This window comes from Thermoanaerobacterium thermosulfurigenes (assembly GCF_051201035.1).
In the GTDB taxonomy this organism is placed as follows: Bacteria; Bacillota; Thermoanaerobacteria; order Thermoanaerobacterales; family Thermoanaerobacteraceae; genus Thermoanaerobacterium; species Thermoanaerobacterium thermosulfurigenes.
Genome location: NZ_JBPODR010000007.1, coordinates 1 through 57,671, shown reverse-complemented (window position 1 = coordinate 57,671; position 57,671 = coordinate 1). Strand labels below are relative to the sequence as shown.

Annotated in this window: 68 protein-coding genes and 1 pseudogene (1 of these 69 running past the window's edge); 1 reads left to right on the top strand and 68 read right to left on the bottom strand. The window is 32.4% G+C overall.

Annotated elements, in window-relative coordinates; translation table 11 throughout:
- The 68 genes from HNR52_RS04060 to HNR52_RS03725 all read right to left on the bottom strand — a co-directional run.
- Positions 1-2,649, bottom strand: partial view of an RNA dependent RNA polymerase gene (locus HNR52_RS04060; RefSeq protein WP_435619755.1) — the 5' portion only. It extends 147 nt beyond the left edge of the window; only the first 2,649 of its 2,796 coding nucleotides appear in the window; the start codon lies at positions 2,647-2,649; its stop codon lies beyond the left edge, outside the window.
- Positions 2,650-2,835: 186 nt separating this feature from the next.
- Positions 2,836-3,654 (bottom strand): hypothetical protein, encoded by an 819-nt coding sequence (locus HNR52_RS04055; protein ID WP_435619754.1) that lies wholly within the window; start codon positions 3,652-3,654, stop codon positions 2,836-2,838.
- A 189-nt stretch (positions 3,655-3,843) separates the two neighbouring features.
- The gene (locus HNR52_RS04050; RefSeq protein ID WP_435619753.1) at positions 3,844-4,593 is read right to left on the bottom strand and encodes a hypothetical protein; all 750 of its coding nucleotides are present in this window, start codon (positions 4,591-4,593) and stop codon (positions 3,844-3,846) included.
- Positions 4,594-4,648: 55 nt separating this feature from the next.
- Positions 4,649-4,777, bottom strand: coding sequence for a hypothetical protein (locus HNR52_RS04045; protein WP_435619752.1), 129 nt, complete (start codon positions 4,775-4,777; stop codon positions 4,649-4,651).
- Between the two features lie 4 nt (positions 4,778-4,781).
- On the bottom strand, positions 4,782-4,961 hold the full coding sequence (locus HNR52_RS04040; RefSeq protein WP_435619751.1) for a helix-turn-helix domain-containing protein: 180 nt from the start codon (positions 4,959-4,961) through the stop codon (positions 4,782-4,784).
- 387 nt (positions 4,962-5,348) lie between these two features.
- The gene (locus HNR52_RS04035) at positions 5,349-5,822 is read right to left on the bottom strand and encodes a helix-turn-helix domain-containing protein (protein ID WP_435619750.1); all 474 of its coding nucleotides are present in this window, start codon (positions 5,820-5,822) and stop codon (positions 5,349-5,351) included.
- Positions 5,823-5,844: 22 nt separating this feature from the next.
- Positions 5,845-6,030 carry a hypothetical protein gene (locus tag HNR52_RS04030; RefSeq protein WP_435619749.1) on the bottom strand — a complete coding sequence of 62 codons (186 nt, stop codon included), beginning with the start codon at positions 6,028-6,030 and terminating at the stop codon, positions 5,845-5,847.
- A 15-nt stretch (positions 6,031-6,045) separates the two neighbouring features.
- Positions 6,046-6,426, bottom strand: coding sequence for a hypothetical protein (locus tag HNR52_RS04025; protein WP_435619748.1), 381 nt, complete (start codon positions 6,424-6,426; stop codon positions 6,046-6,048).
- A 50-nt stretch (positions 6,427-6,476) separates the two neighbouring features.
- Entirely contained in the window at positions 6,477-6,626 is a 150-nt protein-coding gene (locus HNR52_RS04020) for a hypothetical protein (protein ID WP_435619747.1), read from the bottom strand.
- A gap of 5 nt (positions 6,627-6,631) precedes the next feature.
- The gene (locus HNR52_RS04015) at positions 6,632-7,624 is read right to left on the bottom strand and encodes a tyrosine-type recombinase/integrase (protein ID WP_435619746.1); all 993 of its coding nucleotides are present in this window, start codon (positions 7,622-7,624) and stop codon (positions 6,632-6,634) included.
- Between the two features lie 134 nt (positions 7,625-7,758).
- The gene (gene spo0A, locus HNR52_RS04010; RefSeq protein WP_435619745.1) at positions 7,759-8,541 is read right to left on the bottom strand and encodes a sporulation transcription factor Spo0A; all 783 of its coding nucleotides are present in this window, start codon (positions 8,539-8,541) and stop codon (positions 7,759-7,761) included.
- 113 nt (positions 8,542-8,654) lie between these two features.
- Entirely contained in the window at positions 8,655-9,965 is a 1,311-nt protein-coding gene (spoIVB, locus tag HNR52_RS04005; RefSeq protein WP_435619744.1) for a SpoIVB peptidase, read from the bottom strand.
- A 149-nt stretch (positions 9,966-10,114) separates the two neighbouring features.
- The gene (gene recN, locus HNR52_RS04000; protein WP_435619743.1) at positions 10,115-11,821 is read right to left on the bottom strand and encodes a DNA repair protein RecN; all 1,707 of its coding nucleotides are present in this window, start codon (positions 11,819-11,821) and stop codon (positions 10,115-10,117) included.
- Between the two features lie 22 nt (positions 11,822-11,843).
- Positions 11,844-12,296 (bottom strand): arginine repressor, encoded by a 453-nt coding sequence (locus HNR52_RS03995; RefSeq protein ID WP_083815355.1) that lies wholly within the window; start codon positions 12,294-12,296, stop codon positions 11,844-11,846.
- A gap of 15 nt (positions 12,297-12,311) precedes the next feature.
- Complete coding sequence (locus tag HNR52_RS03990; protein ID WP_013787967.1) at positions 12,312-13,175, bottom strand: NAD(+)/NADH kinase; 864 nt, start codon at positions 13,173-13,175, stop codon at positions 12,312-12,314.
- 48 nt (positions 13,176-13,223) lie between these two features.
- Positions 13,224-14,048, bottom strand: a complete 825-nt coding sequence (locus HNR52_RS03985) for a TlyA family RNA methyltransferase (protein ID WP_013787966.1) — start codon at positions 14,046-14,048, stop codon at positions 13,224-13,226.
- Positions 14,045-15,898 carry a 1-deoxy-D-xylulose-5-phosphate synthase gene (gene dxs / locus HNR52_RS03980; RefSeq protein WP_435619742.1) on the bottom strand — a complete coding sequence of 618 codons (1,854 nt, stop codon included), beginning with the start codon at positions 15,896-15,898 and terminating at the stop codon, positions 14,045-14,047. Before dxs ends, HNR52_RS03985 begins: the two co-directional genes overlap by 4 nt.
- A 16-nt stretch (positions 15,899-15,914) precedes the next feature.
- Positions 15,915-16,493 carry a hypothetical protein gene (locus HNR52_RS03975; protein ID WP_013787964.1) on the bottom strand — a complete coding sequence of 193 codons (579 nt, stop codon included), beginning with the start codon at positions 16,491-16,493 and terminating at the stop codon, positions 15,915-15,917.
- Positions 16,494-17,220: 727 nt separating this feature from the next.
- The gene (locus HNR52_RS03970) at positions 17,221-18,102 is read right to left on the bottom strand and encodes a polyprenyl synthetase family protein (RefSeq protein WP_435619741.1); all 882 of its coding nucleotides are present in this window, start codon (positions 18,100-18,102) and stop codon (positions 17,221-17,223) included.
- The gene (gene xseB / locus HNR52_RS03965; RefSeq protein ID WP_013787962.1) at positions 18,095-18,325 is read right to left on the bottom strand and encodes an exodeoxyribonuclease VII small subunit; all 231 of its coding nucleotides are present in this window, start codon (positions 18,323-18,325) and stop codon (positions 18,095-18,097) included. Before xseB ends, HNR52_RS03970 begins: the two co-directional genes overlap by 8 nt.
- Positions 18,303-19,526 carry an exodeoxyribonuclease VII large subunit gene (gene xseA / locus HNR52_RS03960; protein WP_435619740.1) on the bottom strand — a complete coding sequence of 408 codons (1,224 nt, stop codon included), beginning with the start codon at positions 19,524-19,526 and terminating at the stop codon, positions 18,303-18,305. Before xseA ends, xseB begins: the two co-directional genes overlap by 23 nt.
- A complete protein-coding gene (locus tag HNR52_RS03955; RefSeq protein ID WP_435619792.1) occupies positions 19,492-20,340 on the bottom strand; it encodes a bifunctional 5,10-methylenetetrahydrofolate dehydrogenase/5,10-methenyltetrahydrofolate cyclohydrolase in 849 nt (282 codons plus the stop codon). The genes xseA and HNR52_RS03955 overlap by 35 nt, the downstream gene beginning before the upstream one ends.
- Positions 20,330-20,749 (bottom strand): transcription antitermination factor NusB, encoded by a 420-nt coding sequence (gene nusB, locus HNR52_RS03950; protein ID WP_013787959.1) that lies wholly within the window; start codon positions 20,747-20,749, stop codon positions 20,330-20,332. Before nusB ends, HNR52_RS03955 begins: the two co-directional genes overlap by 11 nt.
- Before the next feature lie 69 nt (positions 20,750-20,818).
- A complete protein-coding gene (locus HNR52_RS03945; protein WP_013787958.1) occupies positions 20,819-21,214 on the bottom strand; it encodes an Asp23/Gls24 family envelope stress response protein in 396 nt (131 codons plus the stop codon).
- Between the two features lie 58 nt (positions 21,215-21,272).
- On the bottom strand, positions 21,273-21,830 hold the full coding sequence (locus HNR52_RS03940) for a SpoIIIAH-like family protein (RefSeq protein WP_435619739.1): 558 nt from the start codon (positions 21,828-21,830) through the stop codon (positions 21,273-21,275).
- 18 nt (positions 21,831-21,848) lie between these two features.
- Entirely contained in the window at positions 21,849-22,424 is a 576-nt protein-coding gene (gene spoIIIAG, locus HNR52_RS03935; protein WP_435619738.1) for a stage III sporulation protein AG, read from the bottom strand.
- Between the two features lie 20 nt (positions 22,425-22,444).
- On the bottom strand, positions 22,445-23,029 hold the full coding sequence (gene spoIIIAF, locus HNR52_RS03930; RefSeq protein WP_013787955.1) for a stage III sporulation protein AF: 585 nt from the start codon (positions 23,027-23,029) through the stop codon (positions 22,445-22,447).
- A 12-nt stretch (positions 23,030-23,041) separates the two neighbouring features.
- Positions 23,042-24,205, bottom strand: coding sequence for a stage III sporulation protein AE (gene spoIIIAE / locus HNR52_RS03925; RefSeq protein ID WP_013787954.1), 1,164 nt, complete (start codon positions 24,203-24,205; stop codon positions 23,042-23,044).
- A gap of 10 nt (positions 24,206-24,215) precedes the next feature.
- The gene (gene spoIIIAD, locus HNR52_RS03920; RefSeq protein ID WP_013787953.1) at positions 24,216-24,602 is read right to left on the bottom strand and encodes a stage III sporulation protein AD; all 387 of its coding nucleotides are present in this window, start codon (positions 24,600-24,602) and stop codon (positions 24,216-24,218) included.
- A 29-nt stretch (positions 24,603-24,631) separates the two neighbouring features.
- On the bottom strand, positions 24,632-24,829 hold the full coding sequence (gene spoIIIAC, locus HNR52_RS03915; RefSeq protein WP_013787952.1) for a stage III sporulation protein AC: 198 nt from the start codon (positions 24,827-24,829) through the stop codon (positions 24,632-24,634).
- Positions 24,830-24,844: 15 nt separating this feature from the next.
- Positions 24,845-25,360 carry a stage III sporulation protein SpoIIIAB gene (gene spoIIIAB, locus HNR52_RS03910; RefSeq protein ID WP_013787951.1) on the bottom strand — a complete coding sequence of 172 codons (516 nt, stop codon included), beginning with the start codon at positions 25,358-25,360 and terminating at the stop codon, positions 24,845-24,847.
- Complete coding sequence (spoIIIAA, locus tag HNR52_RS03905; RefSeq protein WP_013787950.1) at positions 25,354-26,358, bottom strand: stage III sporulation protein AA; 1,005 nt, start codon at positions 26,356-26,358, stop codon at positions 25,354-25,356. Before spoIIIAA ends, spoIIIAB begins: the two co-directional genes overlap by 7 nt.
- 110 nt (positions 26,359-26,468) lie before the next feature.
- The gene (locus tag HNR52_RS03900) at positions 26,469-26,867 is read right to left on the bottom strand and encodes a CD1247 N-terminal domain-containing protein (protein WP_013787949.1); all 399 of its coding nucleotides are present in this window, start codon (positions 26,865-26,867) and stop codon (positions 26,469-26,471) included.
- A gap of 45 nt (positions 26,868-26,912) precedes the next feature.
- Positions 26,913-27,470, bottom strand: a complete 558-nt coding sequence (gene efp, locus HNR52_RS03895) for an elongation factor P (RefSeq protein ID WP_013787948.1) — start codon at positions 27,468-27,470, stop codon at positions 26,913-26,915.
- Positions 27,471-27,491: 21 nt separating this feature from the next.
- Entirely contained in the window at positions 27,492-28,556 is a 1,065-nt protein-coding gene (locus HNR52_RS03890; RefSeq protein ID WP_013787947.1) for a M24 family metallopeptidase, read from the bottom strand.
- A gap of 4 nt (positions 28,557-28,560) precedes the next feature.
- Positions 28,561-29,007 (bottom strand): type II 3-dehydroquinate dehydratase, encoded by a 447-nt coding sequence (gene aroQ, locus HNR52_RS03885; protein ID WP_013787946.1) that lies wholly within the window; start codon positions 29,005-29,007, stop codon positions 28,561-28,563.
- 22 nt (positions 29,008-29,029) lie between these two features.
- Positions 29,030-30,283, bottom strand: a complete 1,254-nt coding sequence (locus tag HNR52_RS03880; RefSeq protein ID WP_435619791.1) for a glutamate-5-semialdehyde dehydrogenase — start codon at positions 30,281-30,283, stop codon at positions 29,030-29,032.
- A gap of 35 nt (positions 30,284-30,318) precedes the next feature.
- Positions 30,319-31,413 carry a glutamate 5-kinase gene (gene proB, locus HNR52_RS03875; protein ID WP_013787944.1) on the bottom strand — a complete coding sequence of 365 codons (1,095 nt, stop codon included), beginning with the start codon at positions 31,411-31,413 and terminating at the stop codon, positions 30,319-30,321.
- Positions 31,414-31,433: 20 nt separating this feature from the next.
- On the bottom strand, positions 31,434-31,949 hold the full coding sequence (locus HNR52_RS03870; RefSeq protein ID WP_013787943.1) for a shikimate kinase: 516 nt from the start codon (positions 31,947-31,949) through the stop codon (positions 31,434-31,436).
- Positions 31,950-31,981: 32 nt separating this feature from the next.
- Complete coding sequence (locus tag HNR52_RS03865; RefSeq protein ID WP_435619737.1) at positions 31,982-32,773, bottom strand: type IV pilus inner membrane component PilO; 792 nt, start codon at positions 32,771-32,773, stop codon at positions 31,982-31,984.
- A gap of 4 nt (positions 32,774-32,777) precedes the next feature.
- Positions 32,778-33,308: a PilN domain-containing protein gene (locus tag HNR52_RS03860; RefSeq protein ID WP_013787941.1), complete on the bottom strand. Its 531-nt coding sequence runs from the start codon at positions 33,306-33,308 to the stop codon at positions 32,778-32,780.
- Between the two features lies 1 nt (position 33,309).
- Positions 33,310-34,269 carry a pilus assembly protein PilM gene (gene pilM / locus HNR52_RS03855; RefSeq protein WP_013787940.1) on the bottom strand — a complete coding sequence of 320 codons (960 nt, stop codon included), beginning with the start codon at positions 34,267-34,269 and terminating at the stop codon, positions 33,310-33,312.
- Positions 34,266-34,541: a late competence development ComFB family protein gene (locus HNR52_RS03850; protein ID WP_435619736.1), complete on the bottom strand. Its 276-nt coding sequence runs from the start codon at positions 34,539-34,541 to the stop codon at positions 34,266-34,268. The genes pilM and HNR52_RS03850 overlap by 4 nt, the downstream gene beginning before the upstream one ends.
- A gap of 14 nt (positions 34,542-34,555) precedes the next feature.
- Positions 34,556-35,131 carry a pilus assembly PilX N-terminal domain-containing protein gene (locus HNR52_RS03845; RefSeq protein WP_435619735.1) on the bottom strand — a complete coding sequence of 192 codons (576 nt, stop codon included), beginning with the start codon at positions 35,129-35,131 and terminating at the stop codon, positions 34,556-34,558.
- Positions 35,121-35,585, bottom strand: coding sequence for a prepilin-type N-terminal cleavage/methylation domain-containing protein (locus HNR52_RS03840; RefSeq protein ID WP_435619790.1), 465 nt, complete (start codon positions 35,583-35,585; stop codon positions 35,121-35,123). Before HNR52_RS03840 ends, HNR52_RS03845 begins: the two co-directional genes overlap by 11 nt.
- Entirely contained in the window at positions 35,576-36,217 is a 642-nt protein-coding gene (locus HNR52_RS03835; RefSeq protein ID WP_435619734.1) for a type IV pilus modification PilV family protein, read from the bottom strand. The genes HNR52_RS03840 and HNR52_RS03835 overlap by 10 nt, the downstream gene beginning before the upstream one ends.
- An 11-nt stretch (positions 36,218-36,228) precedes the next feature.
- Positions 36,229-36,696 (bottom strand): prepilin-type cleavage/methylation domain-containing protein, encoded by a 468-nt coding sequence (locus HNR52_RS03830; RefSeq protein WP_435619733.1) that lies wholly within the window; start codon positions 36,694-36,696, stop codon positions 36,229-36,231.
- A gap of 4 nt (positions 36,697-36,700) precedes the next feature.
- Positions 36,701-37,456, bottom strand: a complete 756-nt coding sequence (locus HNR52_RS03825) for a prepilin peptidase (RefSeq protein WP_435619732.1) — start codon at positions 37,454-37,456, stop codon at positions 36,701-36,703.
- Between the two features lie 67 nt (positions 37,457-37,523).
- Positions 37,524-37,916 carry a competence type IV pilus major pilin ComGC gene (locus HNR52_RS03820; RefSeq protein ID WP_435619731.1) on the bottom strand — a complete coding sequence of 131 codons (393 nt, stop codon included), beginning with the start codon at positions 37,914-37,916 and terminating at the stop codon, positions 37,524-37,526.
- Between the two features lie 27 nt (positions 37,917-37,943).
- Positions 37,944-39,158 carry a type II secretion system F family protein gene (locus tag HNR52_RS03815; RefSeq protein ID WP_013787932.1) on the bottom strand — a complete coding sequence of 405 codons (1,215 nt, stop codon included), beginning with the start codon at positions 39,156-39,158 and terminating at the stop codon, positions 37,944-37,946.
- 25 nt (positions 39,159-39,183) lie between these two features.
- A complete protein-coding gene (locus HNR52_RS03810) occupies positions 39,184-40,236 on the bottom strand; it encodes a type IV pilus twitching motility protein PilT (RefSeq protein ID WP_013787931.1) in 1,053 nt (350 codons plus the stop codon).
- A 27-nt stretch (positions 40,237-40,263) separates the two neighbouring features.
- Entirely contained in the window at positions 40,264-41,958 is a 1,695-nt protein-coding gene (locus tag HNR52_RS03805) for a GspE/PulE family protein (protein WP_435619730.1), read from the bottom strand.
- Positions 41,959-42,106: 148 nt separating this feature from the next.
- Entirely contained in the window at positions 42,107-42,958 is an 852-nt protein-coding gene (gene aroE / locus HNR52_RS03800; RefSeq protein ID WP_013787929.1) for a shikimate dehydrogenase, read from the bottom strand.
- Positions 42,959-42,961: 3 nt separating this feature from the next.
- Entirely contained in the window at positions 42,962-43,456 is a 495-nt protein-coding gene (locus HNR52_RS03795; RefSeq protein ID WP_013787928.1) for a YqeG family HAD IIIA-type phosphatase, read from the bottom strand.
- Between the two features lie 82 nt (positions 43,457-43,538).
- Positions 43,539-44,234: an RNA polymerase sporulation sigma factor SigK gene (gene sigK / locus HNR52_RS03790; RefSeq protein ID WP_013787927.1), complete on the bottom strand. Its 696-nt coding sequence runs from the start codon at positions 44,232-44,234 to the stop codon at positions 43,539-43,541.
- A 66-nt stretch (positions 44,235-44,300) separates the two neighbouring features.
- The gene (locus HNR52_RS03785; protein ID WP_435619729.1) at positions 44,301-45,905 is read right to left on the bottom strand and encodes a peptidoglycan D,D-transpeptidase FtsI family protein; all 1,605 of its coding nucleotides are present in this window, start codon (positions 45,903-45,905) and stop codon (positions 44,301-44,303) included.
- A gap of 57 nt (positions 45,906-45,962) precedes the next feature.
- Positions 45,963-47,174, bottom strand: a complete 1,212-nt coding sequence (locus tag HNR52_RS03780; protein WP_435619728.1) for a peptidase U32 family protein — start codon at positions 47,172-47,174, stop codon at positions 45,963-45,965.
- A 4-nt stretch (positions 47,175-47,178) separates the two neighbouring features.
- Positions 47,179-47,808 carry an O-methyltransferase gene (locus HNR52_RS03775; RefSeq protein ID WP_435619789.1) on the bottom strand — a complete coding sequence of 210 codons (630 nt, stop codon included), beginning with the start codon at positions 47,806-47,808 and terminating at the stop codon, positions 47,179-47,181.
- A gap of 16 nt (positions 47,809-47,824) precedes the next feature.
- A complete protein-coding gene (mltG, locus tag HNR52_RS03770) occupies positions 47,825-48,850 on the bottom strand; it encodes an endolytic transglycosylase MltG (protein ID WP_435619727.1) in 1,026 nt (341 codons plus the stop codon).
- A gap of 102 nt (positions 48,851-48,952) precedes the next feature.
- Positions 48,953-49,282, bottom strand: a complete 330-nt coding sequence (locus tag HNR52_RS03765; RefSeq protein ID WP_435619726.1) for a YlbF family regulator — start codon at positions 49,280-49,282, stop codon at positions 48,953-48,955.
- Between the two features lie 12 nt (positions 49,283-49,294).
- On the bottom strand, positions 49,295-50,965 hold the full coding sequence (locus HNR52_RS03760) for a ribonuclease J (protein WP_013787921.1): 1,671 nt from the start codon (positions 50,963-50,965) through the stop codon (positions 49,295-49,297).
- A 148-nt stretch (positions 50,966-51,113) separates the two neighbouring features.
- Positions 51,114-51,554 (bottom strand): Fur family transcriptional regulator, encoded by a 441-nt coding sequence (locus tag HNR52_RS03755; protein ID WP_013787920.1) that lies wholly within the window; start codon positions 51,552-51,554, stop codon positions 51,114-51,116.
- Positions 51,555-51,873: 319 nt separating this feature from the next.
- Entirely contained in the window at positions 51,874-52,179 is a 306-nt protein-coding gene (locus HNR52_RS03750) for a DUF1292 domain-containing protein (RefSeq protein ID WP_013787919.1), read from the bottom strand.
- A 63-nt stretch (positions 52,180-52,242) separates the two neighbouring features.
- On the bottom strand, positions 52,243-52,665 hold the full coding sequence (ruvX, locus tag HNR52_RS03745) for a Holliday junction resolvase RuvX (RefSeq protein WP_013787918.1): 423 nt from the start codon (positions 52,663-52,665) through the stop codon (positions 52,243-52,245).
- A 63-nt stretch (positions 52,666-52,728) separates the two neighbouring features.
- A complete protein-coding gene (locus tag HNR52_RS03740; protein WP_085113667.1) occupies positions 52,729-52,980 on the bottom strand; it encodes an IreB family regulatory phosphoprotein in 252 nt (83 codons plus the stop codon).
- Between the two features lie 83 nt (positions 52,981-53,063).
- Positions 53,064-55,697 carry an alanine--tRNA ligase gene (gene alaS / locus HNR52_RS03735; protein WP_013787916.1) on the bottom strand — a complete coding sequence of 878 codons (2,634 nt, stop codon included), beginning with the start codon at positions 55,695-55,697 and terminating at the stop codon, positions 53,064-53,066.
- A 107-nt stretch (positions 55,698-55,804) separates the two neighbouring features.
- A complete protein-coding gene (locus HNR52_RS03730; RefSeq protein WP_013787915.1) occupies positions 55,805-56,836 on the bottom strand; it encodes an AI-2E family transporter in 1,032 nt (343 codons plus the stop codon).
- Between the two features lie 36 nt (positions 56,837-56,872).
- Positions 56,873-57,019, bottom strand: coding sequence for a hypothetical protein (locus tag HNR52_RS03725; RefSeq protein ID WP_013787914.1), 147 nt, complete (start codon positions 57,017-57,019; stop codon positions 56,873-56,875).
- Between the two features lie 380 nt (positions 57,020-57,399).
- Here HNR52_RS03725 and HNR52_RS03720 point away from each other — a divergent pair.
- Positions 57,400-57,671, top strand: a pseudogene (locus HNR52_RS03720) (transposase); the annotation flags it as partial.

The following is a 57,671-nucleotide window of genomic DNA, read 5'->3' as shown; positions in this document are numbered from 1 at the left end:
TATACATCCCAGATATTCATCGTTTTGAAATAATCCCACGTATTCTATATCGTTTACATATTTTGGCATAAGAGTAACTATATCATTTTCTTTTATCGCTTTTGCAAATTCTTCACCTTTACAATTTACAACTGATGTTTCTATATTTATTCTCTCTTTGTTTTGTTTGATAACTTCATCGACGTGAATATCTATTTTCATTATTTCACTTTTGAATTTCTTGCCGAGCATTTCAATTATTTTGACGTTTTCTTCCAATTCTTCAAGTTCTTTTTTATCAATTGATTTAATTATGCGCTTTGTTTCTTCTTGTTTTTCTTCGAGTATTTTTAAAATTCCTTCTGATGCGACAAGCCACGGGAATAAATAACTTTTATTCGATTTTCTATCATCAATATAATTGACATAAATAGCAAACATCGCTAATGCTTTTTTGTCATCGCTTATTTTATCGAATTTTATTTGAGATAGATTAAAGAATCTGCTATATTCTTCATCTGATGCTTTCTTGAGATGTAGTTGTGCTATATTCTGCTTATATTTTATATAGAATTGCTTGACTTTAGCGTATAGTTCTTTGTGTTCTCTCATATATTCTCTGTTGATGATATATTCTGCTACTCTATTTGCGTCTGTGTATTCTTTTTTATCCCATACAAAATTCTTTTGTTCCCAGTTTTCGATATGTTTACAGAGAATATTCATCGTTGCTTTGTCTGCATATTTCATGATGTTGTAATTCTTACCATATTGATATTTCTGCAAAAAGTATGGCTTGTATTTATCAGCATATTTTCTCACGTCATCATCAATTTGAGGATGTATACCCGTTTTTGCTGAATCAATTTCAATGCCTTGATATATCCTTAATTTTGTGAGTTTGTCATCAAATTTATTGACGTTACCTTTCGCACTGCCTAATGTTGTCCAAAATGTCGCCATGTTTGTTATTTTGCCTATTTTATTATCAAGCGTTCTTAAATCGAATTGCAATATCGAATTATCGTTGATTGGCTCTGCTTTTGCAGTTGCTTTATCCTCGAGATTTACAATAATTGGATTGTTTTCAGTGATTACTGCATTAATTACCATTTTATTACTTGTATGGAAATAAGTGTCCCCGTCAAAGTCACTGCCCGAATGCTTTGCGGCGGTTAAATCAAAAGCATTTAAAACAAGTACATTATCATATCTCGATAGCCATTTTTGCGTCAAATCGTTGTTCACATACAAATCTTTCCCAATCTCGCTTGAATGAATGAGAGGACTTCTAAACGTTGCTCTATATCCTTCAAGTCCTACCGAATAAAATTCACCTTTGTTTAAGCACCCTTTAATTAGTAATCCTACTGCGTTTTCCAAATATGCAATCGGGTCTTGTACGATGAATGAATTGCGACCCTCGATGTATAATCTTCCTAACTTCATTTCATCAATAGTGCGTTGAAGTTGTTTTTTTATGAATGATTTGAAATATGGGTCTTTAAAAATCAATTCAGGATTCAATTGAAGTGCAGTATACATCTTACCTGCTAATATTTTGTTATTTATTTCTAATTCTGTTTCATCTTCGTTTTTACTACGTGATATAAGACCTAAAAATGCTAACGTATAATCGACATCGCCTTTATACACATTTTCGACTAATTCTTTTGTATAACTTGCTAAATCTATTACATCTTTACCACTCAATGCTAAACTTTGTAAATACTGATATGATGTTTTGCTATATTTTTCGGCTCTACTTGAAGGTATTACCCATTTTGCTATTCCGATTTTATCCATATTTAGTGGTGCGTAATATTTTTCTCTTAATTCTATGAATTCATTCCATGATGTGAAATATTTCCAAAACTTAAACATGCTTGTATTCCAAATCGCGTCTAATTCATCTATATTCCATGTTTTATCATATATATCGGTTATTGTAGATATACCTTTTTCTTTGTAAAACGCTTTAAAATCGAATTCATATGACATACCTTTGATTGATGGAAACATGCGTATCTGATACCCAACTGGTGTATATGGAATATCAAGCGATTTTGCTATTTTTTTACCCCATTTCGGATCATGTACTCCCATCCCATCCCAAAGCGTCGTTTCTACATCAAAATTGCCTTCTACGATTTGATTATCTTTAATTGTCTTGACATATTCATTTATCTTTGTTTTGTATTCGTCTATGATACAAACATTTCGAGGCACAACAGGCGAGAATAGACAAGTGCTAAACGATAAACCCCTGTATGCTTCATATTTGCTTATTACCGCTTTGTCTACGTGCTTACCGAGCATGATTAATTCTTCTAACTGCTCTTTAAGCGTTTCATCTACAAATGCAATCCTACCTGTTCTTGTCATTGCAGGTGATTTTCCTAAACGCTTATATTTAATTCCATTTATTTCAAATCCGTTTATATCAATATTTTTCAATTTTTCTTGTGTTTTCTCGCTATTGTCATTAATTACCAAATAAACTAATTCAGGAATAAAATTCTCATCATATTCGTTATATTCTTTATGCTTTATCGCTTGTATCAATTCAGTGATTAAATTTTCTCCGATTTGAATTTTATTATCGTTTACATCTTTTCCCAAATGATTAATACTAATCTGATAAATGCTATACATTCTTCTTTTCCTCATTTTTAATTCCTCCTCGAATTTTTTATATTTTTTTATTGACAAAACGAAATAATAATAATATAATATAATGGGATGGTTTATATTGCTTTAGTAGGCAATCTTATTTTTATTATATCATACTTTAAAAATTTGTCAAGTTTTCAAAATTAAATAAAAAAAAGATATAATTATAATTCATTATATCTTTTAAATTGCTATTTTCTTATCTTCACTAATAAAATTTTCTAAAAGATTAACTGCTTCTGTGTATTTAATATTTGTCTTAACTGTTTTTTCAGCAGGAATTTTATCAATTTTCCCTAAAAAATCATAATTATTTACACCTTTTTCGTCAGTTGGTATATGAAATGTAAAATTACAAAATTCAATTAATAATAAATAATTAATTTCGATTTCAATATTTGTTATATATTTTACTTTTATTCTATATTCATTCGCTAAATATTCATCATCAATGTAATTTTCTTCTTCATCATCGATAATACTATATAAATCAACTTCATTATCATTTTCATCAACATATATTTCTGTTTCGTAATAATATTCCCTTTCTTGGGTATGATATCCTTTTATTATTCCCCAATTTAAATCAAGTATTTTTTTAATTACTTTATCTTTTAAAGTATATAAATATTGTTCTCTATCTTTGCATCTCGCTGTAATTCCATAATTGCCCATATCGTAGTTTTTTTGTTTACTATCTCTTGATTTTTTTGCTGATTTATTTATAATGTATAATGATTCCGCTATATTTTGAGGTGTTATCTCTAATTCTCTTATTTTTTGTTTTTTTGTCTTAATAAAATTTTTAATGTAATTTTCATTTTTGATAATTTCATTTAAATCAAACACTGGATATTTAAATGTTTTTCCAAAATCATGAAAACTTTTCATTTTTTTCTCTTTGATTAAACCTTTTTGCCACAATTTTTTTATTTGATATGTACTGCATTTAAAATATTCTGCTATTGGTTCATAAGTTACAAGTTTTTCATTTTCTATCAATATTATTACCTCCTTAATTTTATTTTTATATGTTTATTATATCATAAAATCGAAATTTGTCAAATATTGACAAAGATAAATAATAGTAATGTCTTTTAAATACCCTACAATCGCAGTTTATTTTTGAGGATATATAATTATACCATCATCATTCAAAACTACGATTGTAGGTCAAATAAAGGCGTGTTTTTAATAAGCAATACTCAATCGCACTTCGTCTAATCTTGTTCTTGCTATGCTTATTATTTTTGAAGTATCGATGTTGATGAGATTCTCCGCTTCTCTCACTTCGTATTGGAAATCTCTGGATTTAATGAATTTTTCTTTTGGCAATTCGATAGAGAATCCTAAAACTTTCGATATTTCATCAAGTTTTATATTAGTTTTCAAGTATCCTTCTTTATCAATCCATATTTTGCTATTCAAATTATATTTTTTCATTATTTCGATAAAGTCATTCTCTGTATGATTTGATAGAATTGAATATAAATCGCTTAATTGCAATACGCTAATGAACCACTTTTTATGCACATCCCTAAATTTCTTTCGATAAAATCCTTTGTACGCAACATCAATCGCCCACAATATCATCTTTGCTTCATCGCTGAATTTGGAAATATCAAAATCATAATATGAAATAATTTCTAATAGTGTACTGCCTGCGTATTTGTCAAAGTAATTTGTCATAACAAAAGTATTATTGAGATTTGCTGAATTTTCATTATGATAACTTCCATTTCGTGTGTAATGATTTGACCAACACTTTAGATTTTTAAAGTCAATATCAACGCCAATAACTTGATTAATTGGCTCGTTTATTCTATATATTGAATTAAAATCAAAAAAGTAATTAATTTTGTACCCTTTTATTAATTCTAAAATTCTACATGATAAAAGAGAATCTATATCGTTTGATAGTATTAAATCATACTCTCTCATATCATTTACCCAATTTGGAAATAACTGTTTAGCGTATTTGTTCATCTGTGCGGTTTTAAGCATTTTTCTTTTTTGCTTTGAACCTTCCCGCCTTTCTTTCTCGTTTTTGTAGTTCTTTTTCTATATCTTTTGCTTGTTTTTTCCATTTGCGAATTTTATCCTCTAATGTCTGTGTTTTTGCCATATTCTCACCTCACATCAATATAATTTTGATATGCTTCGAGCATATCTGCTTTCAGTTCGAGATGCCCTTTCTCATACTTGCAAATGAGTGCTTCACTACAGTTTAGTGCTTGCGCAAGGTCTTTTAGTTTTATTTTTTTGCGTTTACGCTTAATGATATATTCTTCACGACTTGTTAGTTCCATAATTATCATCTCCTTTCTATTGATTCAAATTTTTGAAATAAAACGAGCATTTTATTCAATTTTTTGAATGATATATTCTTATTTTTTATTTCTTTATATTTTTATTTCTTTGTCTTTAACGTTTAAACACCTCCCTCTTAAGCGTTTTAATACCCCTATTTAATAATTTAATACCCAAACATTAGTTTTTATCTTATTATTTACATATATATCCATTTTATTTACAATACAAGGTTAAAATAGATATATATGTAAATAACAATGGCATGTTTTAATATTCTGATAATTCTATAAATAAAAAAAGAGCATAAGAAATAATGCTCTTGAAATAGCGAAATAAATTTAGTATAATTATATTTGGTGATGCAATAGTGCTTCGTAATAGCACTATCTCTGCTTAAATGATGCTTTAAGCAGTTGTTGCTCGAGCATATCAATGTCATAATTGCGTGTTGTACTGTTTCCCGCATACATGGCTTGATATGCTTTTTCTTTTGTGTTGTTATATTGCTTCCCATTTTGTGAAGTCACTTCATTTTCCTTTTTATTACCCTTTTTTGCGCTCGATAGAGTGCTAAAGAAATCAACAAGCATTTCATAGACGTTTGTTGTACCTGCTTTTGCACCCGATTTTATAGCGATATATCCTCTTTCTGCTAAACTGTGCAATCTGTGTAAAATTGTAACATAAGATAATTTAGCGTGTTTTGCTATAGTTTTTATGCTGACCCAGCATGTATTTTTATTATTAAACATATGCTTTTTCAGAAATATTAAAATACTTACATCAACAAAATCTAAATCATTGCATTCAAAAATTTCATTTAAAACAATATTAAACCCTTTATTTGCTTTACTCATTTGTTGTTCCCCCTTGTTTATTTTAAATATCTAAAACAATTATTATTGAATCAGTATCTGCTATTCTGTAGATGTCATCAACATCAACATCTTGAAGTATGTAGTATTTACCGCCTCTATATATGATGATGTTTTTACCTTCTAATCTGTTTAATTTGCGTTTAGGCAAATCAGTTAAAACTTTTAAAACTCTTTCATTATATTTCATTTGTTCTTTCCCCCATCATGCAACTTTATATTTTTTCTCAATCAATATATGTAAAATTCTTCCTATACTACTTTGCAGATCACGTCTATGTTCTGCAAGTATATCATCTAAACTGATATCGTATTTGCGAATTGTCTTTGTGACATTTGGTGTAACATAATCTACAAACAATTCAGTTAGCAATTGTTTTAATTCTTCATCTCTTGTTGCATTTCTCAAATCATCTGCGGTAATGTCTTGTCCTCTGCCATGTTGTAATTGGTAGTTCCTATAAGATAGCAAATCGAGTCCAAATCTATTTGGGTCACCGCTAAAAAACATCTTGATAAATTCTCTCTTTCTTTCCTCTGTGTTACAAACGATGCGATACAAGTCGTTTACTATTGTTCTTCTCATTCAAAATTCCTCCTCGTTTTTTAGGATACGCACATTGTGCGCCTCCTTTGTTAATGCTTTAAAGCATTTTTTAAAGTTTCTAACGCTTGTTGGTGGATTTCCCTGCTTTTCTCGTCTGTGTCTTGCGTTAACTGCCATTCGAGTGCTTGAATTTGTCTTTGTATTTTTTCACGATTTTCAGGAATAACAACTTTTAACATTTGTATCATCTCCATTTCTTTTTCATTTTTTCGAGAGGACTATATTTGTTATAGTTTTTTCTAATATCATCAACTGTTAAATCTAAATATGCTTTTTCTGTTGTTGTTACACTTGTATGCCCCAAAACTTTTGCTAACGTATATAAGTCCATTCCTTCCATCAAGCATCTTTTAGCAAAATTATTTCTAATCATGTGAGGATGTATATTTTCAATTCCTGCTTTTTTCGCTGCTTCTTTTAGATGATGTTCATATACGTTTAATTTGACAAAAGTACCTCTTAAACTACAAAACAAATATTCACTATCTACATATCTATCTTTGTATATGATCCATCTTTTAAGTTCGCTTCCCATTTCTGTTGAATAAAAAACAAATCTATCTTTTCTGCCTTTTGTATTTTCTGCTAAAAGATGAATTGTTCTATTTTTTAAGTCAATGTCATCAACTTTAATCGCTAAACATTCCCCTAATCGCATACCTGTATCGAATAGCAACTCTGTGATTATGTAATCTCTATATCCGACAAATTTTGTAGTATCAAAACACTTTAATATTTTAAAGAAATCATCATCTTCGATAAATTCAACTGCTTTACGTTCATATTTTAAATATTTGACTGGCTCTGTTATATCTTTTTTGATTATTCTTCGTTGTTTTAGCCAGTGAAAAAACACTTTAATGACACGAATGTAATTATTTATAGTTTGAGTATTTATTTTTTTGCCAAAATCCTTTCTTGCTTGTGGATTATTATTATCTTTTGAATTGTCATTAGTAACAACAGTATATTTACCTCTTGTTTGTAGAAATTTAATGTATTTCTGCAACATTTCAGTTTGGATATTTTTTATTTCAGTCACTTTAAAACTATCTTGAAGATACTTTGCAAAAAGTTTAAGCGTTTGTTCATATGCTTTTAATGTTTTTTTTGACAAATTTCTTAATTCACAATCTTGCATAAAATCTTCAATTTGCATTTCTATTTCAGTAAACATAAAAAATAAAAATACCTCCTATCTGTTTTTTGAACAAATAGAAGGTATTAATTAGTTAGATTAAATATTGTTTTCATCGAATTATTTTTTGTTTGTTGCTAATTTTTTTGTTTTGTTATGCTTCAATAAACGCCTTAACATGCTTTTATCTCTAATCTTAACTTGTCAGCAATAAGCGCGATAAACTCTGAATTGGTAGGTTTCCCCTTTTCATCGTTAATTGTATAGCCAAATAGATCATTTAAAACATCGACTTTACCTCTGCTCCACGCAACTTCAATCGCATGTCTTATAGCCCTTTCCACTCTACTGGGAGTAGTCTCATATTTTTCAGCTATCTTTGGATACAAAAGCTTCGTTACAGAATTCAAGTATTCAATATTGCTTATTACTAATGTTATAGCATCTCTTAAATACAAATATCCTTTTATATGCGCAGGTATTCCTACATCATGAATAACCTGTGTTATAAGAGTTTCTAAGTCGACAGATTTTTTGTCTCCGATTATAGGCATGACAGCCTTTGACACCACATCAGTCTGATACTCCATTATCTCTGTTATTCTCTTAGAAAGCAATTCTAAATCAAATGGTTTTAGAATGTAATAATCTGCACCAAGGTTTATTGCTCTTTGTGTAATTTTTTCCTGACCTACTGCCGATAAAATGATTATTTTAGGTCTTTTTTTCTTTAGTTCATTAACTTTTTCTAAAACCCCAATGCCATCCAAATATGGCATTATGATATCCAAGATTAAAAGATCTAAATCATTATCTTGAATAAGTTTAACTGCTTGATTGCCATCATTTGCAACACCTACAATTTCGATATTTTCTTTTGATGACAGGTAGTCAACCATTATACCGACAAATTCCTTATTATCATCACAAATTCCTAATTTAATTTTCTTTAACAACAAACGCCCCTCCTTATGCCATTTTATAAAAAATAAATCTACTTTATAATATTCTACATAAAATTAGAATTTCCTTCTTTTAACAATAAAAAAATTAGGGAAAAATGTAATCCCTAATTCTTAAACACATTTTCATCATGGTGTAAATTTTCCATTTCATTTATCATCCATTCAGCATATACTGCATATCCTTTAGTTGGGTCATTGACAAAAACATGCGTCACAGCGCCTATCAGCTTGCCATTTTGTATAATTGGACTTCCACTCATTCCTTGGACAATACCACCTGTTTTATCTAGCAATTCTTTATCGACAATTTTTATTATCATCCCTTTTTGATTTGGATTCTTTTGTTCCACTTTCTTTATTATCTGAATATCAAATTCCTTTACTCCCGTATTGTCTATTGTTGTAAGGATTTTTGCTGGTCCTTCAACAACTTGTGATTGATAACCTATCGGTATTGATTTTAAACTTATATCACTTGGATTAATTATCTTTCCATATATGCCATACTCCGTATTTTTTTCAATATCACCTATTGTGTCAACTTCCTCTAAAAAAATACCTCTAAGCTCTCCTGGACTGCTTCTTTTTCCTTTACTTACAGATGTTATTTTAGATTTCATTATTTGTCCGTTGTTAACTGATAGAACATCTCCTGTATCTATATCGGTAATCGCATGTCCTAAAGCAGCATAATACTTTTTATCTTCAGTATAAAACGTCAATGTTCCAATACCTGCCGTATGATCTCTTACCCATAATCCCAGCTTGTATTTTTGATCATCTTTAGCCAAGACCGGATGTAACTTTGAATATACTATATTACCTTTTCTGCTTATTTTAAGTGTTACCATTGTATCTTTTTGCTTATTTATAATATCTGTTATATCATCAGCAGAGTTAATCTTTATATTATTAACTTCAAGAATTATATCACCTATTTGTATTTTCCCCTCTCTGTATGGACTGTAAATTTTATCATCTGTTCCTATTATATCAGAATATCCAACTACAAGGGCTCCTTTTGTGTTAAGCTTAACTCCAATTGAATCGCCACCAGGAATTACCTTTATTGTTGGTATCACATCAACATAAATACTTTTTATTGGAAATATCCCAAATAACCTGAAATTTATATTCACTTTACCACGGTTTAGCGTTTCAACAGAAAATGGTTTATCAAGATTTAAAATATTATTGCCGCCTTCATCATTATCTATTTTTACAATGCCTTGTCTATCTGTATAAAAGCCTACTTTAAGTGGTAAATTAAAATTAAATTTTACTTTTTCTCCTTCGATAAATTTATAATAATTGGGAGTCTGGTAAACACTCTTAATTGCAGGTGTATAATTTATATATATTATTAAAGCGGATAAAAATGCAAAAATTAAATATTTAATCTTATTGCGATTCAATTTAATCACTCCCTCAAATAAATTTGCTATGATTAAATTAACCCTTTAGAATGATTTATATACTGTCAATAAAAAGTTAGATTTCTAAGTCAAGTAATGACTTTTTTTCTAATGGCAAAATAAAAAAATACGGCTTTGAACCGTATCTTTTAAATTAATTTTTTTTTGTAATTTTCTGCTAAATCAATTAGCTCCTTCGAATGATTGTAAGTAGTGTTTGTAACAACAGAACCACTGATTATTCTCGATAATTCTTTTATTTTCCCTTCATAATCTAATTTTTCAATTTTTATGTAAGTTTTGTCTTTGTCAAATTCCTTTGAAATTTTAAAATGTGAATCAGCCATAGATGTTATTTGAGGGAGATGTGTCACACATATAACCTGACGATTTCTTGAAATCAAAGCTATTTTCTGCGCCACAGCTTGGGCTGCTTTGCCGCTTATTCCTGTATCTACTTCATCAAATATTAATGTAGATATGCCATCAAAGTCGGCCAAAATTGTCTTTAAAGCCAACATAATCCTCGATAGCTCACCACCAGAAGCTATTTTATCAAGTGGCTTTAAAGGTTCACCGATATTAGTTGATATTAAAAACTCCACTTCATCCATGCCATTCTCATTTGGTATATCTCTTTTTCTAATATCGACTTTAAAAATTGTATTAGGCATATTTAACTCACTTAATACGTCGCTTATTTTCTTTTCAAGAAAATCTGCTACATTTTTTCTCCTTTTATGTATTTCATCAGAAATCGCTTTAATTTTCTGCATGATTTCTTCTTTTTCTTTGTTTATCTTATATATTTCTTCTTCTGCATTTAATAATTTTGTAAGTTCACTATTTTTTTCTTCTTTATATCTAATTATTTCTTCAATCGTTCTACCGTATTTTCTTTTTAAATTTCCCAGTATGTCCAACCTTTTTTCAATTTCATTTAACTCGTTTGCATCAAAATTAATATTCTCAACATAATCTCTGATTTGAATAGAACAATCATCTAATGTATATAAAGCACTTTGAATCATTTCTTTTAATTTTTCAAGCCTTTTGTCTATTTTATACGAGGCATCCAGATTTTTTAATACAGTGCTGAGATTATCTAAAATCGATGTATTATCATTAATACCTTTATAAAGCAAGTTGTAGCATTCATTCATAGAATTAAATAATTTCTCTGAATTGATTAATATGTTTCGCCTTTCAAGTAAATTTTCTTCTTCTCCTTTTTTTATTTTTGCAGATTCTATTTCATTTATCTGATACTTAAGAAGATCTATTTTTGACATCTTTTCTTTGTCATCTGAATAAAATTCTTTTAGCCTTTTATTTAGAATATTATATTCACTTAATAAATCTCTTAATGTGTCTTTTAAATCAAAAAATATTTTGTCTTGAAAATTATCTAATATTGACAAATGCTTACTGCTATCTAACAGAAATTGATGCTCGTGTTGGCCTAATATGTCAACCAAATACGTTCCCAATTTGCTTAAAAAAGATAAAGGAACTATTCTACCATTAACTCTGCAGTAGTTTCTTCCGTTTTCTGTTATATCTCTGCTAATAACCAATGTATCATCATCCTCGTATTCAATGCCTGCTTCATCTAAAATCTTATGTATAACATCAGTGTTTGAATCTACCAAAAAAACACCTTCAACTGTAGCCTTTTGAGCACCATTCCGGATAATATCTTTGTTTGCTCGCCCACCCAGCAAAAGCATCATTGAATCTATAACTATAGATTTACCAGCACCTGTCTCACCAGTAAGAATGTTTAGGCCATCGTCAAAATCAATTTCAACTTCATCGATTAAAGCTATATTTTTTATGTTCAATGCAAGGATCATCGTAATCCCCCTTAAAAAACATTCATTTAATCAATTCGTTAATTCTGTCTATAATTTCTTTTACGGCATCTTCTGATCTCACAAGCATAAATATAGTATTATCTCCTGCAAGAGTTCCTACTACCTCATTCCAATTTAATGTATCCAAAGCTTCTGCAGCAGCAGGTGCAGTTCCAGAAAGTGTTTTAATTACTATAGTATTTCCAGCATAATCTATTCCTACTATTCCAGAAAGAAGCGCAACTAACTTGTCAGTTACTTTAGTATCTTGACTTTTCATTGGCGCATATTTGTATTTTTTGCCGTCTGCACTCAATACTTTTATAAGCCTTAACTCTTTTATATCCCTGGATACTGTAGCTTGTGTGACTTTTATACCTTCTTTTTGAAGGGCATCTGCCAATTCTTCCTGTGTTTCAATTTCATTTTTGCTTATTATTTCAAGAATCTTTGCATGTCTTGCTAACTTCATTATCAACAACACTCCTCATTAAATGTTAAAATTCCTCTCTGATAATTTGCTGCGCAATAGGTCAAAAAAGTTCATACTCTTTAAGCGTATCAAATTGGTATACCTATTGCTTTTTTTTACATAAATTGTATCACCACTGTTCAGTTTGTATCCTTGTTGTCCGTCTGTTGTTACCATTACATCTTGATTTTCACCTACTATAACAAGCTTTACTTTATCTTTTTCTGATACTATGATAGACCTTGAATGCAGTGTATGAGGACATATAGGTGTTATTACAAATAATTCCAGATTAGGGTACACTATCGGTCCACCTGCTGACAAAGAATATGCTGTTGAACCTGTAGGGCTAGATATAATTATCCCATCAGCCAGGTATGTATTAACGTACTGTTCATTCACAAATACTTTTAGTTTAACCATTCTGGAAAAAGAGCCCCTTGTTACCACAATGTCATTTAAAGCTATAAGATTAACTGCCTCCATATTTTCTTTGATTATGCTTGCTTCCAACATCATCCTTTTGTCTATGAAAAATTCATTGTTGACAATCTTTTCTACTGCTTCAACTACATCTTCGGCATCAACTTCCGCTAAAAAACCTAAGTGTCCCAAATTTACGCCAAGGATAGGTGTAGAAAAAGATGCACATTGTCTGGCAACGTTTAAAATTGTCCCATCTCCCCCTAATGCCACAATAAAATCACTTTTTTCAAAAATCTCTGTTCCGCTTTTGCCATATTCAGAAAAGCCAATTTTCTGCGCAACGACCTCGTTTAGTATTGGTTTATATCCATGCTGGATGATCCACTCCACTAAACTTCTCGTAGTCCTTAAATTTTTGTCCTTATGAATATTCGGTATGACACAAATATTTTTCATTTAATCACCACATAATTAATATCATAATTCATAATTCTACAAAACTTTTTATTTTCCTTCTTTATTCTGCTTTTTATTTTCATTAAGAGTATTGTGAGACAGCTCTACTAATCCTTCTACATCAAGATCAGAGTCCACATCTTTTCCGTTTTTTGCATAAATCAAATACTCTATATTACCTTCTGGTCCTTTTATAGGTGAGAAAGTAATACCTTTTACACTAAATGATAGATCTTTTAAAACATCTATTGTTTTATTTATGACTTCTACATGGACACTTTTATCTCTTACAACCCCATTTTTCCCAACTTTCTCTCTTCCAGCTTCAAATTGTGGTTTTATAAGCGACACTAATTCTCCACCATTTTTTAGAAATTTTTTTACAGATGGTATAACTATCCCAAGCGATATAAATGATACATCTATTGTAATTATATCGATAATATCCGGTAAATTATCAAGATAGCGAATATTTGTTCTTTCCATGTTTATAACTCTCTCATCATTTCTTAAGTTCCAATCAAGCTGACCATATCCAACATCTATAGCATAAACTTTTTTTGCTCCATTTTTTAGAAGGCAATCTGTAAATCCACCAGTTGACGCGCCCACATCCATTGCTATTTTGTCTTTCACATCAATATCAAAGTATTTAATTGCCTTTTCAAGTTTTAAACCACCCCGACTTACGTAAGGATTATTTTTCGCTTTTATTTCTAAGCTCGAATTAACACTAATAATATCGCCAGCTTTATTTATTTTCTTTCCATCCGCAAAAACTTCCCCTGCCATAATAGACGCTTTAGCTTTTTCTCTCGATGTGAAAAAACCTTTTTGTACCAATAATAAATCCGCTCTTTCTTTCTCTTTCATGACATCACCAATTCTATTATTTTTTCTGCCACAGAATCGCTATCCAATCCATATTTTTTAAACAGACTTTCTACATCGCCATGTTCTATAAATTTATCAGGAAAGCCGAATCTATAGAACTTCTTGTATATATTGTTTTCATTTAATAACTCCAATATTGCACTTCCAACGCCACCTATAAGTACATTGTCTTCCATTGTAAATATGTAATCAACTTTTTTCGAAATTGTTATAATGGTATTTATATCTAAAGGCTTAGCAAACCTTAAATTCACTATATAAGGGTTTATGGAATTATTTTTAAGCCTTAAAGACGCACTTAATGCAATTTTCACCATCTTGCCGAGAGCAAAAATCGCTATGTTAGAGCCAACATTAATGACTTCAGCTTCCCCCAATGTAAAATTAGGTTCTTTATTAACATCGTAATTTTCAACTTTTCCCTTTGGGTATCTTATTGCACAAGGTCCTTTTATCAAGGTGGATAATTTTGTCATTTTAACCAATTCATCTGCATCTTTAGGAGCCATAACTGTCATGTTTGGTATCATTCTCAAGTACGAAATATCAAATACACCTTGGTGTGTTTCACCATCTTCTCCCACAAGGCCAGCTCTATCTACTGCTAAGACAACTGGAAGATTTTGAATACATATATCGTGTATTACTTGGTCAAATGCTCTTTGCAAAAAAGTCGAATACACTGCAAAATAAGGCTTATACCCATTTACTGCCATGCCAGCAGCAAAAGTCGCAGCATGTTGCTCTGCAATGCCTACATCATAAAATCTATTTGGGAACTTTTCAGCAAAGTAATTTAATCCTGTCCCATCCGGCATTGCAGCAGTTATTGCAACTATCTTCTTATTATTTTCAGCCAAATGAGTCAATGTTTTTCCAAATACATCTGAATACGTGTCAGTTCTTTTCTTAAATTCTCCTGTTCCTATATCAAAAATTCCAGCAGAATGAAATTTATCAGGATTATCTTCTGCAAATACATATCCCTTTCCCTTTTTCGTTATCACGTGAATCAAAATAGGCCCATTCATTTTTTTAGCTCTTTTTAATACATCAATTAAGGAATCCAGATCATGACCATCAATTGGTCCTAAATATGTAAACCCCATTTCCTCAAAAAACATCCCAGGCACAATCAATTGTTTGATGGAATCCTTTATTTTTTCGATTGACTTATGGATGCTTTTCCCAATAGGTGGTATTATGTTTAAGATATTCTCTAAATCTTTTTTTAACTTAAAATAGCTTGGATCCGTTCTTAACCTGCTTAAATAAAGTGAAAGACTTCCAACATTTTGCGATATAGACATCTCATTATGATTTAATATTACTATGAGATTTGTCTTAGATCTGCCCGCATCATTTAAAGCCTCAAACGCCATTCCACCAGTAAGTGCTCCATCACCTATCACAGAAATTACTGAATATTTTTCATTATTCAGATCTCTTGCCTTTGCAATCCCCAATGCAGCAGATATAGATGTACTGCTATGGCCTGTTTCAAAAATATCATGTTCACTCTCATTTCTTTTAGGAAAACCCGACAACCCACCAAATTTTCTCAATGTATCAAAAAGCTCTCGTCTTCCTGTTAAGATCTTATGCACATAGCTTTGATGTCCCACATCCCAGATGATCTTATCCTTAGGTGATTCAAACACATAGTGAAGAGCAATCGTCAATTCAACTACGCCAAGGTTTGACGCTAAATGTCCACCTGTCTTAGAAATATGGCTTATTAAAAAGCTGCGTATTTCACTTGAAAGCTCTTCTAATTCAGCTAAACTGCATTTTTTTATATCATTAGGTGCAGAAATTTTTTCGAGCACAGTGCCCACTCACTTTCTATTTTCTATTTTTTTTAGAATTGGATGGAAAAAATTCTATACCTGTATTTTTTTCAAACCAAGCCAAAAGTATGCCAACAGAGAAAATAATCGATTGACTTTTATACATTCCTAAATTTTTCCCTAAAGATTTACCACCAATTGTAACTGCTGATAGTATCCCTCCAAAAACTGTCGCATAAATAGTGCTTTTAGTGCTGGAAATTGATAACTTAGCAATTATACTACTTAATGCAGCACCAGATACTATTCCACTTATATCACCGATTATGTCGTTGCAAATATTTGTAACAATATTCGCATTTCGTATCAATTTAATCGATTGCTTAGCTCCAAAAACCTTATTTGAAGCCATAGAATGAAAAGGTTCTTCAGATCCTGTTGCAACAGCTATGCCAATTATATCCGATAAAACTCCTATCAATACTATAACTAACAATACAAAAAAAGCAATTATTATATTGCTTTTTTTTAACAAAACATCCGATGAAAAATTCAAAATCACTGCAAAAATAAAGCTAAAAATAAAAGCGTTTATAGTCCACTTGTAATTTATGTTAAACTTCTTAGATTTCATTAATAAAATCCTCCTATGTACTTGAAGTGGTAGCATATTGAGTAAATTTTGTGGCTTAGGTCCAGCAGGGTTTCCCCTTCAGGCACCAACTGTCGCCATTTGGCGGTTTCCCTTTAAGCCTGAATCTACTTTGTCGCCAAAAGTATGACTGGATTACCACTTAGTCCACACTGTAATCCTCAATATGCCTCCTTCGAGCAGCCTAGGAGCTTTCCTCGACGGTTTGTTAATTCCTATCCTCTTTTGCAACTAAGGTTTCATCAGCAATAGCTTTAACTTAAGAGCTCATTAAGTTAAAGTTCAGTCTGATATCCACCTTAATCACTCAAGGCAGGCTACACTACCCACAGCTTTATTACCGCATGGTAGGTTCACCCTATGCCGTAGCACATTATACCACGGAAATAGGTCTCCACGAAAAGGGGGTCAAGGCCCACATGCCATTGCAGGTTGCCCCTCTTTTCTTAACTCCCAGCACAAGCCCTCGATTGGGCATCAAAAGCCAGCACCAGGAACTTCATCGATATGCCTTTAACGGATTTTTAGGCCCGTCTTCGGAATTAACAATACCGACTAGGATACTGCACCACTTCATGTCGATATTGATTATAACATTTTTATCTATCTGTATCAAATATAATAATTGTTCAAGTTTTTCTGCTAAGAGCAAAATGTATCGTATAAAAACACGCTGTACATATCAATTTAATTTATGCTGTCTTATGCTTTAACTATCTCTCTCTGACATGTATTTGGTAAGACTTTTTAGAAATTCACCTTTGTTTCCAAAATCGTTTAATATGCTAATTGCTTTTTCAGTCAACTCATTTACAAGTTCTACAGAGCGTTGTAGTCCCAATACACTTACAAACGTTGATTTTCCATTCACCATATCACTACCAATATCTTTTCCTAGTTTTGCTTCATCTCCTTGAACATCTAAAATATCATCTTTTACCTGAAATGCAAATCCTAAATATTCTGCATAACTGCTCAATTTTTTTAAAGTAGCAGCATCTGCACCACCTATTATCGCTCCTGCTAAAATTGAAGCTTTTATTAAAGCACCTGTTTTATGGTCATGCATGAATTTCAAATCATATTCGCCAATTTCTTTGTTTTCTGACAGTAAGTCTACAACTTGCCCTGCTATCATTCCGCGGCACCCTGCCGCACGAGCGATTTCGTCAGCAGCCCTTAAAATATTTTGACTTTTATTTGAGTTCAATGCTTGTTGAATTAAAACTTCAAACCCATAATTTAGTAAAGCATCACCAGCAAGAATAGCAATCGCTTCACCATAGACTTTGTGATTTGTAGGTTTTCCACGCCTTAAATCATCATTGTCCATTGCTGGCAAATCATCGTGAATTAGCGAATAAGTATGTATAAATTCTATTGCACACGCAACTGGCAGTGCATCTTCTTTATTTCCACCAACTAATTCGCAAGCAGATATACAAAGTACAGGTCGAAGCCTTTTGCCACCAGCAAAAACACTGTACTTCATAGCTTCAAACAAGACTTCTGGCCTATCTGTTAATGATAAAAATTCATTTAACCCTTTATTAATATATTCTATCTTTTCTCTAAGAATGTCATCAAACATCTTTGTCCTCCTCAAAATTAAATGGTATTTCTTCATTTTCGTTAATAAGCATCGTTATTTTACCTTCAATATCGTTTAGCGCTTTATTCAATTTTTGAGATAATTCAAGACCTTCTTTGAATAGTTTAAAAGATTCTTCTAAAGGCAGATTGCCATCCTCTAATTTTTTTACAATATCATCTAACTTGTCCATACTTTTTTCAAAGTCCATATTTTCGCTCATATCTCATCACCTCATTAACAGTACAAAGTGCTTCACCATCTTCAAACAAAAGGTATATTTTATCATCTGCTGAAATATCATTAGCCTTTGTGACTAAATTGTTTTTGTCTTTATCCATCGTCATCGTGTATCCACGCTTTAAGACATTTAGTGGACTCAAAGTATTTAACTTCTCTATAAGATTTACATATTGAAGTTTTTTGTCTCTTAATATTTTATAAATGCTGTCCTCCATAATTCTATTTAAGGTGTCTAAGCGTTCTTTCATCTGTCGATTTTTGATAATTGGGTTTTTGCCTATTAGAAGCTTCTTTAGATTATCGAGGCGATGCCTCTTTTTATCAATTATTGACAACATATAGCGATATAAACTTCTTCTATAGTTTTTAATTTTTTCGTTGTAAAAATTAACATCAGTCACCGCCAATTCTGCCGCTGCAGATGGTGTTGGTGCTCTCAAATCTGCAACAAAGTCAGATATCGTAAAATCAGTTTCATGCCCCACAGCAGATATTACGGGTATTCTGGAGTTATAAATGGCTCTCGCTACTATTTCATCATTAAATGGGTAGAGATCTTCAAATGACCCACCGCCTCTACCTAAAATAATTAAATCAATATCACTTCTTTTGTTGACCTTTATAATGGCATCTACAATTTCTGACGAAGCTTTATTCCCCTGAACTAATATTGGAACCACCATGATATCTATCGACGGCTTTCTTCTTCTTAAAATATTTATAATATCGTGAACAGCCGCACCTGAAGGTGATGTAATCACCGCAACTTTTTTAGGATTTTTAGGAAGATTCTTTTTCTTATCTAAATCAAATAAACCTTCACTTTTAAGTTTTTGCTTCAATCTCTCAAAAGATAAAAAAAGAGAACCTAATCCTTCAACTTCAATATTAAAAACATGCAATTGAAACGAACTGCTTTTCTCATAAACGTAAACTTTACCTGTTACAATTACAGACATTCCATTTTTTACTTCTACATTTATGTTATCAATATAATCTTCAAAAACAACGCATTTTAAAGAGGAATACTCATCAACTAATGTAAAATACAGTGCTTGTCCTCTAAAATGCAAATTCGATATTTCGCCTTTTACCATTACATGTTTTAATATTATATCACCTGCAACTATATTTTTTAAATAATCATTAACTTGTTTTACTGTTAAAGTTTTTAATAACATTTTTATATGCCTCCAATGTATTTGACAAAACAATGGATGTGGTCACAGGACCAACTCCGCCAGGAACCGGTGTTATATAGCTGCATAAACTCTCTACACTTTGAAAATCACAGTCGCCGTAAATCTCGCCATTGTACTCATTTATTCCAGCATCAATTACTATAGTTCCTTTTTTTACCATCTGGCCACCTACAAGATTTCTCCTCCCTACTGCTAATACTAATACATCCGCCGTTTTAGTATACTCCTCTAAATTCAATGTTTTTGAATGGCATTGAGTAACCGTCATGTCAAGATCCAGCATCAATTTGGCAACCGGTTTTCCCAATATATTGCTTCTTCCAACGACAACAGCATGTTTTCCGGTGTACTCAATATCCAAACTTTTCAAAATCGTCAGGATAGCATAAGGTGTGCATGGCAAATAAAGAGGATTACCCGAAAATAAGCGTCCCATGTTGTATGTCGATATGCAATCTACATCTTTTATAGGATTAATAAGATCGTAAATTCTTTGTGCATCATACGATTTTGGAAGAGGCATTTCTATCATTATACCATGAATGCTATCATCTGTATTTAACTCATCTAATTTCTTTAAAAATTTATCTTCTTCATCATTGGTAAAGAAATACGTATAAGCATCAATACCTACATTTGCACAAGCTTTAATTTTAGTATTCGCGTATATCAATGAAGCTTCATCATTTCCAGCAACGAGAATCGCAAGTTTTGGATGGTAATTTTTTTCAAATATCTCAGACTTTACTTTTTCTCTTATTGATTTCGCAATATTTCTGCCATCAATCACCATTTGCATCACCGCCAATAATATCCCTTACTAAATTTCCCAAAATTCCGTTTATAAAAGCCGGCGATTTCTCAGTGCTGTACTTCTTAGCAATTTCCACTGCTTCATTAATAGAAACACTGCTTGGTATATCAGTAGAATACAGTATTTCATAGAAACTGCACCGCATTATTGCTAAATCAATTTTTGCTATTCTATTAATATCCCAATTTTTAAGATATTTTTTAATTTTTTCATCAATATTATCAACATTTTTAATTACTCCAAAAAACGTATTTTCTATATAGTCTTTCTCATCCTCTGGATCATTGTCTTCAAGGAATTTATCGAAAATTTTTTGTGGCTCCAACTTCGATATATCGTATTGATATAATAGTTTTACTAACCATTCTCGAGCTTGCGTTCTGTTCACATTTTTCAACTCCTCTAATCGTAATTTTACCCATTAAAATTAACCCTCTACATTAAGAGGGTTTAAATATCATTTATTTTCTTTTGGAGGCTCTTTGGATTTTTGTTCTTTTTCCATGTTTACTCCTTGAATATGTATGTTTACTTCTACAACTTTAAGTCCTGTCATTGTTTCTATTGCCTTCTTAACATTTTCTTGAACATTCCAAGCTATTTCAGGTATTCTAACACCATAGTCAACTACGATGTACAAATCAATGGCCGCTTCTTTTTCACCAACTTGTACCTTCACACCTTTTGACAAATTCTTCCGTCCTAACATTTCAGTTATTCCATTGACAACTCCACCGCTCATTCCTGCAACACCAGGAACTTCTGTAGCAGCTAACCCAGCTATAACAGCAACAACATCATCTGATATTTTAATCGTTCCAAATTCAAGTTCTTGGCTTATATTTTCTTCCATAATAACACTTCCTTTCAATAGATATTATATCAGACAATCAAATATTTTACAATTATGACTAATTCATTCTATTCATTATTTTTATGTTGTCAAGAGGAAAACCTGTTTGTTGAGATACAACATCTTGTATTTTTGCAACTTCCTGTGCCGATAATTTATCAGCTTGCACTATCACATTTGCAGTATTGTTGTCAATCAAAACTATGGCGTCTTGAAATCCCTTTGCTTTGATCAAATTCTCTAATATCAATTCCTTCTGATTAGTCTCTGTCAACTTGATAATCTGTTTTTGAGCTTCATCCCGCGTTTCCTGGCTTGTATTCTTGTTATTTACTATCTCTTGTAAAGCTTCTAAACTACGGCTTCTGTTAATATCCCTGTCCTGTCTATATGAAGCAAATAAACCACTGGACAATGCTGTTGTCGCTTCGGATTGCTCATTAGCGGATGAAGAACTGGAAACATTGCTATTGTCTATCAATTGTGAATTTAAGCTATTTTTGCTTGAAGTATTTTTATTAATTCCGTTTTGATAATTATAATTGATTACAAAAGCTATCGCTATAAGCAAGACCAATGATGCTATTGCTATAGATTTTTTCTTTAAATACATCATAATAAACCCTCCTAAATTTTATTTTGAAGATACGACTTTAACTTTATATGCGGGAATGCCCAATGCTGTCTCAACAGCCGTCATAAGTTCATATTGAACATTTGGATCTTTTGCACCATCAGCGACGACGACAACACCCCTTACCTCAGGCATTACTTTTTTCAATATCATAGGTTGATTTTCTCCACTGGTATTTTGTGAAGTAACAATTTTGTTATCCGTCTCACTTTGAATGGTTGTCCTCGTGCCTCCATTGCTGTCCTTTTCGTTAGTGGTAGTTTCTGATTGTACTGTATCCATAGCTGCTACTATTTCTTCATCAGAGTCTAAAATGACAAGCACATCTACATTGCCTGCTCCGTGAATTCTGGATAGTATTTCCTTTAATTCCGATTCCAATTTACTCGCATAATCTTCATTTGTGATTTGCGCTTCAACCATTTGTTTATCTGAACTTTTATTTGTTGGTTTAGGCTTAAAAAAGATGCTGGCCCCAATCAAGATAATCAAACCAATAATGAAAATTACAGTCAAATCTTGTATAGTCTTATTATCAGCTTTTAAAATTTTTTGCTTTAGTTTATTAAAATCCACAATTTTATCCCCCTTTCATTTTATCTTTCCTCTATAGTTATATTCTTTAATGGTACATTATAGAATTTACTTAAATCGTTTTTGATGTTATCAATCTTACTCGTCTTTTCATTTGCTTTACTCACTTCAATTGAAATATTCCCGCTGCCGTTTGATGTTTCATTTTTGTCATTAAAAATTGTTATATTGATTTCTTTTACTAATCCAAAGCTCTTATCATTTAAATTGTCAATTATTGATGATTCCACCTCTACATCAGAAGCACTTACCATAGATAATATTCTCTCTTTTATCTGATCATTTAGCCTTTTTTTATACTCATCGACTATAAGTTTATTCCTTTCTATCTCCGCTTGTTTAGTCATTCCACTTATGTCTACATTATTATAGTTATACTCTTTTTCCAAGGCATTATTTATATTAATACCGCTTTTAATAAATCCTAATACTGGATTTATGATCGCAATCATGATTGTTAAACCTATTACTATCTTTACGTATTTTTTCATGCTTGATGATGGTATCAAAAGTTCAAATATTATAGCTAATATTGAAATATATGCTATTTGAATTATCCAACTTTTTACTTCATCCAAGAAATCCATCCCCTTTGTAACCTATCTCATCATGACACTAATACTTGATGCGTTAATTACGGCTGTTATGGCTAAAAACATCATTACGGTTACAGATACTAATGCAGCAAATACATATGCCACAGATGTTGAAATATCAGACAAAAAATCAACTATTTTTTTGTCGGCAATTGGTTCTACAACTGCGGCAGAAAGTTTGTATATAATCATTACTGAAAATATTTTGATGATTGGTACTATAGCCATTAAGATTATGGCTATTAATCCAAAAGTGCTTATTGCACCCTTTATTAGAAGCGATGCACTCATAATTGTATCTATGCTGTCAGATAATATACTGCCTACAACTGGCAGAAATGTTCCTACTGCGTATTTAGTTGTTCGCGAAATTACCCCATCCGCTAAAGATGATGTAATGCCTTGAATCGTTAAAACACCTATAAAAATGCTTAGCAATATTGAAATTGACGCTGTACAAATTGTTTTAAATAAATCGGCGAGTTTGTTTAAAGTAAATTTATCAGAAATTCTACTTATTATCCTAATTGCCGTCATAAATAAAATTGCAGGAAGAATAATATCTCTTATTTCTTTGGCTGTAAATTCAACAATCATTATCAATGCTGGCTGAAAAAAGGAAGCAGATACAAAAGCACCAACCGAAGCCAACATAGTAATTAAAACTGGCAGTATTGCCTGCATAAAATTGACCATACTATCTATCGCATCTTTTCCAATATTTAAAACGCTCATAAAGCTTTTAATCGCAACTATAACTAATACAATGTAGACAGCCATATGGGCTACTTGACTTATGCCTCCATTTTCAAACGAATTTTCTAAATTAGTTAGTACAGCACCGATAATTGATAATAGGATAAGCTGTACTAAAATTTCAACGGATGCTTTGACTTCATTAAAAAAAATACTTAGTACACCATTGACAATGTTTTTAACGCTAAATGTCTCCTTTCCATTTAAAAGATTGTACAAATATGTTTTAACGTCTGTTATTTGAAACGCATTGCCATTCTTCTCATTTATTCCCTTGATCAATGAGTCAATTTGACTGGTATCTGCACTGCTTATTTGGCTGTATAAATCGTCTTTTGTGTCAGCGTAAATCCTTATTGGAAGCATTGATATTGTTATTAATATGAAAATTAAACATAAAGCTTTTCTCATGTTTATCACCTCAAGGCAGTATGGAGACAATAGTGTCCACCAATGCTATAATAATTGGAAGAGATAAAAAAATGATTATTATTTTCCCTGCTAATTCGATCTTTGTAGCTATATTTTTTTCATCTGCATCATTAGAAATCTGAACTCCTAATTCTGCAATATATGCAACTCCTATTATTTTAAGAATTGTTTTTACGTAGATGCTGTTTATGCCGCTTTTGTCTGCAATTGTATTTAAAACCGTTATTATGTTGCTGATTTTTGGAACTATGATAAAAAATATAAGTATGCTGGCGGATAAACTTATTATGATCGCAACATCTTCAAAATTCTCTCTAAACAGTGAAAGGATTATTACACATATGATACCAATTGCTACAATCTGAATGATTTCCATAAAAGATTTCCTTTCGTTTGCTAATATATTCAATATAACTGGAATATCGTTTTTACGGCAGTAAATAGATTGTTGATCATTGTAATTACCATCATTAACACAACTACTACTCCTGCTAATGTAACCATCATGGCTTGTTCCTCTCTCCCAGACCTTATAAGAATCTGATTAAGAACAGTAACTAAGATTCCGATTGCAGCAATCTTAAAAATTATATCTATACTCAAAATCACTACCTCCCTCTATAGAAATATGATAACTACAGCAATTCCTATCAATATGCCAAGGCTTTTATACAATTTTTCATTTTTTCTGCTTGATTCCTCAGCATCAATAAGCTGTTTTTTTAATAACTCGGAAGTCAATTTAAAATTCTTTTCTTGATTATATATATCTGAATTCCCGAGGCCTTTGCCGAACGATTTTAGTATTTTTATGTCATCTTGACTTAAATTTATGTTCTCAACCTTATTAAATGCAATTTCCCACGCTTCACCAGCCGTATACCCTTCATTAGAATTTAAAATTTGAGATACTAATAAAAAAAATCTTCCTACGCCTGATTCCGATGTTTCAGATAACTTGGCAAATGCTTCAGACAATGTTACTTGGCTGTAAGTTATTTCAGTTATGAGTAAATTTAGGCTGGATAAAAAAGACCTTAACGTTTGTCGTCTTAATGTATATTCAAGTGATTTCATATAACCTATCATAGCAGAGGAAATTAAAACTAAAACCATTCCAACGATCTTCAGCATATTGTCTTGCATTCCTTTCTATAAGGGCCTTTAAAAATCACATTAAAATCTCTGTCAAGAATGGCTTCTATAGTGCCTGCTCCTAATTTACGGCTTAAAATCACATACCTATCAAATTCTCTATTATTTAACATTTCATCAATGTACTTTTTCCTCGCCACATCTTCTACGTCATTTCCATGGACTGTCGTAATTATGCTTACTCCTGCATTAAGTGCTTCGTGAATAGATGCTATATCTTCAACTTTACCTATTTCGTCAGTTATTATAACTTTTGGTGACATAGATCTTATCATCATTAAAATGCCAATATGTTTTGGACATAAGTCTAATACGTCCGTTCGGTATCCTACATCGTTTTGCGGAATGCCTTTAAAACATGCAGCTATTTCTGATCTTTCATCTACAATTGATACTTTCTCTCCATGAAAATTCAATTCAGGCATTCCATTGCTAATATTGCGAGCTATATCTCTTATAAGCGTTGTTTTGCCGCATTGCGGAGGCGAAATTATCAACGTATTATTCACTACTTCCGGATATTTTACAATGTACCTCATTATTTCATCTGAAGAACCAATACATTGACGCATTATTCTGTAATTGAGGCCAGATACATTTACAATTGTCTTTACAGATTCACCGTCAAGGACACATTTACCACATATTCCTACTCTATATCCACCTTTTATAGTAATGTATCCATTTCTCAGCTCATTCTCAAAAGCATATATGGATGATTTGGAGATAAGCTGCAATGCTTTATCGCAGTCTTCATTTGTAACTATATACGCTAAATTTGGGGAATTAACTACATTTCCATCCGCAGATAAAAACCTTTCTTGATTATTCGCATAAACCGTCAACGGTCTATCAATTCTAAGCCTTATTTCCTCCAATCCTTCTTTCAAATGATCGCTTAACTTGATAATTATGCTTCTGATATTCAACGGTAGAGAATACAATAGCTCGTCGTAATTTTTGCTTTTGTTTATCATTACATGTCCTCCTCTCTACAAAAATTATATTTAGAAGCATAAATATTTATGAATAAAAAAATGCCCACTAAATAATTTAGTGAGCATTTTGCGCTATTTGATTTTAACAGCTATTCTTTGTCATCATCTTCATATATTATTACATCTTTTACATTAACTGTCTCATTGCAATGAGGGCAGACAATTTCCGCGTCTTCATCGTCTAAAAGCTCATCTTCTACACTCATCAGCATGTGACAGTTGGGACATTCAACTTCAACATAATCGTACTCATCATCAGATTCATCATCGTATATTTCATCTTCTACTTCTGACAAATCTTCATCAATGGCACCTACATAATCATCAAGTTCTGATTGTGAGGCCTCAAGATCATTAATAGCATCTGCAAAGTCCTCCAGCGCATCAATGATGGCAATTAATACTTTGCCTTCCTTTGATTTTTCATCAATTTCCAACCCATCTACTAAGCCTCTTAAATACGATATGCGCTCATACAAGTACTCCATTTTACATACCTCCTCCTTTACTATTATTTTTTAAAATGTGCAAAACTATACTCTTTCCAGATACTCTGATGTCCTCGTATCAATCTTTATAACATCGCCTTGATTTACAAACAGCGGAACTTGAATGATAGCTCCTGTTTCAACTTTAGCAGGTTTTGAACCACCTGTTGCAGTATCGCCTTTAAATCCAGGTTCCGTTTCAACAACTTCTAATTCTACAAAAGTAGGAGGTTCTACTGAAAAGGCCTCACCTTTATAGAATTTTATTGTTGCTATCATATTCTCTTTTAAAAATTTCATGGCATCCTCGACTTTTTCGTAATTCAAAGGAATTTGTTCATATGTCTCAGTATCCATGAAGTAGTATAGATTGCCGTCATTGTAAAGATACTGCATATCTTTTCTTTCTATGACTGCCTCGTCAACTTTTTCAGTGGGGTTAAAAGTTCTCTCTACAACAGCACCTGTTATGACGTTTTTCAACCTTGTTCTAACAAAGGCAGCTCCTTTTCCAGGTTTTACGTGTTGAAAGTCCACAACCGTAAAAACTTGACCATCAATGTCAATAGTCATTCCTTTTCTGAATTCTCCTGCTGATACCAATTAAAATCCCTCCATCATTAGTTAAACTTCAATTAATTCCTTTGGCGAATTTGTCAAATCTATAACGCCATCCTCTTTTAATAATACCATATCTTCTATTCTAACGCCAGAGAAATTAGGAATATATATCCCTGGTTCAACTGTAACAACCATTCCAGCTTTTAATAAATTCGTCTTTTTGGGACCCATAAAAGGATTTTCATGTATCTCTAATCCTACGCCATGGCCTAATGAATGACCAAAATAATCACCATAGCCTTTATCTATGATTACCTTTCTTGCAAGATAGTCACCATCTTTTTCTATCATGCCAGCTTTTAAATTATTGATCGCATTTATCTGCGCTTCTAAAACTACATTGTAGATTTCTCGCTGCTTGTCATTCGCTTTTCCGATGACCACAGTTCTTGTCATGTCAGAACAATATCCATTTACCTTGCACCCATAATCAAATGTCACAAAATCGCCATATTCGATGATTTTATCAGAAGCTTTTCCATGCGGCATCGAAGACCTTTTGCCAGATGCAACTATAAAGTCAAACGACTTTTCTTCTGCTCCAAGCTTTTTCATGTAATATTCCATTTCTAAAGCCACATCTTTTTCTCTCATCCCAGGCTTTATAAAACTCAGAAAGTATTTAAAAGTTTCATCTGTAATATACTGTGCCTTTTTGATATTTTCTATTTCTGTCTCATCTTTTATCTCTCTTAAAGATTCCACAAAGCCATTTTCAGGTTTTAACTCTACTTGTAAAATGTCTTTCAATTTATTGTACTGTTCAAAAGTTATGTAGTTTCCCTCAAATCCAAGTTTGTCAATACCCATATTTGATATACAATCTCTTATCGCTTCAAAAATATCCGATTTGTGTTCAACTATTTTAAATCCTTTAATTTCATAAGAAGCCTGCTCAGTATACCTTGAGTCTGTAATAAAATAAGACTCATTGAGACCTACAATAGCAACGCTATCGTCACCTGTAAATCCAGTCAAATATGTTACATTTACAGGTTTAAAAATCAAAAAACCATCTAATCCCTTTTCAACTAACAAATTTTTCGCTTCATTTAATCTGTTTTTCAAAATATCACTCCTTTAAATTATCTTCTAATAACTTAACCGCATTTAAAGCCAAAACATAGCTAAAAGGTCCAAACCCTGATATTTGCCCAAGACATTTAGTAGCAGTCACAGAAACGTGTCGAAAGTCTTCTCTCTTTTGTATATTTGAAAGATGCACCTCTATTACTGGTATATCTATGGCACCTATTGCATCCATTATTGCATAGCTATAATGTGAGTAAGCACCAGGATTTATTATTATAGCATCAAAATTATTCTTTGCAGAATGAATAAAATCTATGATCTCACCTTCGCTATTAGACTGCTGTATTTTAACAGCCAAATCAAGCTTTGAAGCTTCTCTTTTAATTATATTGTTTATTTCATCAAAACTTACCTCTCCGTAAATGCTTATCTCTCTGCTACCCGTAAGATTCAAATTCGGCCCATGTATAATAAGAACTCTCTTCATATTAAAAACCTCACTTTAAAATTTATTCTCTTATCTGACCATTCCCTAAAATTACATATTTGTACGTGGTCAATTCTTTAAGCCCCATCGGCCCTCGTGCATGCATTTTTTGTGTGCTAATGCCTATTTCAGCGCCAAATCCAAACTCTCCACCATCAGTAAATCTTGTAGATGCATTTACATATACCGCTGCTGAATCAACTGATTTCAAAAATTTCATCGCATTTGTATAGTTTTCTGTAATAATACTTTCAGAATGACCTGAAGAATACTTAGCTATGTGGTTAATAGCCTCATCAATACTTTCTACGACTTTAACAGCCAGTATTAAATCTAAATATTCTGTTTTCCAATCGTCTTCAGTCGCTTCTTTCACATCTGGACAGATGGATTTTGTAATGCTACAACCTCGTATTTCTACACCTAAAGATGTAAGTTTATTCACCATAGATGGCAAAAAGTTTTCCGCCAAATCTTTATGGACAAGAACTGTCTCAATAGCATTACATACACCAGGTCTTTGTGTTTTAGCATTTACAATGATATTGATAGCTTTTTCAAAATCAGCATGTGAATCAACAAACACGTGACAATTTCCCACTCCAGTTTCAATAACAGGTACCGTTGAATTTTGTATAACATTTTGTATTAGATTCGCACCACCCCTTGGTATAATTAAATCTATCTTACCATTTAATTTCATCATGCGATTTACTTCTTCTCTGTCTGTATTCTCAATAAGTTGAATAGCTCCTTTGGGAATACCACATTCTTCTGCAGCGCTTGAAATAACATTAACAATGGCTATATTGGAGTTTATTGCATCACTGCCACCTTTTAAAATAACTGCATTTCCCGATTTCAAACATAACCCTGCAGCATCGGCTGTTACATTTGGCCTAGATTCGTAAATTATACCTATAACTCCAATTGGACAGCGCATTTTCCCGATTTGAAGACCATTAGGCCTTTTCCACATTTCTTCTATGTCCCCAACAGGATCTGGTAACATGGCTATCTCTCTAAGTCCATTTGCCATACCTTCTATCCGCTTTTCGTCTAACTTAAGCCTATCAATTAATGATTCTTTTACGCCCTTGGTTTTTGCAATTGAGACGTCTTTTTCGTTTGCTTCTAATATTTCGCGCTTATTTTCCACAAGCTTCAAAGCCATATTTTTAAGCGCTTCATTTTTAATGTTTTCATCAAGAATTGCAAGTATTCTTGATGCCTTCTTGGCAACATCGGCCTTTAAATCAACTTCCATATTTCTAATCCTCCTTACACAACACCTTATTATACACTATTAAGTCAAACTATGACAACTAAATTGTCTCTGTGGACGACTTCATCGTAATTTTTATATCCTAAAACTTTGTCTATATCGGTCGATTTTAAACCTTTTATTTTGTTAACCTCATCAGATGTATAATTAATCAAACCTCTTGCAATCTCTTTTCCATCTTTATCATATATTGATACACAATCCCCTACAGAATATTCTCCATCAGTTGATATAATACCACTTGGCAATAGACTTTTTCCATTTTCAAGTATGGCCTGTCTTGCCCCACCGTCAATAATTAGCTTACCTGACAATTGTGCATTAAATGCGATCCAAACCTTTCTATTGCTGATAGGATTTTTAGCAGGCATAAAAACTGTCCCTATTCTTTCACCTGCTGCAATTTTATTTAAAACATTATCAAGCTTGCCATTGGCAATTACCATTTGGACACCTGCGTTGTAACAAATTTTTGCTGCTTGAATCTTTGTATACATACCACCCGTGCCAAAATTTGTACCAGAACCTCCAGCAATTTCAAAAAGCGCATCAGAAAAATCATGAACCACATCTATCAGCTTAGCTCCATCTACTTTAGGGTCTCTATCATATAGCCCCTCAATATCAGTCAATATAATTAATAGATCCGCTTCTATGATGCTTGCTACAAGCGCTGATAGCGTATCATTATCTCCTATTTTTATTTCATCTACAGTAACAGTATCATTTTCGTTTATGATTGGGACTACATTGTACCTTAATAAATTTGATAATGTATAGCTTATGTTTAAATACCTTTCTCTTATAGAAAAATCATCCCTTGTAAGCAATAGCTGAGCTGTAGTCTTCCCATATTCATTAAAAAATTTTTCATACAGTCCGATTAGCAATCCTTGTCCAATTGCCGCCAATGATTGTTTTTCCGGCAATGTTTTAGGTCTTTTCAAAATATTTAGTTTGCCCATTCCAGCTCCAATGGCACCAGATGTCACAAGAACAACTTTATCGCCTTTATTTTGTAAATTAGATATTTGTCGTACAATTTTTTCCATCATCTCTAAATTCAACTTTCCATTTTCATAAGTCAATGTACTTGTTCCGATTTTCACGACAATTTTCATATTCCTCTGCCCTCGACTTTTTATCTTGTTTTTAATTTCGAATATACATCTACTACTGTCAAAGCTACATCATTTATAGACATATCTGAAACATCTATAGTATAATCTGCAAACTCATAATAGTGCTGTCTTTCCGCTAAAAGAGCTTTTATCTTTTCATACACATCACCGTTAGCAAGTATAGGCCTTTTATCATTATTACCAATATTTCTTAAAATTACCTCCGGATTCGCCTTTAAACATATAACTACACCATGTTTCCTCAATTGCACTATATTAGAAGGATTTAATACAACACCACCACCTGTTGATATAACATGATTTTTTAGTCTGGAAGCTCTTGCAACAGCAATTTTTTCAATTCCCCTAAAATATTTTTCACCGTATTTATCGAAAATTTCCGTAATCTTCATGCCTGAAATTTTTTCAATCAAATCGTCAGTATCAATAAAGCCAAAACTTAAAATATCGGCAACTCTTTTGCCAACAACTGTCTTTCCTGTAGCCATAAATCCGGTTAATGCGATGTTCTTCATTAAAATTTTATCCTCCAATACGCATAACTTTCTTACTGCTTATTTGTTGGTGTAGGTGGTGCAATTTTAGAAACATTGTTTATTGCACTGTTTATACTATCTGAAATAATTTTGTTTATATCAATTCCTTGCAAAGAATTCTGATTATTTGAATTGGCGTTTGTATTTTGATTTCCATTATTCACTTCAACTAATGATTTAAATGGATCACTTTTCCCACTTGCTTCACGTGGATTCAAATTACTTCCGCCTTTTTTGCTCATAGAATATATCACAATATCTATATTAAGTAGCAAATTATTAGATTCATTGTCTTTACTTATCTCAAATGATTTTATATTGTTAAGCCTTTGCATTGATTGTACTTCTTCAATAAAATTCGATATTTTTGAATAGTCGCCTGCAACTTTTATATTGACAGGAATTTCTACATATTTTGTCTTGCTGATTTTGTTATTATTTGTTTGATTTTCAGGACTCTGTAATTGATTATCAGTTGAATTAAAATTCAACTCCTCAAAATTTACGCCAGTTTTAGTAATTGCATCATCAAGCAAAACTACAAAGTCTTCAATATTTTCATAATCAGGAAGTTCCTCATTGCATATTTCAATTTGACTATCAATCTCTGATAAGCGGTTTTTCATTTTATCTACACTTAATGTATTGTAATCATTCACCTCTGTCTGTAAACTCATAACATCACGCCTTAATTTATCTATAACCACCAGTTGTTTTGTCAAAACAAACTGATAATATAAACCAAAGAAGGCGACAATAAACAATACACCTATTAGCATTTTTTCTCTCGTTGTCAATTTCATATAATTATACCACCTTAAGCTTAATTTGCAAAGTATATTGAATCAAACCACTATCAGATTTCTTTGTGTCTAAGAGATTAACATCATCTACATATTTTAATTTTCTCAAATTCAACATAAAATCCGATAAATATTTGTTCATATAAGAATCACCTGTTATTTCCAACACACTCCCATTAAATTTCATATCCTTAATTGAAACATTTTCTGGAATATTAGCCGAGATGTCATTTAAAATTTCTGTCATATTCAATTTTTTATCAGATAAATATTTTATTATTTTTTCTTTTTGTGAATAATAATTTTCTTTGCTTTTAATAGTTGAATACATGTCTTTCTTTGCTTTTAAACTATTTAATTGGTTGTTTAAGGTAGACTTTTGCTTTTCTAAATTATTGATATACATACTTGGCAAAAGCAAAATAAAAATTAGCACAAAAGCCACAATCAAAAAGCCTATCATGGTAAATGTACTTCTTTTCCTTTTTTCGTCAAGTAATTTTATTTCATCTGGTATAAGATTGATGTCTTTCAAATTACTCCCCCCTAATCAAAGAACCAAACACAGGCATAAAATATGTATATAAATCGTCATCATTGCTTAAAGCAGGTATCTTAAAATAATCTTCTATATATCTTTTAAGCCCTGTAAGTCTTGTAGTTCCACCAATTAGAAAAATCTCATTTATACTTTTATGGTACGATGATTCAAAAAAATCAAACACTCTTGATATTTCACTCAGTTTACTGTTTACGTATTTTTCAGTGTTCTCTCTAAGGCCAGCATAATCTTCATTATCTATAAAAAAAGGTTTTTCCCTTTTATATTCTTCAGCAGTTTTAAAGTCTGTATCGTATGTATTGGCAATTATCTCATTTATATCATTTCCTCCGAATTTTACTATCCTGCTAAATGCATATTTACCTTCATTTATTATCGTAATATCTGTATACTCTGCACCAATATTTATTACAGACGTACTTCCTGTTGGTTTACATAATTTTTTTATCGACTTATAAATACAATTGCTATATATATCTATAACTTCCAAGCGAAATTTCAATCCCTTAGCTAATTTCAAATACCCGAATATCATTTCTTTCGGTGCTGCCACAATAATTGTTTTTATCTTTTTACCATCTTCATCATGCTCAATCTGCTTATAGTCAACAATATAATCATCTGAATTAGGTATATACTGATCAATTTCATATTTTAAAGCATTCTTTAATTCATCATCTTTCATAAATGGCATTATTATTTCTCTAATTATTATATCTGTGCTTGAAATGCAAAAAGACAATTTCTTTTCCTTTGCAAATTTCTTTTTTAATGTTTCATTCAAAAAGTCAGACAATAAATTTATATCACTTAAATATCCATTTCTAATGCAATTTTGAGGTGTTTTTTCCAGTACCATATTATTTAATTTATCATTTTTTTTATCACAACTGCCAATTTTAGTGTAAAAACTGCCTATATCGATACCTATCATCTAAGATCCTCTCCATGGCGCTTATGTTGATTAACGTAAAAAGCAGCTTTCGTGATCTGACTAATGATATCTACCTCAAATTGCCTTTTCAATTCATTGACTTTTGTGTATATCTCACCTTTTTCTGTGTCATAATATTTCGGAGGTAAATTGTTTAACGTTAATGACATTATATCAAGTTTGCATTTGTCGCATTTACATACATCTAAATCTTTTAATACATTGTCGATAACATCTTTAACTGCTTCTTCCATATAATTTTTTAACTCCATTTCTAATCTCTCCTTTAATTTAATGGTGGTGTATTGTCGATAATCCAACTACTGATAGCAATTGGATTGCCAGAAGCTTGAAGATTTAAAATAATATCTGCATGACCATAACTTTTTATATTCCTGTAAATGCCAATAGTTTCAATATGAATATTGTATTGCATCCCTTCTTCTTGATTAAACGAAATGCTGCTAATATTGTAAATTTGCTCTGTATTACCTAAAGCAACATTACCTTCATTTAAATATTTATTAAAAACATTACTGTATAAATAATTTTTTGTGTCGTTAAATATCAAAGAATACAATTGATCCATACTAATCTTATAAGTTCCATTCCCTTTATCATAATTGCTATCAATAATTTTTTGAGCATTGCTTTTTAAATTATTAAGTAGATTTGTGTTAAATTCTGATTTTAAAATATCAAGTCCTGCCTCAGCAGCATATCTTGATAAAACATCATTGCCATATGAAGCAGAAATTTTAAATTCGGTTAATGAAAGTTCTAAAATAGAAATACCTAAAATGGTTAATATTAAAATGACCATTAACGTAAATATTAGGGCAGAACCTTTGTTATTGTACATTTACAACACTCTTCCTAAGGAAAATATCAGTTGATAATGAAAATTTTCCTGTCCCATCTCTATTTTGGCCTACAATCTCAACGTTTAACACATTACCGCTTTTCAAGTTTACATTAAATTCAACAATGTTTGTAGCAATTTCATGGCCTCGATTTTGATCTAAATAAATCTTATTATTAATTGTATCAAATTGTATATAGCTGCCACCTATATTAAGTCCATGACCATTATCTATAATATTTATTGATGATGGTCCTTTATCAATCTGATTGACAATATAATTCATGGCATATCTCACATTTTGTTCGATATCTATATTATTTTGCGTATCCTTATATGAATTGTAACCCGAATAATATAAAAGAGAATAAATTGAAATTACAAGTCCTAATAATGCTAAAGTTACTAATAATTCTACTAAAGTAAAACCTTTGTCGTCTTTTATCACCACCATTTTAACCACCAAGGAATACTTAGATTCACACTTTTTGAAGCACTTGTAGCTATATCTTTTAATGTTCTAATATTTTTATTCCATGAATCAATTATATTATTAACGATCGTTATTACACCACTTAATCCTAATTTAGGAAGTACAACAAAAAGAGTAAACAATGTTGCCCACGTTATAACTATAATTAAAGTTACAATATCTTTTAACCGGTTTATTATATCATCATAATTTCCATTGTTTGTATATACTTTAGGCGGTGTGTAACCACTAATTTCTGCAGATGGTGCAACAGCATACAACACAAAAGGTTGTGCATTTGATTGCAATTTGCCAATGGTAATTTTGTACTCTGTGACTCCATTTCCCATATCAATTTTTGACTGATCGGGATCTTCTAGCAAATAATAACCATCAGGTATATTCCAATTGGACACATTTGTATTTCCCGCTTTTATGTCTTCTGCTATGCTTTGAGCTATTGTAGCTTCCTTTGTTCTTATTTTAGAATCTGCATTTGTAATTACTGATTCATGGAACACACCTAATAGAGGTATAGCTGCAATCGAAAATAGAGCTATTGCTACAAGAACTTCAATAAGTGTCATGCCAAACGCATTCTTTAAATATTTCAATTTGCTTCACCTCAATAATTCCCCTTTATCATTACTCTTCCTGTAGCAGGCAAAATGGTTATGTCTAACCTTTTATTTGAATTTAATAAGCTTATAGTGCAGCCACCAGGTATTGGAGCTCCTTGATTTGAAAAGGATATTTGTGCTGAATTGTCGCTGTACATAGTTATTCCATCAGGAAACTTCTTTGTCTTTACTCTTTTTACCATTGTACCTGGTTTATTTATGTAATACCCTTTATGATCAGTCTGTATGGTTAAATACAAGCTTTCGTTTTCATATATATTTTTGTATTGGACATACCTTATGTCACTTATAAGTTCGTACGCCAACATTTTTAGACGCATTTCCGAAGTTTTTGCATTGAAAAAATCTGTCTTTGGAACTGCTATCAATACGATGATAGAAAATATCGATACTATCGTTATTAACTCTATTAGAGTTAATCCACTTTCATTTGCTTTCACACATCTTTGCATTCTTTCAACCTCTTATAAGCTTTATATACATATTTAGCAAATCGTATCCGTATAATATAGAGATAATACAGGCAATGCTTATATACGGTCCAAAAGGTATATAATCTTTTCTCGTTTTTATTTTAAACAAAACCAAGACGATACCGCCAACGGCACCTAATACAACTGCCAGAAAAAGCGTTGATATAGTAAGCTTCCAGCCTATAAAAAGACCAATCATAGCCATAAGTTTTATATCTCCACCGCCCATTCCTCCTCCTGACAATAAAGATATAAAAAGAAGCACTCCACCACCTACTAAAAAACCTACAATGTAGTCCCATACGCCGTAATTAATCATAATCAACCTAAATGCTACTCCAGCTATTAATCCTATCAAAATTACTTTGTTTGGTATTATCTTATGTTCCATATCCATAAATGTTATGACAATCAATAATGATTCTAAAAATGCATACGACAGCGACTTTATAGATATGCCAAAATAGATAAATAAAATAAGATATATGAGTCCTGTTAAAAGTTCAACAATAGGATATCTTATTGATATTCTATTTCCACAGTATCTACATCTGCCTCTTAGAAATATGTAGCTTACTATGGGAACTAAATCATACGGCTTTAACTCACTTTCACAATTTGTACAATGTGATGGAGGATAAACAATTGACTCATTCCTGGGAAACCTGTATATGACTACATTTAAAAAACTACCAATTATTGTGCCAAATACAAAAACAAGTATATATAGAATAAACATTTCTGCCTCCTTGATATAGGTATATGCGGGCACCATTGGTGCCCGAAACAAAATACTAAATTAATTATCAAGAATTGTTAGACGATCCAGAATTGCCACTTGATTGCGAACTACCAGCACCAGCATCACCATTAGGAATTGAAACTATTCCTGTAGTTGCATTATATTGGAAGTTATCACCTTCAGCTGTTTTAGGCAAACTGTCTAAGTATCCACTATTAACTAAAGTTTGAAGATCTGTTGGATATGTATTGTTATTTTCTACATAGTATCTTTCTACAGCATCCTGTATGATCTTCAAACTTGCTTTATTTGCACTCGCTTTTGCATTACTCAATGATGTTGTTACTCTCGGTACTGCGATTGCTGCAAGTATTCCAAGTATTGCTATTACTACAATCAATTCAATCAATGTAAAACCTTTTTCATCTTTATTCAATGCCTTCACAAACCATGCCATTCTTTTCACCCCCTTCCCATAATTTGTTTATTGACCTATAAAATTGTACATCTGGAACATCGGCATCACTATGGATACTACTATAAATCCTACTATTGACGCCAGTAAGACTATTATTAATGGTTCAATCAATGTAGTCATCTGGGATACAGCTGTATCAACTTCGCTGTCGTAAAAATCCGCCGTTTTCTTTAATATACTGTCCAGTGATCCCGAATCTTCTCCAACCTTTATCATTTGAATAACCATTGGCGGAAATATATCGATTTTCTTTAAAGGCAATGCAAGCCCGTTTCCCCTTTTTATCTCTTCTTCAGCTTTTTTTAAGCCATTCGCCACAACAGTATTCCCCACTACTTTTTCTACAACAGACAATGATTCCATCAATGGAATCCCTGAACCTATAAGTGTTGATAACGTCCTTGTAAACCTTGATGTAATGATCTTCACATTTAGTGGGCCAAATATTGGTATCTTTAACATCAAAAAATCAAATAATTCTCTTCCCCTATCTGTTTTTATAGTTCTTAAAAGTACAAAGATTAATAATACAATATTCCCTAAATAAACATACCAATAATGTGCTATAGAATCGCTTAATCCTAAAAGTATCAATGTCGGCGTCGGTAATTGTGCTCCTGCATTTTTAAACATGCCTACAAATGTAGGAAGGACATTTGTAACAAGAAATACGACTACCAATACTGCAACGATGGATACAATCGCAGGATATGCTAAAGCTGATTTTATCTTTTGGTTTAAATTGTTTTCTTTCTCAAAATGTTCAGCCATCTCATTTAATACTTTGTCTAAAGTACCACTTACTTCTCCTGCTTCTATCATATTGAATAAAAGCATTGGAAATACATCTGGATGTTTTCTCATTGATTCTGAAAGGGTTTTACCCTTCTGCACATCTTCATATACATCAGTTAAGGCTTTTTTCAACCTTTTATTTTCAACTTGCTCAGACAAAGTAGCAAGTGATGCAACAATAGGAATACCTGCATTTATGAGAACAGAAAACTGCCTGCAAAACACAGCTATATCCTTTACCTTCACTTTACGTGAAGAATTGATACTTTCAAAAATATCCTTCTTCTCCACTTTTTCTTTGACATCTAATATATAATAGTTTTTCTGCTTCAAGCTGTCTACACATGACGATAATGTATCAAGTTCCAAAGTGCCTGTTATAAGATTTCCATCCATATCCCTTGCCTTATATGTATAAGTTGGCATCTGAGCCACCCTTTCAAGCATTATCTTATACTACTAATCGAGAAAAGTTTTCTCTATCAACACAATATGTAAGTGCATCGTCCATAGAAATCAAATTTCTCTTTAATAGCTGCGATATCCACATATCCATTGTCACCATTCCAAATTTATTCCCTGTCTGCACCATCGATTGTATTTGAAATGACTTCCCTTCTCTTATTAAATTTCTTATTGCAGGTGTAGCTATCATAACTTCTACGGCGACGACTCGCCCTGAATTATCTATTTTAGGCAATAATTGCTGCGATATAATCCCTTCTAAGACATTTGAAAGCTGTACTTTTATCTGCTGTTGCTGATGCGGCGGAAAAACATCTATAATCCTGTCGATAGTCTTTGCCGAACCTATGGTATGTAAAGTGGATAACACAAGATGCCCCGTCTCAGCCGCTGTTATAGCTATCTGTATCGTCTCAAGATCCCTCATTTCTCCAACCAGTATCACATCAGGGTCCTCTCTTAATGCTGCCCTTAATGCACTGGCGTATGACAAAGCATCATGCCCGATTTCTCTTTGATTTACTATACTTTTTTTGTGCTTATGCAAATATTCAATAGGATCTTCCAGGGTCAATATATGACAATTACGTTCTTCGTTTATTAAATCGATCATAGATGCCAATGTCGTAGATTTTCCGCTGCCTGTAGGCCCTGTAACAATTATGAGACCACGGGTTTTAAGCGCAAGATCTTTAATCACTTCTGGAAGTCCTAATTCATCAATTGTCGGAATTCTCAAAGCGACAGATCTTATGGCAAGGCTATATGTTCCCCTTTGCTTATAAGCATTTATCCTAAACCTTCCTAGCCCTTTTACTGAATACGATAGGTCAATATCACCTGCATCTTCAAGTTTTTTTAGCTCATCGCTTGAAAGCAAATCTTTTGTTATTTCTTCAGTATCTTGAGGTGTTAATTGAGGTAAATCCAGTTTTATAAGTTGCCCATTAATCCTAAGTACCGGAGGAACGCCAACTGTTATATGCAAATCAGATGCGCCTTTTTCTACAACCATAGCCAGAAGTTCACTTGTTTTCATCGTATCACCTTTAGCAATTATTTAATGTTAATAAGCATCATCGTATGTAAGGCGTAACATCTCATCTACAGTAGTTACACCTGATAGGACAAGCTTCTTTGCACTTTCTTTAAGCGTATTCATACCATTTGATACAGCTTCATTTAAAATTACATCCGCTGGAGCCCTCTCATTTGTAAGCTCTTTTATCTTAGGCGTCATTATCATTATCTCATATATAGGAACTCTGCCGCGAAAACCAGTCTTATTGCAAACAGCACACCCTTTTGATTTGTACAATTTAAGTGGTTCATCGGTATCTAACCCTAAAATAATCTTTTCTCTTTTGCTAGCATCATATTCTGTTTTGCAGTTATCGCATATTTTCCTCGCCAACCTTTGAGCTATAACACCAACAACAGATGAAGAAATAAGATATGGTTCAATCCCCATATCGATAAGCCTTGTTATGGCGCCTGCAGAATCATTCGTATGTAATGTAGATAATACAAGATGACCTGTTATAGAAGACCTTATGGCTATTTCAGCAGTCTCTCTGTCTCTTATTTCACCAATCATTATTATGTCTGGATCCTGCCTTAGTATCGATCTTAAAGCAGAAGCAAATGTAAGGCCAGCTTTTTCGTTGACTTGAACTTGATTTAACCCTTCAAGAGTATATTCAACAGGGTCTTCAACAGTTATTATATTTTTGTCAGGTTTATTAAGCTCATTTAACATAGCATAAAGTGTCGTGGTTTTACCACTTCCTGTAGGTCCAGTAAGAAGAATTATGCCATTTGGATGTTTAAGCAAATTGTCAAATAATTTCATATCATCACTATTTAACCCCAATTTATCTTTTGTTATAATATAACCGCTTTTATCCAATATCCTAAGCACGAGCTTTTCGCCGTAGATTGTAGGCAAAGAAGAAACTCTTATATCGATATTTTTGCTGCCTGCATTCATTTCGATTTTCCCATCTTGAGGTATCCTTCTTTCGGCAATATTCATATTTGCCATGATTTTTATTCTGGTGATAACTGGCCCTTGCGTGCTTTTAAATACCCTCATTGCCTCATGCAGTTCACCATCGATTCTAAACCTTATTCTCAAATCATTTTCAGTAGGCTCTATATGGACATCAGATGCGCGGTTTTTCACCGCTTGTTCGATAATGGAATTTACCAATCTTACTGCAGGTGCATTGTTAATCTCATCTTCTGAAATATCCTTTAATAAATTGCTGTCGCCTTCAGCGCTATCATGGCTTAGCTCTTTTTTAAAGTCTTGAACAGCCCTTTCAGCTTCTTCTTTTCCAAAAACTCTATCAATAGCCTTCATTATACCATCTTCGGAAGCAATCAATGGCTTCACATCAAGCTTCGTAATAAGTTTAATGTCATCAATGGCAAAGATATTAAGAGGATCTGCCATTGCAACAAAGATGCTATTGTTTTCTTTTTTTATAGGTATTGCAACGTGCCTTTTAGCCATTGATTCAGGTATAAGCTTTGCCACATTAGCATCTATAAATACCTTTTTCATGTCTATATGAGGTATGCCCAATTGAAACTCCAAAGCCTCAATGATCTGCTCCTCTGTTAGGTATCCTTCTTTTACAAGAATTTTACCCAACTTTTCACCAGTCTTTTTTTGTATCTTTATCGCATTATTGAGCTGATTTTCGTCTAAAAGACCAACTTCCACAAGAAGATCTCCCAATTTCTTTTTTATCATCAAGGCCCCTCCAAAATAAATAAACCCGACAATGATGCCGGTTGCGCCACTATATCAATGAGTCATAAAGCGCCCAAATATAGACTCACATCATCTATCTCAATCAAATCTATGAAAATTAAAATCACACACTAAATTATATTCTACATTATTTAACAAAATCCTTCTTTTTAAGAAAATTTAAAATAATTTTTTTATCGAAATTTGCTCCAGTCCAAATTTTAAATGAATCAATTGCCTGATTTATAAGCATATCAAGCCCATTGATGTATTTTATGCGGTATTTCTCCGCATAGCTTAGAAATAACGTCTTTTCAGGATTATATATAATATCATAAACAAATTTCGCTTTTGCAACTACATCTTCTCCAATTGGCGACACATCTACATTCGGATGCATACCGACACTGGTAGCGTTTATCAGTATATCAATCTCATCTAACATATTTAGATCGTTATACGATATTCCTAAACTTTTAATGTTAAAATTATTTTCCATATGAATGCTAAGTTCCTTTGCTTTATCTATCGATCTATTGCATACATATATTGACTTAGCTCCTAAAAGTGCTAATCCTACGGCCACAGCTTTGGCAGCACCACCAGCACCTAAAATAACTGCATTTTTGCCTACAACATCCACGTTGTGTTCTTTTAGCGATTCCATAAAACCTGTTACATCGGTATTGTATCCTTCCAATGAACCACTATTATTTTTTATTGTGTTCACTGCTCCAATAAGTTTTGCTTCATCTGAAATACGATCAAGATACTTTATCACACTTTCCTTATGTGGAACAGTAACATTAAGGCCTTTTATGCCTAATGCTTTTATACCTATAATTGCATCTTTTAAATCTTCTTCATTTACATCAAAAGAAACGTAAACCGAATTAAAATCGAGATTTTCAAAGGCATAGTTATGTATCAAAGGCGATAAACTATGTCCTATTGGATGCCCAATTATACCATAAATGCTTGTTTTAGAATTAATATTCATTTTTCACACCTTTTTCAGAACCTTTTTTTCTAATTTTCTCATGATTTTAGTCCATCCAAACTCTTCGCTTGACAAAGGTCTTACAAGTATCGTAAAAAGTCCGACTCTATGCCCCCCAAGTATGTCAGTAAAAATTTGATCGCCAATAATAGCAGTTTCATCAGGCGTAGAGTCAAGCATTTCCAAAGCCTTATAAAAAGCAGACTTTCTCGGCTTTATAGCCCATGAAATGCCTTTTACACCTGTATCTTTAGTAAAATTATTAACTCTTTTCGTTGTATTGTTTGATATAAGGCAAACTTTAAAGCCTTTTGACTTCAAAAATTTAAACAAGTTAATTACTTTTCGATCAGGATTTAAAACCTTTTGCGGTACAAGCGTATTGTCAATATCAAAAATCAATGATGTTATTCCTCTTTTTTTTAAGTTTTCAAAGTCTATATCGTATATTGAATTAGCATACATATCTGGTATCAATTTTTTATACAATAAATTCACCCCAAACTTACTTTAATTATACTTTACAAAAAAATAAACTGTCAATATAGACAGCATTTGGATTAAAAACTTTAGATCACATTTACATCGTCATTTCTTTAAATAACTTGTTTAATGCCTTTTTTTCTATTCTCGATACGTAAGATCTTGAAATCCCTAACATTTTCGCTATTTCCCTCTGAGTTTTTGCACCACCATTTATGAGACCATACCTTAATTCAATTATTAATTTTTCCCTGTTTTTAAGAACACTATTTAACTTGTGGTACAGTTTTTTGACTTGCATCCTTAATTCTACTTGATCACTTACCTCGTCTGTCTCAGTCCCTAAAATATCTATAAGCGAAATCTCATTGCCCTCTTTATCAACTCCTATAGGATCATGCAAAGATATTTCAGATTTTATCTTCTTTTCAGCTCGCAATGACATCAATATTTCGTTTTCAATGCATCGAGCCGCATATGTTGCCAAATGAGTTCCTTTTGAAGAATCATAAGTTAAAATCGCTTTAATAAGACCTATTGTTCCTATGGATATTAAATCATCTACATCTTTACCAGCATTGCTGTACTTTTTAACAACATGCGCCACAAGCCTTAAGTTTCTTTCTATCAAAATATTCTTCGCTTCTTCATCACCGTTTTTAAAGGCTTCAAAATACTTTCTTTCTTCTTCTGCTGTAAGAGGTTGGGGAAATGAATTAGCATTTGTTAAATAGCCGAAATTGATTATGTCTTTCACGATTGATGTCACAAGCGCTATAAGCGCAGCCAACATAAAGGCCACCTCCACATTTTAAGTCACATATTAAATATATGCAACTTAAAATCTTTGGTGCAAGTCTCATTTATAGTATTTCATTATTTCTTCAGCTATTTGTTTAAATATTGGAGCCGCTTTAATTCCGCCTATATCGCCATTTTTAACAAAGACTGATATTGCATAAACAGGCTCATCATAAGGAACAAAACCAGTAAACCATGCATGATAGATATTTTTCTCCCTGTTTACCTCAGCCGAACCAGTTTTTCCTGCCGACTTATACTCGGTTTCTGCGTTTTTTCCAGTTCCATTTACCACAACATCTCTCATCATTTCTTTTACACTTTCTGCTGTGCTTTCGCTTATAACTCTGTATGAGTCTGCCTTGTGTAGATTTTCTACAATATTGCCATTTTCATCAATAATAGCTTTTAAAAGATTAGGAACATTTCTTATACCGTCATTGGCAATGGTCGCTGCAACATCAGCAGCTTGCAGTGGAGTCATGGTAACATCTCCCTGTCCAATTGAAAGATTTCCTATGCCAGCACCTAATGTATTTTCCAAGGATGGCAATGTGCCAATTTGCTCCTCTATCGGCAGATTATCATCTTTTGTTATGCCAAATTTTTTTGCCATTTCTATTATATCGCTGCCGCCTGTCTTTTGCCCAATTTTTATAAATGTCGTATTTGATGAGACTTCAAATGCTTTGATCATGTTAATCAATCCATTTGACTCATCCATAAAATTATGGTAAACCACACCATCGATGTTTATATACGGTTCGTCAATAAAGTTATCGTATATGTTAACTTTTTTATTTTCTAATGCAGCAGATGCCACTATTATTTTAAAAATGGACCCCGGGGGATAATCCATCACTGCTTTATTCAGCAATTCTTCGTTTTTACTGTTTAGATAATCGCTAACTTTATTTTGGTCGTAGTTGGGCCTTGAAGCCATTGCTAAAATATCTCCATTTTTTACACTTAAAACAACAGCAGCACCGTTAATATTGTTTTTATCCAAAATATTTTCTACCGCTTTTTGAATATGATAATCGAGTGTTGTCTGAATCGAGTATACATTTTTATCAGTGCTTCTTATTTTTACACCCAATCCTTTTAAATAGTCATTATTGTTGTCTTTAAATACAGCTATAGAATCATATCCATTAGTGCTTAAAATTTTGTTGAATGTGTCTTCCAATCCATAATTAGCGCTACCACTGTATCCTATTATGTGTCTTGCCAATGAATTAGAATCATATCTTTGAGGAATATTCAGTATAAAGATTCCGACAGGCAAATTTCCGTCGTATGTATATCTAACTTTATAACTAAGAATATCTTTGCCTTCATTTAAGTTTCCGTATATTTCACTTTCTGAAATACCAGTTAGTTTATTTATTATTTCTGATGCATTTTTTTTATTGATGATCAATCCATGGATTGCATACACGTACTTTGTTGAAGTTCTGTCTGTAAAAGGAATTAAATTTCTATCGTATATTTCTCCACGTTTTTTGTCTAAATTCAAACTTTGAATTTTTTGATCTACAGCAATTTTAGCGTATGTTTCACCTTTTACGTATTGTATATAAAAAAGCCTTATCAATAATGATAAGATAAGAAATGTAGTTATGATATTTAAAACAATAAATCTAAGGTTTTTCCTATTCATAAAAAAACTCCTTTCCGGGTTTATTATTTCCCTTAAAGGAGTTTAACATTCACTAAGCTATGCTTTTTTTCTAAGAATGTAATATTTTTCTACCTTCCTCTTTAATGGAATCTTTACAATCATCTGTGGATGCGGTGCAACTCCGATTTCATTGCCTTCTATATCATACATTTTATCAATAGTCTCCACAAACATGTCTTTAGGACCTATGATCTCTATTACATCACCTGAAAAAAATCTGTTTCTTTGCTCTATTACAGCCATTCCACTTTTATCATCGTAATCAATCACCATTCCAACAATATTGTAATTCCTGATGTATGAGGAAGAATCATAATTGTGTGATTCAGAACCAGGTTTCCCAAAATAAAAACCAGTCGTAAAGTCTCTATTACTGACTTTCCCCAATTCTTCTAAAAGGCCTTCATCAAAAACATATCTATCGCCAAATTCCAGATAATCATCAATTGCTTTTCTATAAGCTTTTGTCACAACAGCAACATAATACGAGCTTTTGTTTCTGCCTTCTATCTTTAGGCTGGTTGCGCCAGCTTCGATAATATCTGGAATGTATTTTATCATGCATAGATCTTTTGAATTCATTATATATGTCCCTCTGTCATCTTCCTCTATTCTCATGTACTGTCCAGGCCTTTTTTCTTCAACAAGATAATACTTCCACCTGCATGGATGCGTACATTCGCCTTTGTTTGCATCTCTTCCTGTTAAATAATTACTTAGAAGGCATCTTCCCGAATATGAAATGCACATTGCACCGTGAACAAAAACCTCCAATTCTAAATCGTTTGGAGTTTTTTGTCTTATCTGCCTTATCTCTTCCAAAGACAATTCTCTAGCCAAAACAATGCGCTTTGCCCCTAATTCATGCCAAAAAATTGCGCTTCTATAATTAACGTTGTTAGCTTGTGTGCTTATATGAATCTCAAGTTTTGGTGCAACTTCCTTGATTATCGAAAATACACCTGGATCAGAAGCTATCACTGCGTCTATTCCAGTTTTACTAACTTCATATATATATTCTGGCAATCCTATGAGATCATCATTGTGAGGAAATATGTTTACAGTTAAATAAGCTTTTTTACCATGATTTTTAACATATTCAACTGCATATTTGATCTCATCCATGCTAAAGCCGACTGTAGCTCTAAGTCCATAATTGTTTCCACCGAAATAAACGGCATCTGCTCCATAATTTATCGCAACTTTTACCCTCTCTAAATCACCGGCCGGTGATAATAACTCAACCATTTTTTCACTCCTTTACGCTTATAGACAAACCATCACCAATAGGAATAATCGACGTAGATATTCCTGTCTTGTTTAAAACATATAAAATAAAATCTCTCATCCTATAAACTATCGTTCTACGCTTATGTTTTACATGCTTTTCAGCAGCAACATAGCCTTTATACAAAATATTATCGCAAATCAAAATACCTCTATCGCTTAATAACCTTAAAGATTCGTCAAAAAATTCCTTGTAATGGCCTTTCGCTGCATCAATAAATATTAAGTCATACTTTTTATTAAGACAAGGCAAAACGTCCAAAGCATCACCTTTTATAAGTTCAACCCTATCTAATAGAGATGCTTTAAGAAAATTCTCTTTTGCTATCTCAGCCATATCCATGTCTTTCTCGATGGTAAGAATTTTACAATTTTCATAAGCTAATAGCATCACGATAGAAGAATAGCCAATGGCTGTGCCTATTTCTAAAATATTTTCTGGTTGCTTGATTTTTATAATTGTCTCCAAAAATTTTGCAACTTCAGGTTTTACGATCGGAATAAAATTATCACTTGCATAACTTTCGATTTCTTTAAGCAGCCCTTGACTTAAATCAAACAATTGCCTTATAAATTTTATGTCGCTATCTATCATAAACGGCACCTCTAAATCAATTAACCTTTTTTTCCGCATTCAACTGATCTATATAAGTCTTGCTAAAAATATGAGAACCATCAGTTTGAGCTACATAGTAGTAATAGTCATGTTTTGCTGGATCTATAGCTGCTTCTATAGACTTTAAGCCTGGATTGCTAATTGGCCCTATTGGCAATCCATAGTGCAAATAAGTATTATATGGTGAATTAACTTTTAAGTCATCAAGAGATAATTTGTCTTTGTGCTCTCCTAAAGCATATTCCACAGTAGCGTCAATCTGCAATTTCATGTTTTTATTTAGCCTGTTGTATATTACACCAGCGATAAGCGGTCTATCTTTGTCTATTTTAGCTTCTTTCTCAATCATTGACGCTATTATCACAATTTTGTCGGTAGTCATGCCAACATTCGTCTCTTTCCCTTTTATATAGGATTTATATATTTCGTCAAACCTTGACAGCATAAGATTTATAATATCATGAGCACTGGTACCTTTCTTTATAACATATGTGTCAGGAAAAAGATATCCTTCTAATCGATCTGGTCTATCTTTAGGAATATCCTTTAAAAACTCATAATTAAAAACACCATTTTGAGCTTCATTCATAAAATCGCTTTTCTTGACTATACCCATCTGTTGCAAGCGGTCTGCAATCTCACTTACAGTAAACCCTTCTGGTATAGTGAATTTAACAGTATCTAATATAACCTTTCCATCTTTTAACTTCTTAATTATCTCATCCGTAGTCATATTTGAACTTAAAAGATACTTTCCAGCTTTCATTTGAACGCCATCATCGTAAAACTTTGAACGAAAAATAAAAAAACACTCGCTTTTTATTAAGTCTTTATTTCGCAATATCTTAGCAATTTCTACAGTCGAGGAGCCTTGTGGTATGACAACTTCTTTTTCAGTCGGATTATTATCAACAGGCTTAAATAGACTCTCATAATATATAGCCGCTGATATGATAAAAAAAACTACAATAACAATCGTAACAAGAGATCTTTTCTTTACTTTCCCCTTTACATTTATCATCATGAGCTCTCCTCAAATCAAAAATCGACACTTTATACAAAGATTATATAATTATATACAAATAAAAACAAGTAAGGTTTTTAGCCCACTTGTTCTTATTTGCTATTTTAAATTAACAACATCCATTATAATCTTTGTAATGTCATCCATTATGCGAGAAAAGCTGTATTCCGCAGCGAGATAAGCATTTAATTCAGGATTTAAGCTTAGTATGTCATAAAGCTTTTTTAACATTTCTTCATCTTCTTTTGTTATTTCTTTTCCCGTCAGTTCTTTTGTCTGAATTTCTAATTGTTTTTTTCTAAAATCTTCTAACATTTTTTTATTTTGCTCATTGGACTCAATTTTTTTGAATGCATCTTTAAATGCTTTATATTCAGGCAGCTCTTCTATTGCTCTTTTTAATTCATACGCTTTATCGTATACGTTCATATCTTAATCCTCCTATATTTCCATTATTATAGGCAATATCATTGGATTTCTCTTTGTTTTTTCATATAAAAAGCTGCTTAAACATTCTTTAATCATAGTCTTTATAGACGACCATTCCGTTATATCATCCTTTTCGCACTGTGAAAGAGTTTCTTTAACAAGATTTTTGGCTTCCTCCATCAAATCCTCTGACTCTCTCACATATACAAAACCTCTCGATATTATATCAGGTCCAGCTATTACAGAACCTTTTTCTTTAGATATGGTAACAACTACCACCAATAAACCATCTTGAGAAAGATGTTTCCTATCTCTTAAGACTATATTTCCTACGTCACCAACGCCTAAGCCATCAACCAATACTTTACCTGCAGTTACCGTGCCAGCAATCCGACCTGAATTTTTTGTAAATTCAATCACTGTACCATTATCAGCAATAAATATATTCTTAGGATCCATGCCAAGATCTTCGGCTAACTTTGCATGTTGCTTCAAATGCCTATATTCTCCATGTACGGGAATAAAAAATTGTGGTCTTATTAGTGTGTGGAGCAACTTGATTTCTTCTTGGCATGCGTGTCCAGATACATGTACATCAGCCAATGCATCGTATATTACTTCTGCGCCTTTTTTGAACAGTTGATTTATCACCCTTGATATTAATTTTTCGTTACCAGGTATGGCAGAAGCAGATATTACAACTGTATCACCTGGCACTATCTCAACCTTTTTGTGTTCTGAAGATGCCATCCTTGTCAACGCTGACATGGGCTCTCCTTGGCTTCCGGTGGTAATAATGACCACTTCACCATACGGAAGTTTATTGGCTTCATCGATGTCTATAAGTGTACCTTCTGGTATGCTTAAATACCCTAATTCATTGGCAACATTTATGACATTTATCATGCTTCGTCCTGAAATCGAAACTTTTCTTCCATACTTGTAAGCAGAATCAATTATCTGTTGAACGCGATGAATGTTTGATGCAAATGTAGCTACGATTATCCTCTGTTCAGCTTTTCTAAATATATTGTCAAATGTGTCTCCTACAGTTTTTTCAGACATCGTATAACCTGGTCTTTCTATATTTGTACTATCACACATCATGACAAGAACCCCTTGTTCTCCTAATTCAGCAAATCTATGGAAATCAGCTACTTCTCCACCAATTGGGGTAAAGTCTATCTTAAAATCGCCAGAGTGAAATACAACTCCAACAGGTGTATGAATAGCCAGTGCTGCCGAATCAGCAATGCTGTGAGATGTTCTTATAAACTCTACTCTAAGTTGCCCAAACGTCACTGTCTCTCGAGGTTTCACCGTTACCAATTTGCTATCTCTTAAAAGCCCATTTTCTTTTAATTTGTACTCAACTAAGCCAAGCGTCAAACGTGTCCCATACACAGGCACATTTAATTGCCTTAAAACATAAGGCAATGCTCCAATATGGTCTTCATGCCCATGCGTTAAAACGATAGCTTTAACTTTTTCTTTGTTTTTTAATAAATACGAAATGTCTGGGATGACAAGATCTATACCCAACATCTCGTCATCAGGAAAAGCAAGACCGCAGTCAATGACAATAATGTCATTTCCGTACTCAATTACAGTCATATTTTTCCCGATCTCATTTAACCCGCCCAAAGGTATGATTTTTAATTTTGTCTTATTTGTCAAATACATATCTCCCTTCTTCGCTAATATCGCTAATAATATTTTAACCAACAACGATAAAACATTACCCGTACAACACACTAATTAATTGTATTATACTTTATTTAGTGCTTATCTTCAAGTAGATATAAAAATTAAGCCCGTCAATCTGACAGGCCTAATTTTTATTTTGTTTGCATTTGCTACAATATCCAAAAAATTTCACATTATGATCGATTATTTGAAAATTCTTTGTATTTTCTATCGCTTCTTCTAGGTTTTCTAACAAATCCCCTTCCATCTCTATCACACTACCACATTTTAAACAAATCAAATGGTGGTGTTGATGATCTTCATTGTGATAAAGCTCATATCTGCTGCGTCCATCATCAAAATTTAATTTGTATATTATACCCATTTCATCAAAGAGCTGCAAAGTCCTGTAGACAGTAGCAAGACCTATCTCTGGATATTTTTCCTTTACGAGATCATATATTTCCTCTGACGACAAATGCTTTTCGCGATTTTCTATTATAACGTCAAGTATTGCCCTTCTCTGTGTGGTCAACTTAAATCCTTTTTGCTTCAAATTCTCCTTTATATCATCTATTTCGTTCACTTTTTCACCACCTTACATTTTACCTGTTTATAAAAGTTTATGCATTATATTCTCAATTGTCAACTATTTTTGCAAAAATAAAATTAGCTTTATCATTAATATAACCTTATATTAACACAAAAAAAGATGTATTTTCAATTGAAATTAAAAATATTTTTATAAATCCTTTATTTGCACATAAAGCATCCATCTTTTAAGATAAATAACGTATTTTTTGAAAACGACAATAAAAAAGTTTCGATGGTGTTATTTCCCAGGTAATATTTGTTATTCGAGATGTTTTTGATTAATAAAAAATAGATATACCTTCAAGGTATATCTATTCGTCATCATGATGGTGGTGGCAGTCACAATCATCATCACATTCATATTCTTCCAATAATTCATTGTAAGCTTCTACTACATCATTAAACTCATCTTCGTCATCTATTCCGACAAATATGTCCTCACCATTTTCATCTTGCTCAACTCTCAAAATATACGCATCATCGCTTTCACTGTCTATCGGTGCAACAACAGCATACCTTGTGTCATCAAGTTCAAAAGATGAAATTAGTTCAAAGTCTACTTCATTGCCATTTTCGTCGATAAGCTCAATAATGTCATTATTAAATTCATTATCCAACAAAATCACCTCATTTCTTATACCGATAATCCCATTGTAGTATACAAAAAATTTCCTGTCAAGTTAAATTGATTTCCTTTTGTAATCAAGATACCCTTGTAAAATTATCGTGGCTGCCAGTTTATCTATGACTTTCTTTCTCTTGTCCCTTCTCATGTCAGCATTTTCCACAAGCATCCTATTAGCCTCGACTGTCGTCAACCTTTCATCCCACAACATTATAGGTAAATCAATTTCTTCTTTTAAATACTCCACAAAATTGATCACTTTCTGCCCTTGAGCTCCTATTGTACCATTCATATTTTTAGGAAAACCAACGACAATTTCCTCTACTTTAAACGCATCTATAATCTTCTTTATCTCAAATACATCGTTATCTAAACTTTCTCTTCTTATGGTTTTAATTCCTTGTGCTATAAGCCCTGATGGGTCACTAACAGCAATACCTATGGTTTTATCACCAACGTCTAAACCTATTGTGCGCAATTCTACTCTCTCCATTCACGCATACAATATGCCTCACACTTATAAGACGTGTGAGGCTAAACTCTATTTCTCTAAATAATTTTTAACTAATTCCTCAACTAATTCATCTCTCTCAATCTTTCTTATAAGATTTCGAGCATTTTTATGGCTTGTTATATATGTAGGATCACCTGACAAAATATAACCAACTATCTGATTTATAGGATTATATCCTTTCTCCAACAAAGCATCATATACAGAATTCAGTATGTCTTTTGCTTTACCGTCTTCATTTTCAAAATGAAATCTTACGGTTTCATCATTGCGGTCAGCCATTTTTATCACCTCTATGGGATTTTCATTTAATATATTATACGACTATAATATATTAAACTATGAATAGTAGTCAAGTTAAATTTTTATTTAAGTTTTTCAATGAACAAAGATCTTGAAGTTTCTAAAGCTATATTTATCTTTTCTAAATTATTGCCGACACCTTGAGCCATATCAGCTCGTCCACCGCCTTTGCCATCTGCAACTTGGCATATTTCCCTTATGATATTGCCAACGTTAATTCCCCGCTCAATGGCATCTTTCGTCGCCATTCCTACAAAATTAATTTTTTCATCTCTAATTGTAGCAAGTATTATAACAGTGCTTTTTAATCTGTCCTTAAGTATATCTCCCATCATCTTAAGCTCATCTACATCCAAATCATTTAATGTAGCACTAACAAATTTTATTCCATTTATGTCCTCTGCAGAATTAATTAACTTGTCTGACATTGATAACACTACTTTTGATTTTAGCTGTTCCAATTGTCTTTCTAAGTCCTTTATAGTTTGACTTAAATCAGCGATCCTATCCACAATGTCTTTTTCATTAACCTTTAGTATCTGTTCTATATTAGAAATTAATTCTCCTTTTTTGTTCAAAAATTCTAAAGCACCTAACCCTGTCACAGCTTCAATTCTCCTGACACCTGCGGCTACACCACTTTCCGCAATGATTTTAAAAGCTCCTATCTGAATAGTATTAGTGACATGGGTTCCTCCACAAAGCTCTTTGCTATAATCAGAAATATTTACGACCCTTACCACATCACCATATTTCTCTTGAAAGAGTGCCATCGCACCTTTCTTGATAGCTTCATCCTGTGACATAATGTCAATCGACACACCGATGCTCTCGTAGATTTTCTCATTAACCTCATCTTCTATCATCTTAATTTCGTAAGCGGTAAGCGCTTGATAATGAGTAAAGTCAAATCTAAGTCTATCTGGCGTAACCAAAGATCCTGCTTGATGTACATGGTCGCCTATAAACTTTCTCAAGGCACTATGCAGTAAATGTGTCGCAGTATGATTTCTTGCTGTGCTCATTCTATTCTTCTCATCTATTATAGCCTCTACTGTATCACCTACATTTAAAATGCCTCTTTCGATAGTGCCAATATGGACAAATTTATTCCCACCAGCTTTTTTGCAATCTTTTATGTTAATATAGACATCTTCACTTTTTATTATGCCGCTGTCTCCAACTTGACCACCGCTTTCTGCATAAAACGGCGTCATATCTAAAATAATATTTACTTCTTCTCCCGCTTCAGCAGAATTAACAAGCTCATCATCCTTTATAATAGCCAAAACTTTTGCATCCGATTTAAATGCCTCATAACCAACAAACTTTGTTTCGATATCTTTCATGGTCGAATAAATATCTTTTTCCCAAAGGGCATTATCTTCTTTTCTACTGCTTCTGGCTCTTAATCTCTGGTTCTCTAATTCCTTTTGGTATCCATCTTCATCTACCGACATACCAGATTCGCTCAATATTTCTTTAGTAAGCTCAATGGGAAAACCATATGTGTCATACAGTTTAAATGCTTTACTGCCCTCCAATACATTTTTCCCTGAAGCCTTCAAATCATTGATATATCCATCAAGAATATCTAACCCTTGGTCAATCGTCTCTTTAAATCGTTCTTCTTCTTTTTTTATTACCTTTTTTATGTATTCTTTTCTTTCTTGTATTTCAGGGTATGCACCTTTATAATGTTCAACAACAACATCCACTACATCATATAGAAATGGCCTATCAAGTCCTAATAACTTGCCATATCTTGCTGCTCTTCTTAATAATCTCCTTAAGACATATCCTCTGCCTTCATTTGATGGTAATATCCCATCAGATATCATAAAGGTAACCCCTCTAATATGATCCGTAATAACTCTTAAAGATACATCGCTTTTCTTATCAGCACCATATTTTACACCAGCCATTTTACCAACATAATCAGTAATACCGCGAATCACATCAACATCAAATATACTGTCAACCTCTTGCATTATGGTCGCTATTCTTTCAAGCCCCATACCTGTATCTATATTAGGCTTAGGCAGTGGATTGTAGTTTCCTTCTGCATCTTTGTCAAATTGCGTAAACACAAGGTTCCAAAACTCAATAAATCTGTCGCAATCACAACCAACACCGCAAGTAGGCTTCCCACAGCCTTTGTCCTCACCTCTGTCAAAATATATTTCTGAACACGGTCCACATGGCCCTGTTCCAATCTCCCAAAAATTATCTTCTTTACCCATTCTGACAATTCTCTCTGGTGGAAGTCCAACAACTTTATTCCATATTTCAAAAGCCTCATCATCGTTTTCATAAATAGTCACCCATAATCTATCTTCTGGCAATTCTAAGACTTTCGTCACAAACTCCCATGCCCATGGTATTGCTTCTTTCTTAAAATAATCGCCAAAAGAAAAATTGCCCAGCATTTCAAAAAAAGTCCCGTGCCTCGCTGTCTTTCCAACTCTATCTATATCAGGTGTTCTAATGCATTTCTGACACGTAGTAACTCTTCTACTTGGTGGAATTTCCTTCCCAGTAAAATACGGTTTCAAAGGAGCCATTCCAGCATTGATGAGCAACAAACTTTTGTCATTTTTAGGCACGAGCGAAAAACTTGGCAACCTCAAGTGTCCTTTACTTTCAAAAAAACTAAGATATTTCTCTCTTATCTCATTCATTCCGAGTTTTTCCATATATATCCTCCTTATGCTTACAAAAAAACGCCCTACAAGGGACGGCAGAAACCTTCTCTTTTTATGTATATTTTACAAGAAAGCCTAATTAAAGTCAACAATTGCTATTATGCCTTAATAAAAATATCCTTAAATATCACTTTTACTACAGCTACGACAGGAACTGACAAAAGCATACCTAATATTCCGAAAAACTGCTCTCCTACCAAAAGAGCAATTATAACTGTTATAGGGTGCAAATCTACATTGTCGCTCATTATTTTTGGAGCTATTATAGCACTTTCGATTTGCTGTACTAAAAAAAATACAACAAATGACCATACGCCTTTATAAAATGAATCCATAAGCCCCATAACAACTGCTGGAATCGAACCTAATATAGGTCCGAAATACGGTATTACATTAAATATGCCAGCTAATATACCTATTAACAAAGAATACTTTACTCTTAATATCATCAGTCCTATTGACGTCAAAAATGTCACTATTAATGAAATATATATTTGGCTTCTAATATAATTACTTAAGACATAGTCAATATCTTTTAAGATTTTCAAAAAAGTTTCTCTCATTTTTTGTGGTATAAACTCGTTAATGCCATTTTTTAAAACTTCTTTGTCTTTTAGTAAGTAAAAAGTAATAATAGGTGATAATATCAAGTTTACAAGATGGCCTGTCATTGAAATAACACTTTGCATTGCTCTGTCAACTATCAATTCCATTTGCTTATCAAACATATTTGCTCGCTTAATGAATATTTTATTAAATTCTTTTGGTAAGTACGATAAATAATCATTTTTAATATTATTAACTTTGTCATTCAATAGGCTAATATAATCCGGTATCATTTTAAAAAGATTTGACATTTCATTTACAATTACTGGAAATATAAAAATAGCAAAAAGCGATACTACAATCATTAGCAAAAAATAAACAATTATTATAGACTGTACTCTTTTTATACCTTTTTTTTCAATGTATGTCACAATTGGATTTATGAGATATGCAAGTATAATAGAAACCAACAATGGCAACAAAATTTCTTTTATTTTATTTGCATTCATGTAAAAAAAATACAATACAACAAGTATTATAATTATCCATGTAAAATATCTAATATATCTTTTGCATATTCTCATATAAAACACCTTTAAATAAAAGGGCTAAAAGCCCTTTTACATTTTATTTGCTCTGTGAGCAATTTTAGTTAAACCCATCTGAATTAATTGTCTAACCCTTTTTGAATTGATTCTCGGTAAAATAAATGCCGCTGCCGCCGCACCAGTTAAGAAACCTTTTAAATATTTTCCTTTGTCATCCATGATAACCCTCCTACCTTTAAACATCAATCGATTTGTCAAGTCAATTTTTTATAAAAGAACACTTCTTTCAATTGATTTTGATGATTTTAGTATTCCACTTTTTTAAATTAGTAAACCTACCATTTTATCTTTTAAAACACATTTTTAAAACAATTCTAATTTTTAAAGAAAAAAATACACCTAATAAAGTGTATTTTGGGATATGATTAGGTAAAACCATCATATTCTTAAATAAAAGCTTCAAATGTACTATGCGTGACAATTAAAAAATCAGTAATATTTGATTAAGGTGTCAAAAGTATTTTTTCATCCATGGCAAACTAAAAATATGGTAAAATAGAAATATAAACAAAAAGAAATAGAAGGAGCGATACATAGCCATGGCATTCAAACCAAACGAATATCAACAAATCACAATGGATGACAGATTCTTAAACTTGGATGAAAGGACAAGAAAGTTTGTTTTAAACTCATGGGCAAAAGGCTTTGCTGAAATCATATTTCCAGCAATCAATGAAAAACGCTTTTCCGTATTGTACAGTGACAATCCCGCTTCCCGTCCAAACAGTCCTGTAAACGCAATAATTGGAGCCCTAATACTAAAAGAAATGTTTAATCTTACAGATGATGAACTATTAGCAAGCATACTATG

What these genes read in the sequence shown, in the direction of transcription:
- HNR52_RS04050 (WP_435619753.1), bottom strand. Translation starts at nt 4,593, where the DNA reads ATGAGAGAGTATGATTTAATACTATCAAACGATATAGATTCTCTTTTA.
- HNR52_RS04045 (WP_435619752.1), bottom strand. Translation starts at nt 4,777, where the DNA reads ATGGCAAAAACACAGACATTAGAGGATAAAATTCGCAAATGGAAAAAA.
- HNR52_RS04040 (WP_435619751.1), bottom strand. Translation starts at nt 4,961, where the DNA reads ATGGAACTAACAAGTCGTGAAGAATATATCATTAAGCGTAAACGCAAA.
- HNR52_RS04035 (WP_435619750.1), bottom strand. Translation starts at nt 5,822, where the DNA reads ATGAGTAAAGCAAATAAAGGGTTTAATATTGTTTTAAATGAAATTTTT.
- HNR52_RS04030 (WP_435619749.1), bottom strand. Translation starts at nt 6,030, where the DNA reads ATGAAATATAATGAAAGAGTTTTAAAAGTTTTAACTGATTTGCCTAAA.
- HNR52_RS04025 (WP_435619748.1), bottom strand. Translation starts at nt 6,426, where the DNA reads ATGAGAAGAACAATAGTAAACGACTTGTATCGCATCGTTTGTAACACA.
- HNR52_RS04020 (WP_435619747.1), bottom strand. Translation starts at nt 6,626, where the DNA reads ATGTTAAAAGTTGTTATTCCTGAAAATCGTGAAAAAATACAAAGACAA.
- HNR52_RS04015 (WP_435619746.1), bottom strand. Translation starts at nt 7,624, where the DNA reads ATGTTTACTGAAATAGAAATGCAAATTGAAGATTTTATGCAAGATTGT.
- recN (WP_435619743.1), bottom strand. Translation starts at nt 11,821, where the DNA reads ATGATCCTTGCATTGAACATAAAAAATATAGCTTTAATCGATGAAGTT.
- HNR52_RS03990 (WP_013787967.1), bottom strand. Translation starts at nt 13,175, where the DNA reads ATGAAAAATATTTGTGTCATACCGAATATTCATAAGGACAAAAATTTA.
- HNR52_RS03985 (WP_013787966.1), bottom strand. Translation starts at nt 14,048, where the DNA reads ATGAAAGAGAAAGAAAGAGCGGATTTATTATTGGTACAAAAAGGTTTT.
- HNR52_RS03975 (WP_013787964.1), bottom strand. Translation starts at nt 16,493, where the DNA reads ATGAAATCTAAGAAGTTTAACATAAATTACAAGTGGACTATAAACGCT.
- HNR52_RS03970 (WP_435619741.1), bottom strand. Translation starts at nt 18,102, where the DNA reads ATGTTTGATGACATTCTTAGAGAAAAGATAGAATATATTAATAAAGGG.
- xseB (WP_013787962.1), bottom strand. Translation starts at nt 18,325, where the DNA reads ATGAGCGAAAATATGGACTTTGAAAAAAGTATGGACAAGTTAGATGAT.
- xseA (WP_435619740.1), bottom strand. Translation starts at nt 19,526, where the DNA reads ATGTTATTAAAAACTTTAACAGTAAAACAAGTTAATGATTATTTAAAA.
- HNR52_RS03955 (WP_435619792.1), bottom strand. Translation starts at nt 20,340, where the DNA reads ATGGTGATTGATGGCAGAAATATTGCGAAATCAATAAGAGAAAAAGTA.
- HNR52_RS03945 (WP_013787958.1), bottom strand. Translation starts at nt 21,214, where the DNA reads ATGGAAGAAAATATAAGCCAAGAACTTGAATTTGGAACGATTAAAATA.
- HNR52_RS03940 (WP_435619739.1), bottom strand. Translation starts at nt 21,830, where the DNA reads ATGATGTATTTAAAGAAAAAATCTATAGCAATAGCATCATTGGTCTTG.
- spoIIIAF (WP_013787955.1), bottom strand. Translation starts at nt 23,029, where the DNA reads ATGGATTTCTTGGATGAAGTAAAAAGTTGGATAATTCAAATAGCATAT.
- spoIIIAE (WP_013787954.1), bottom strand. Translation starts at nt 24,205, where the DNA reads ATGAGAAAAGCTTTATGTTTAATTTTCATATTAATAACAATATCAATG.
- spoIIIAD (WP_013787953.1), bottom strand. Translation starts at nt 24,602, where the DNA reads ATGGAAATCATTCAGATTGTAGCAATTGGTATCATATGTGTAATAATC.
- spoIIIAB (WP_013787951.1), bottom strand. Translation starts at nt 25,360, where the DNA reads ATGCTGAAGATCGTTGGAATGGTTTTAGTTTTAATTTCCTCTGCTATG.
- spoIIIAA (WP_013787950.1), bottom strand. Translation starts at nt 26,358, where the DNA reads ATGATAAACAAAAGCAAAAATTACGACGAGCTATTGTATTCTCTACCG.
- HNR52_RS03900 (WP_013787949.1), bottom strand. Translation starts at nt 26,867, where the DNA reads ATGGAGTACTTGTATGAGCGCATATCGTATTTAAGAGGCTTAGTAGAT.
- aroQ (WP_013787946.1), bottom strand. Translation starts at nt 29,007, where the DNA reads ATGAAGAGAGTTCTTATTATACATGGGCCGAATTTGAATCTTACGGGT.
- proB (WP_013787944.1), bottom strand. Translation starts at nt 31,413, where the DNA reads ATGAAAATTGTCGTGAAAATCGGAACAAGTACATTGACTTATGAAAAT.
- HNR52_RS03870 (WP_013787943.1), bottom strand. Translation starts at nt 31,949, where the DNA reads ATGAAGAACATCGCATTAACCGGATTTATGGCTACAGGAAAGACAGTT.
- HNR52_RS03865 (WP_435619737.1), bottom strand. Translation starts at nt 32,773, where the DNA reads ATGAAATTGACAACGAGAGAAAAAATGCTAATAGGTGTATTGTTTATT.
- pilM (WP_013787940.1), bottom strand. Translation starts at nt 34,269, where the DNA reads ATGATAGGTATCGATATAGGCAGTTTTTACACTAAAATTGGCAGTTGT.
- HNR52_RS03850 (WP_435619736.1), bottom strand. Translation starts at nt 34,541, where the DNA reads ATGGAGTTAAAAAATTATATGGAAGAAGCAGTTAAAGATGTTATCGAC.
- HNR52_RS03845 (WP_435619735.1), bottom strand. Translation starts at nt 35,131, where the DNA reads ATGTACAATAACAAAGGTTCTGCCCTAATATTTACGTTAATGGTCATT.
- HNR52_RS03840 (WP_435619790.1), bottom strand. Translation starts at nt 35,585, where the DNA reads ATGGTGGTGATAAAAGACGACAAAGGTTTTACTTTAGTAGAATTATTA.
- HNR52_RS03830 (WP_435619733.1), bottom strand. Translation starts at nt 36,696, where the DNA reads ATGCAAAGATGTGTGAAAGCAAATGAAAGTGGATTAACTCTAATAGAG.
- HNR52_RS03825 (WP_435619732.1), bottom strand. Translation starts at nt 37,456, where the DNA reads ATGTTTATTCTATATATACTTGTTTTTGTATTTGGCACAATAATTGGT.
- HNR52_RS03820 (WP_435619731.1), bottom strand. Translation starts at nt 37,916, where the DNA reads ATGGCATGGTTTGTGAAGGCATTGAATAAAGATGAAAAAGGTTTTACA.
- HNR52_RS03815 (WP_013787932.1), bottom strand. Translation starts at nt 39,158, where the DNA reads ATGCCAACTTATACATATAAGGCAAGGGATATGGATGGAAATCTTATA.
- HNR52_RS03810 (WP_013787931.1), bottom strand. Translation starts at nt 40,236, where the DNA reads ATGAAAACAAGTGAACTTCTGGCTATGGTTGTAGAAAAAGGCGCATCT.
- HNR52_RS03805 (WP_435619730.1), bottom strand. Translation starts at nt 41,958, where the DNA reads ATGATAAAAAAGAAATTGGGAGATCTTCTTGTGGAAGTTGGTCTTTTA.
- aroE (WP_013787929.1), bottom strand. Translation starts at nt 42,958, where the DNA reads ATGAATATTAATTCTAAAACAAGCATTTATGGTATAATTGGGCATCCA.
- sigK (WP_013787927.1), bottom strand. Translation starts at nt 44,234, where the DNA reads ATGTTGGCTGCGCTTATAGCGCTTGTGACATCAATCGTGAAAGACATA.
- HNR52_RS03785 (WP_435619729.1), bottom strand. Translation starts at nt 45,905, where the DNA reads ATGAATAGGAAAAACCTTAGATTTATTGTTTTAAATATCATAACTACA.
- HNR52_RS03780 (WP_435619728.1), bottom strand. Translation starts at nt 47,174, where the DNA reads ATGGTTGAGTTATTATCACCGGCCGGTGATTTAGAGAGGGTAAAAGTT.
- HNR52_RS03775 (WP_435619789.1), bottom strand. Translation starts at nt 47,808, where the DNA reads ATGATAGATAGCGACATAAAATTTATAAGGCAATTGTTTGATTTAAGT.
- mltG (WP_435619727.1), bottom strand. Translation starts at nt 48,850, where the DNA reads ATGATAAATGTAAAGGGGAAAGTAAAGAAAAGATCTCTTGTTACGATT.
- HNR52_RS03765 (WP_435619726.1), bottom strand. Translation starts at nt 49,282, where the DNA reads ATGAACGTATACGATAAAGCGTATGAATTAAAAAGAGCAATAGAAGAG.
- HNR52_RS03760 (WP_013787921.1), bottom strand. Translation starts at nt 50,965, where the DNA reads ATGTATTTGACAAATAAGACAAAATTAAAAATCATACCTTTGGGCGGG.
- HNR52_RS03740 (WP_085113667.1), bottom strand. Translation starts at nt 52,980, where the DNA reads ATGGCTGACCGCAATGATGAAACCGTAAGATTTCATTTTGAAAATGAA.
- alaS (WP_013787916.1), bottom strand. Translation starts at nt 55,697, where the DNA reads ATGGAAAAACTCGGAATGAATGAGATAAGAGAGAAATATCTTAGTTTT.
- HNR52_RS03730 (WP_013787915.1), bottom strand. Translation starts at nt 56,836, where the DNA reads ATGAGAATATGCAAAAGATATATTAGATATTTTACATGGATAATTATA.
- HNR52_RS03725 (WP_013787914.1), bottom strand. Translation starts at nt 57,019, where the DNA reads ATGGATGACAAAGGAAAATATTTAAAAGGTTTCTTAACTGGTGCGGCG.